General features: G+C 33.8%; 60 protein-coding genes, 1 tRNA gene and 1 riboswitch (1 of these 62 running past the window's edge). Of the genes, 23 read left to right on the top strand and 38 right to left on the bottom strand.

Annotated elements, in window-relative coordinates; genetic code table 11:
- From PUH65_RS12255 to PUH65_RS12210, 10 genes are all read right to left on the bottom strand, one after another.
- Positions 1–726 carry the 5' portion of a restriction endonuclease subunit S gene (locus PUH65_RS12255; RefSeq protein ID WP_305520286.1) on the bottom strand. It extends 423 nt beyond the left edge of the window, so the window shows 726 of its 1,149 coding nt (coding positions 1–726); its start codon is at positions 724–726; its stop codon lies beyond the left edge, outside the window.
- Positions 723–2,321, bottom strand: a complete 1,599-nt coding sequence (locus tag PUH65_RS12250; RefSeq protein WP_305520285.1) for a class I SAM-dependent DNA methyltransferase — start codon at positions 2,319–2,321, stop codon at positions 723–725. Before PUH65_RS12250 ends, PUH65_RS12255 begins: the two co-directional genes overlap by 4 nt.
- A gap of 27 nt (positions 2,322–2,348) precedes the next feature.
- Positions 2,349–2,546 (bottom strand): hypothetical protein, encoded by a 198-nt coding sequence (locus PUH65_RS12245; RefSeq protein WP_305520284.1) that lies wholly within the window; start codon positions 2,544–2,546, stop codon positions 2,349–2,351.
- 117 nt (positions 2,547–2,663) lie between these two features.
- Positions 2,664–3,713 carry a hypothetical protein gene (locus tag PUH65_RS12240; RefSeq protein WP_305520283.1) on the bottom strand — a complete coding sequence of 350 codons (1,050 nt, stop codon included), beginning with the start codon at positions 3,711–3,713 and terminating at the stop codon, positions 2,664–2,666.
- Between the two features lie 109 nt (positions 3,714–3,822).
- A complete protein-coding gene (locus PUH65_RS12235; RefSeq protein ID WP_305520282.1) occupies positions 3,823–4,512 on the bottom strand; it encodes a hypothetical protein in 690 nt (229 codons plus the stop codon).
- A gap of 66 nt (positions 4,513–4,578) precedes the next feature.
- Complete coding sequence (locus tag PUH65_RS12230; RefSeq protein ID WP_305520281.1) at positions 4,579–6,054, bottom strand: DUF2779 domain-containing protein; 1,476 nt, start codon at positions 6,052–6,054, stop codon at positions 4,579–4,581.
- Positions 6,055–6,237: 183 nt separating this feature from the next.
- Positions 6,238–7,158 (bottom strand): WYL domain-containing protein, encoded by a 921-nt coding sequence (locus tag PUH65_RS12225; protein ID WP_305520280.1) that lies wholly within the window; start codon positions 7,156–7,158, stop codon positions 6,238–6,240.
- A gap of 17 nt (positions 7,159–7,175) precedes the next feature.
- Positions 7,176–8,111: a WG repeat-containing protein gene (locus tag PUH65_RS12220; RefSeq protein ID WP_305520279.1), complete on the bottom strand. Its 936-nt coding sequence runs from the start codon at positions 8,109–8,111 to the stop codon at positions 7,176–7,178.
- On the bottom strand, positions 8,102–9,181 hold the full coding sequence (locus PUH65_RS12215; RefSeq protein ID WP_305520278.1) for a uracil-DNA glycosylase family protein: 1,080 nt from the start codon (positions 9,179–9,181) through the stop codon (positions 8,102–8,104). Before PUH65_RS12215 ends, PUH65_RS12220 begins: the two co-directional genes overlap by 10 nt.
- Positions 9,181–9,381: a hypothetical protein gene (locus PUH65_RS12210; protein ID WP_305520277.1), complete on the bottom strand. Its 201-nt coding sequence runs from the start codon at positions 9,379–9,381 to the stop codon at positions 9,181–9,183. Before PUH65_RS12210 ends, PUH65_RS12215 begins: the two co-directional genes overlap by 1 nt.
- A gap of 267 nt (positions 9,382–9,648) precedes the next feature.
- Here PUH65_RS12210 and PUH65_RS12205 point away from each other — a divergent pair, with 267 nt between their 5' ends.
- The 3 genes from PUH65_RS12205 to PUH65_RS12195 are packed head-to-tail and all read left to right on the top strand — an operon-like array spanning position 9,649 to position 12,373.
- Complete coding sequence (locus tag PUH65_RS12205) at positions 9,649–10,599, top strand: hypothetical protein (protein WP_305520276.1); 951 nt, start codon at positions 9,649–9,651, stop codon at positions 10,597–10,599.
- An 11-nt stretch (positions 10,600–10,610) separates the two neighbouring features.
- Positions 10,611–11,471 carry a helix-turn-helix domain-containing protein gene (locus tag PUH65_RS12200; RefSeq protein WP_305520275.1) on the top strand — a complete coding sequence of 287 codons (861 nt, stop codon included), beginning with the start codon at positions 10,611–10,613 and terminating at the stop codon, positions 11,469–11,471.
- A gap of 44 nt (positions 11,472–11,515) precedes the next feature.
- Entirely contained in the window at positions 11,516–12,373 is an 858-nt protein-coding gene (locus PUH65_RS12195; RefSeq protein ID WP_305520274.1) for a hypothetical protein, read from the top strand.
- 55 nt (positions 12,374–12,428) lie between these two features.
- Here the strand turns inward: PUH65_RS12195 and PUH65_RS12190 are convergent, their stop codons facing one another.
- Genes PUH65_RS12190 through PUH65_RS12175 form a run of 4 tightly spaced genes read right to left on the bottom strand, consistent with a single transcriptional unit; the run spans position 12,429 to position 14,831 of the window.
- Positions 12,429–13,328: a WYL domain-containing protein gene (locus PUH65_RS12190; RefSeq protein ID WP_305520273.1), complete on the bottom strand. Its 900-nt coding sequence runs from the start codon at positions 13,326–13,328 to the stop codon at positions 12,429–12,431.
- A gap of 39 nt (positions 13,329–13,367) precedes the next feature.
- The gene (locus PUH65_RS12185) at positions 13,368–14,006 is read right to left on the bottom strand and encodes a metallophosphatase domain-containing protein (RefSeq protein ID WP_305520272.1); all 639 of its coding nucleotides are present in this window, start codon (positions 14,004–14,006) and stop codon (positions 13,368–13,370) included.
- Positions 14,007–14,048: 42 nt separating this feature from the next.
- The gene (locus tag PUH65_RS12180; RefSeq protein WP_305520271.1) at positions 14,049–14,498 is read right to left on the bottom strand and encodes a hypothetical protein; all 450 of its coding nucleotides are present in this window, start codon (positions 14,496–14,498) and stop codon (positions 14,049–14,051) included.
- Positions 14,499–14,558: 60 nt separating this feature from the next.
- Positions 14,559–14,831: a hypothetical protein gene (locus PUH65_RS12175; RefSeq protein WP_290218253.1), complete on the bottom strand. Its 273-nt coding sequence runs from the start codon at positions 14,829–14,831 to the stop codon at positions 14,559–14,561.
- Between the two features lie 136 nt (positions 14,832–14,967).
- On the opposite strand from PUH65_RS12175, the gene PUH65_RS12170 reads away from it, so the two are divergent.
- Complete coding sequence (locus tag PUH65_RS12170; protein WP_305520270.1) at positions 14,968–15,519, top strand: WG repeat-containing protein; 552 nt, start codon at positions 14,968–14,970, stop codon at positions 15,517–15,519.
- A gap of 1 nt (position 15,520) precedes the next feature.
- Here the strand turns inward: PUH65_RS12170 and PUH65_RS12165 are convergent, their stop codons facing one another.
- From PUH65_RS12165 to PUH65_RS12105, 13 genes are all read right to left on the bottom strand, one after another.
- Complete coding sequence (locus PUH65_RS12165; RefSeq protein WP_305520269.1) at positions 15,521–16,207, bottom strand: hypothetical protein; 687 nt, start codon at positions 16,205–16,207, stop codon at positions 15,521–15,523.
- A gap of 119 nt (positions 16,208–16,326) precedes the next feature.
- Entirely contained in the window at positions 16,327–16,560 is a 234-nt protein-coding gene (locus tag PUH65_RS12160) for a hypothetical protein (RefSeq protein ID WP_305520268.1), read from the bottom strand.
- A 238-nt stretch (positions 16,561–16,798) separates the two neighbouring features.
- Positions 16,799–18,460: an ATP-binding protein gene (locus PUH65_RS12155; RefSeq protein ID WP_305520267.1), complete on the bottom strand. Its 1,662-nt coding sequence runs from the start codon at positions 18,458–18,460 to the stop codon at positions 16,799–16,801.
- Positions 18,461–18,559: 99 nt separating this feature from the next.
- Positions 18,560–18,718 carry a hypothetical protein gene (locus tag PUH65_RS12150; protein WP_305520266.1) on the bottom strand — a complete coding sequence of 53 codons (159 nt, stop codon included), beginning with the start codon at positions 18,716–18,718 and terminating at the stop codon, positions 18,560–18,562.
- Between the two features lie 652 nt (positions 18,719–19,370).
- Positions 19,371–20,009 (bottom strand): helix-turn-helix domain-containing protein, encoded by a 639-nt coding sequence (locus PUH65_RS12145; protein WP_305520265.1) that lies wholly within the window; start codon positions 20,007–20,009, stop codon positions 19,371–19,373.
- Complete coding sequence (locus PUH65_RS12140) at positions 20,006–20,887, bottom strand: toprim domain-containing protein (protein WP_305520264.1); 882 nt, start codon at positions 20,885–20,887, stop codon at positions 20,006–20,008. The genes PUH65_RS12145 and PUH65_RS12140 overlap by 4 nt, the downstream gene beginning before the upstream one ends.
- 216 nt (positions 20,888–21,103) lie before the next feature.
- Positions 21,104–22,342 carry a primase-helicase family protein gene (locus PUH65_RS12135; protein WP_305520263.1) on the bottom strand — a complete coding sequence of 413 codons (1,239 nt, stop codon included), beginning with the start codon at positions 22,340–22,342 and terminating at the stop codon, positions 21,104–21,106.
- Positions 22,339–22,716 carry a helix-turn-helix domain-containing protein gene (locus PUH65_RS12130; RefSeq protein WP_305520262.1) on the bottom strand — a complete coding sequence of 126 codons (378 nt, stop codon included), beginning with the start codon at positions 22,714–22,716 and terminating at the stop codon, positions 22,339–22,341. The genes PUH65_RS12135 and PUH65_RS12130 overlap by 4 nt, the downstream gene beginning before the upstream one ends.
- 112 nt (positions 22,717–22,828) lie before the next feature.
- On the bottom strand, positions 22,829–23,620 hold the full coding sequence (locus PUH65_RS12125; RefSeq protein WP_305520261.1) for a hypothetical protein: 792 nt from the start codon (positions 23,618–23,620) through the stop codon (positions 22,829–22,831).
- Position 23,621: 1 nt separating this feature from the next.
- Positions 23,622–24,863 carry a site-specific integrase gene (locus PUH65_RS12120; protein ID WP_305520260.1) on the bottom strand — a complete coding sequence of 414 codons (1,242 nt, stop codon included), beginning with the start codon at positions 24,861–24,863 and terminating at the stop codon, positions 23,622–23,624.
- The gene (locus tag PUH65_RS12115; protein WP_305520259.1) at positions 24,860–25,429 is read right to left on the bottom strand and encodes a helix-turn-helix domain-containing protein; all 570 of its coding nucleotides are present in this window, start codon (positions 25,427–25,429) and stop codon (positions 24,860–24,862) included. The genes PUH65_RS12120 and PUH65_RS12115 overlap by 4 nt, the downstream gene beginning before the upstream one ends.
- Positions 25,430–25,660: 231 nt before the next feature.
- On the bottom strand, positions 25,661–27,556 hold the full coding sequence (gene dnaK / locus PUH65_RS12110) for a molecular chaperone DnaK (RefSeq protein ID WP_305520258.1): 1,896 nt from the start codon (positions 27,554–27,556) through the stop codon (positions 25,661–25,663).
- A gap of 161 nt (positions 27,557–27,717) precedes the next feature.
- Entirely contained in the window at positions 27,718–28,104 is a 387-nt protein-coding gene (locus PUH65_RS12105) for a c-type cytochrome (protein ID WP_305520257.1), read from the bottom strand.
- A gap of 136 nt (positions 28,105–28,240) precedes the next feature.
- Between PUH65_RS12105 and PUH65_RS12100 the strand changes: the two genes are divergently transcribed.
- The 8 genes from PUH65_RS12100 (at position 28,241) to PUH65_RS12065 (ending at position 35,568) form a co-directional block, all read left to right on the top strand.
- Positions 28,241–28,744, top strand: a complete 504-nt coding sequence (locus PUH65_RS12100; RefSeq protein WP_305520256.1) for a c-type cytochrome — start codon at positions 28,241–28,243, stop codon at positions 28,742–28,744.
- 85 nt (positions 28,745–28,829) lie between these two features.
- Positions 28,830–30,824, top strand: coding sequence for a Sec-dependent nitrous-oxide reductase (gene nosZ / locus PUH65_RS12095; RefSeq protein ID WP_305520255.1), 1,995 nt, complete (start codon positions 28,830–28,832; stop codon positions 30,822–30,824).
- A 149-nt stretch (positions 30,825–30,973) separates the two neighbouring features.
- On the top strand, positions 30,974–31,561 hold the full coding sequence (locus tag PUH65_RS12090) for a hypothetical protein (protein WP_305520254.1): 588 nt from the start codon (positions 30,974–30,976) through the stop codon (positions 31,559–31,561).
- Positions 31,562–31,595: 34 nt separating this feature from the next.
- Positions 31,596–32,003: a nitrous oxide reductase accessory protein NosL gene (locus PUH65_RS12085; protein WP_305520253.1), complete on the top strand. Its 408-nt coding sequence runs from the start codon at positions 31,596–31,598 to the stop codon at positions 32,001–32,003.
- 46 nt (positions 32,004–32,049) lie between these two features.
- A complete protein-coding gene (locus tag PUH65_RS12080; protein WP_305520252.1) occupies positions 32,050–33,288 on the top strand; it encodes a nitrous oxide reductase family maturation protein NosD in 1,239 nt (412 codons plus the stop codon).
- Between the two features lie 84 nt (positions 33,289–33,372).
- Complete coding sequence (locus PUH65_RS12075) at positions 33,373–34,086, top strand: ABC transporter ATP-binding protein (protein WP_305520251.1); 714 nt, start codon at positions 33,373–33,375, stop codon at positions 34,084–34,086.
- Positions 34,083–34,850, top strand: a complete 768-nt coding sequence (locus PUH65_RS12070) for an ABC transporter permease subunit (RefSeq protein ID WP_305520250.1) — start codon at positions 34,083–34,085, stop codon at positions 34,848–34,850. The genes PUH65_RS12075 and PUH65_RS12070 overlap by 4 nt, the downstream gene beginning before the upstream one ends.
- A gap of 166 nt (positions 34,851–35,016) precedes the next feature.
- A complete protein-coding gene (locus tag PUH65_RS12065) occupies positions 35,017–35,568 on the top strand; it encodes a fasciclin domain-containing protein (RefSeq protein ID WP_305520249.1) in 552 nt (183 codons plus the stop codon).
- Between the two features lie 217 nt (positions 35,569–35,785).
- On the opposite strand, the gene PUH65_RS12060 is transcribed toward PUH65_RS12065, so the two are convergent.
- Together PUH65_RS12060 and PUH65_RS12055 are read right to left on the bottom strand one after the other, a co-directional pair.
- Positions 35,786–36,997, bottom strand: coding sequence for a hypothetical protein (locus PUH65_RS12060; RefSeq protein ID WP_305520248.1), 1,212 nt, complete (start codon positions 36,995–36,997; stop codon positions 35,786–35,788).
- A 51-nt stretch (positions 36,998–37,048) separates the two neighbouring features.
- Positions 37,049–37,651: a Crp/Fnr family transcriptional regulator gene (locus tag PUH65_RS12055; protein ID WP_305520247.1), complete on the bottom strand. Its 603-nt coding sequence runs from the start codon at positions 37,649–37,651 to the stop codon at positions 37,049–37,051.
- Positions 37,652–37,793: 142 nt separating this feature from the next.
- Between PUH65_RS12055 and ppk1 the strand changes: the two genes are divergently transcribed.
- The 3 genes from ppk1 (at position 37,794) to PUH65_RS12040 (ending at position 42,940) form a co-directional block, all read left to right on the top strand.
- Entirely contained in the window at positions 37,794–39,863 is a 2,070-nt protein-coding gene (gene ppk1, locus PUH65_RS12050) for a polyphosphate kinase 1 (protein WP_305520246.1), read from the top strand.
- Positions 39,840–40,033, top strand: a riboswitch (cobalamin riboswitch). It overlaps the preceding gene by 24 nt.
- 30 nt (positions 40,034–40,063) lie before the next feature.
- Positions 40,064–41,887 carry a TonB-dependent siderophore receptor gene (locus PUH65_RS12045; RefSeq protein WP_305520245.1) on the top strand — a complete coding sequence of 608 codons (1,824 nt, stop codon included), beginning with the start codon at positions 40,064–40,066 and terminating at the stop codon, positions 41,885–41,887.
- 12 nt (positions 41,888–41,899) lie between these two features.
- Positions 41,900–42,940, top strand: a complete 1,041-nt coding sequence (locus tag PUH65_RS12040) for a YncE family protein (RefSeq protein WP_305520244.1) — start codon at positions 41,900–41,902, stop codon at positions 42,938–42,940.
- A 75-nt stretch (positions 42,941–43,015) separates the two neighbouring features.
- Here the strand turns inward: PUH65_RS12040 and PUH65_RS12035 are convergent, their stop codons facing one another.
- Complete coding sequence (locus tag PUH65_RS12035; RefSeq protein ID WP_305520243.1) at positions 43,016–44,437, bottom strand: CCA tRNA nucleotidyltransferase; 1,422 nt, start codon at positions 44,435–44,437, stop codon at positions 43,016–43,018.
- Between the two features lie 129 nt (positions 44,438–44,566).
- On the bottom strand, positions 44,567–44,812 hold the full coding sequence (locus PUH65_RS12030; RefSeq protein WP_305520242.1) for a hypothetical protein: 246 nt from the start codon (positions 44,810–44,812) through the stop codon (positions 44,567–44,569).
- Positions 44,813–45,013: 201 nt separating this feature from the next.
- On the opposite strand from PUH65_RS12030, the gene PUH65_RS12025 reads away from it, so the two are divergent.
- From PUH65_RS12025 to PUH65_RS12010, 4 genes are all read left to right on the top strand, one after another.
- Positions 45,014–45,472: a GtrA family protein gene (locus PUH65_RS12025; RefSeq protein ID WP_305520241.1), complete on the top strand. Its 459-nt coding sequence runs from the start codon at positions 45,014–45,016 to the stop codon at positions 45,470–45,472.
- A gap of 61 nt (positions 45,473–45,533) precedes the next feature.
- A complete protein-coding gene (locus PUH65_RS12020) occupies positions 45,534–46,259 on the top strand; it encodes a 1-acyl-sn-glycerol-3-phosphate acyltransferase (RefSeq protein ID WP_305520240.1) in 726 nt (241 codons plus the stop codon).
- Positions 46,260–46,299: 40 nt separating this feature from the next.
- Positions 46,300–47,748, top strand: a complete 1,449-nt coding sequence (locus PUH65_RS12015; RefSeq protein ID WP_305520239.1) for an MFS transporter — start codon at positions 46,300–46,302, stop codon at positions 47,746–47,748.
- Positions 47,738–48,811, top strand: coding sequence for a DUF3810 domain-containing protein (locus PUH65_RS12010; RefSeq protein WP_305520238.1), 1,074 nt, complete (start codon positions 47,738–47,740; stop codon positions 48,809–48,811). Before PUH65_RS12015 ends, PUH65_RS12010 begins: the two co-directional genes overlap by 11 nt.
- Positions 48,812–49,216: 405 nt before the next feature.
- On the opposite strand, the gene PUH65_RS12005 is transcribed toward PUH65_RS12010, so the two are convergent.
- From PUH65_RS12005 to greA, 7 genes are all read right to left on the bottom strand, one after another.
- Positions 49,217–49,290 (bottom strand) — tRNA-Met (locus PUH65_RS12005).
- 47 nt (positions 49,291–49,337) lie between these two features.
- Positions 49,338–50,621, bottom strand: a complete 1,284-nt coding sequence (locus PUH65_RS12000) for a peroxiredoxin (protein ID WP_305520237.1) — start codon at positions 50,619–50,621, stop codon at positions 49,338–49,340.
- Between the two features lie 58 nt (positions 50,622–50,679).
- Complete coding sequence (locus tag PUH65_RS11995) at positions 50,680–50,898, bottom strand: signal peptidase (RefSeq protein WP_305520236.1); 219 nt, start codon at positions 50,896–50,898, stop codon at positions 50,680–50,682.
- A gap of 21 nt (positions 50,899–50,919) precedes the next feature.
- Complete coding sequence (locus PUH65_RS11990; RefSeq protein WP_305520235.1) at positions 50,920–52,911, bottom strand: T9SS type A sorting domain-containing protein; 1,992 nt, start codon at positions 52,909–52,911, stop codon at positions 50,920–50,922.
- 85 nt (positions 52,912–52,996) lie between these two features.
- Positions 52,997–54,178 carry an ATP-dependent Clp protease ATP-binding subunit ClpX gene (clpX, locus tag PUH65_RS11985; RefSeq protein WP_305520234.1) on the bottom strand — a complete coding sequence of 394 codons (1,182 nt, stop codon included), beginning with the start codon at positions 54,176–54,178 and terminating at the stop codon, positions 52,997–52,999.
- A gap of 68 nt (positions 54,179–54,246) precedes the next feature.
- On the bottom strand, positions 54,247–54,636 hold the full coding sequence (locus tag PUH65_RS11980) for an HIT family protein (protein ID WP_305520233.1): 390 nt from the start codon (positions 54,634–54,636) through the stop codon (positions 54,247–54,249).
- A 140-nt stretch (positions 54,637–54,776) separates the two neighbouring features.
- Positions 54,777–55,250 carry a transcription elongation factor GreA gene (gene greA, locus PUH65_RS11975; protein WP_305520232.1) on the bottom strand — a complete coding sequence of 158 codons (474 nt, stop codon included), beginning with the start codon at positions 55,248–55,250 and terminating at the stop codon, positions 54,777–54,779.
- Between the two features lie 100 nt (positions 55,251–55,350).
- On the opposite strand from greA, the gene PUH65_RS11970 reads away from it, so the two are divergent.
- From PUH65_RS11970 to PUH65_RS11955, 4 genes are all read left to right on the top strand, one after another.
- Positions 55,351–55,800 carry a hypothetical protein gene (locus PUH65_RS11970; protein ID WP_305520231.1) on the top strand — a complete coding sequence of 150 codons (450 nt, stop codon included), beginning with the start codon at positions 55,351–55,353 and terminating at the stop codon, positions 55,798–55,800.
- Between the two features lie 33 nt (positions 55,801–55,833).
- Complete coding sequence (gene dtd, locus PUH65_RS11965; protein ID WP_305520230.1) at positions 55,834–56,283, top strand: D-aminoacyl-tRNA deacylase; 450 nt, start codon at positions 55,834–55,836, stop codon at positions 56,281–56,283.
- 73 nt (positions 56,284–56,356) lie between these two features.
- On the top strand, positions 56,357–56,863 hold the full coding sequence (locus tag PUH65_RS11960) for a hypothetical protein (protein WP_305520229.1): 507 nt from the start codon (positions 56,357–56,359) through the stop codon (positions 56,861–56,863).
- 11 nt (positions 56,864–56,874) lie between these two features.
- The gene (locus PUH65_RS11955; protein WP_305520228.1) at positions 56,875–57,657 is read left to right on the top strand and encodes an alpha/beta fold hydrolase; all 783 of its coding nucleotides are present in this window, start codon (positions 56,875–56,877) and stop codon (positions 57,655–57,657) included.
- Positions 57,658–57,671: the final 14 nt, after the last annotated feature.

The following is a 57,671-nucleotide window of genomic DNA, read 5'->3' as shown; positions in this document are numbered from 1 at the left end:
TTCATTAATTAAGCAATAAGGCACAGTTTCCCAATTTATATTTGAACCTACTATGTCAGTTATTCTTAAAAATTTAGGACCAATTATTTCAGTACTTGCAGATTCTGTGTAACCGTATTGCATAGATTCTGTAATATCTCCAAAACATTTCTTCTCCCAACCTTCCGGCAAACCCGTTTCTTCATTCATCACCGCAGTTTCATAGCCCGGAAAACGCATCCGCACAAACCATTCTTCGTAGGTTTGTTGTGCCATTTCTTCCAGAATTTTGATGCGATTCAAGTTGTTCTCTATCAAATCATCATAACCCGATAATATAGAAGCAATCTTTCGCTGGGTTTCAATTGGCGGAATATTAACAATATATGCAGTTAATAAATTTCTATTTAGAGTGGGTACTGCTCCTCCAGAATTAAATAATGTAAAATCTAAAGTTTGCAATAAATAATATGCAAACTTTTCATCATTATCTTTAAAATCTTTAACCCATAAAGATGTGTTATGAGGCCAGAAATCTTCATTTGCAAATTGAAATTTACCTAATGTACCAGATCTACCAGTTAAAATTCCGGGTGCTTTTACTTTCGAAACATTGTGATAACCTAAAATTGATGTTGATCCATAAACTGGCACATTTCCTTCAACAAAATTATTTCGTGGCAAATCAAATCCTCTTTGAAACCAAACAAAATTAGTTAACCTCATACTTTTCCAACCTTCCCTCATAATTTAAAAGATTGAATTTGGTTCATCAAATCGTTGGCTTCGGTATTCAGTTCTGCCAGTTCGCTGTGCAAGATTTCCATGCGGCTTTTGTAATCAAAGTCCATATCAATATCGATGTTAACACCTACATATCTTCCCGGCGTTAAACTGTAATCCTGTTCGGCGACTTCGTCCAAAGTCACCACTTTGCACAAACCTTCGATATCGCGGTATTTTCCATCCGGGAAATGTTCGTTGAACCAAGCATTATCTTTGGCAACTTTGGGTGCTTCGCCACGATGCATCGCCATGATGGCGGTTAAACCTTCCATCTGCTCTTCCGAGAAATCGTTGATGGTGGTGCTTACTTTCCGATAGACATTTCGGGCATCGATCATTAAAATTTTGTCGCGGTTGCTGTTCGATTTTCCTTTATCGAAAAACCATAAATGACAGGGCAGAGAACGCGTATAGAAAAAGTTGTTGCTGATGGAAACAATACAGTCCACATTGCCCGTTTTGATGAGTTCTTCCCGAATGCGTTTCTCTGCATTTCCAGCATCTGTCGCCGAAGAAGCCATTACAAAACCGGCTTTTCCGGTCGGATTGAGGTAAGACATAAAATACTGAATCCACAGATAATTGCCATTCCCAATCGTTCCTTTCCCCGTTAAAGGCGCACCAAAAGGCAAACGCTGATCTTCTGCCAGAAATTTATTTTTCGCATCTACTTTATCCACATTAAAAGGCGGATTCGCCATCACGAAATCACATTTGCCAAACAGTTCAAACGGATCGGAATAAAAGGAATTGTTATTCGCAATTTTCCCTTCGATGCCGTGAATGGCTAAGTTCATCTTCGCCAAACGAGTGGTGTTCGATTTATATTCCGTACCATAAACGGTGATGGCTTCGTTGACACTTTTATTTTCGGTGTCTTTGATGAAATGCGCGGTTTGCACAAACATTCCACCCGATCCACACGCCGGATCATGAATAATCCCGTGATTCGGCTGAATAAAATTCACGATCAACTGTACCAAAGATGGTGGCGTAAAAAACTCGCCACCTTCCTGCGCACCAGCTCCCATCATGGAGAGTTTCATTAGGAAATATTCATAGACGCGACCGAAAACATCGCCTTTCGCGTTCCGCACCGAATCGGAATTAAAAATCCGAATCAGATTTGCCATCAAATTATTATCAGAATCATCTTCAGGCGTTAAATCCTGATAATTTTTAGGTAAAATTCCCGCCAGTTCTTCGTATTCCGCTTCGATGAGTTTCATGGCGGTATTTACGGCTTCTGCCAGATCTTCACTTTCGGGCAAAGAAGCCAGATAGGTATATTGCGCTTTCTCGGGCAAAAGCATAGAACCTGCCGCCGCAAAATCTTCTTTGGTGGCTTCGCGTCTTTCTTTAGTCCGTGGATTGATGGGTAAAGTCTGGCTTAAATTTTCTTTGGCTTCTTCGTATTTATTTTCTGCAAAACGCAGGAGAATTAATCCCAGTAAAGGATCTTTATATTCAGAGGCCGTGAGTTTAGAGTTCGCACGCAGTTCGTCTGCGGCTTCCCAAAGTTCTATTTCGAGTTTTTTGATGTTTGATTGAGTCATTTTTCTTTTTAAAGTTGAATTCTGATATTAGGAATTAAATAGGATTTCCTTTCTTGTCGACAATTTTAAAACCGAGTTTTTTAAGGGAATATTAACCTGTCCACCAGCAAAACCATCCTCCCTCAAACTGTATCCCATTATCTCCGCTGTACATCTCATCAATTCTTTGGGCGGAAGCGTGTTACCATTTGGTAAAAGCACATCATATTTGGTAGAATTTATCAAATTGTGTTTTCCTTTCGATAGATATGAAACTGCCTTATCGACATCTTCTTTGGTAATAATTTTATATAAATCTTTTGCAAAAATTTCGTTGGACAGTAATATTTTTATGTTTAAAGATTATTCAGTAATATTTTTTATTTTTTCATTGAGCTGAGTAGATTCCATTTTGATGCTATTGGTTTCTGAAAGTAGAGAGCGCTTTTCATCTTCAATCTTTGTCTGACTATTTTTAAGACTATTCATTTCTGCTTCACTATCCGAAATTTCTAAACCGATATTATTGATTTGTTTTTCCAGTTGAAGTATTTCTATTTTAAGATCACTGACTGATGATTTCATTTCCAATACTTCATTTTCAACTGAAGAAATTTTTGACTCCAAGTTTAAATATTCGTTTTCTAAATTTTCCGCCTTACTACCAAAAGCTTCTATTTTATTTTCATTTTCTTCAATTTCCTTGGCATAATTCGTTTCCAAAACAATTCGGGAGGCCGCAATGTATTTAAAGATCTGCGTTCCTTTTGCAAAATCACCTTTTACGAGTGTTCCCAATTCATTCCAACTTGCCAGCAATATTTCCTGAGCTTCACTCCAGCTTTTAACATGTTTGAAACTGCGGTACAGCATTACACCCATTACCAGAAAACCGACAGGACCTATGACGAAAGAAATAGCGGAAGACATTCCGGTGTATAAAGCGAAGGGAAGCGTAATCCCCAAAAGAGAAGTAATGGCACCGACCGTAGAACTTGCTAACATGTAAATACCAAAGCCAGAGAGTTGAGCTGCGCCCAACGCACCAATTCCGCTTAAGGAAGCAATTTGATTTTTATCTAATCCCGCTTTTCCCAGCTCTTCAACGATTTTGTCTTTTTCTTCCTGACTTAATTTTTCAAATTCGTTTTGAAATAATTCTAAATAAAGTTCTCTTTCAGCATGAAGAATTCCTTTGGAAAAATCAATGTTTTCATTATTCTTTTCAGCAATAGAAGTAATAAACTGTTTGTAATTTAAAGGATCCTGAAACAATCCCTTTGCCGGAAGTAAAAGCTTTGAGATTTTAGAAACAATTTCTTTATCATCATTTTGCTTTAAACCTAATATCTGAACGAAAGCTTTTTTTTGCTCCAGGTTCATTTCCTGAAGTAGGGTGGAAATATGATTCATTAGGAAGTAAATATTGAATTGATAAATTATTTATTAGAAGTTGAAATTTAAGAAAAATTAACGATTTTTTTAAGGTTTAGTTAAATAAAACTTCCATCCTTATTAAAAGCTACTTTCTCACCGAAACCCATTCCCATTTCTTAGCACTATATGTCAAAGGATCAACCGTGAATTTATATTTATCAGCAGCTAAGATATATCGGATATCACCATCACTGTCTTTGAGAATGACGGAGTTTCCGGCGATTTCAATATTGCCCACAAATTCGAAAGATTCCGCATTGAAGGTTTCCCATCTTTCGACTGTGCTGAGCAATTTAAATTTCTGCCCGATCTCTTGCGCGTAAGAATCTACAAACTCCTGATAATCATAGTCGGTTACTTTGTTCAGGCTTTCGACATCGATTGAAAAAATGCCCGTTTTTATCTCCACCTCTCTGGTTTTTAAATGAATGCCTAAAATTTCTTCAAACTCCTTTTTTTGCGCATTGCGAAAGAGTCTGTTGCTGTCGTTGATCTTCTCTACCAAAAGGTCTGCGACATACTCCGAAAAATCTTCATCAATATCTACGGGTTGAAAATCATGCCAAGGAAAACGCTCATTCAGCTCATCAAATGCACCGTAAAAACTGTCGTGTATCTGGTTTTGATCTGTCGGGATTTTTTCCAGTTCATTACTGATTGGAGTGAATTCCAGAAAATAATCAAAACCCACTTCATTTTCCTTTTCGCGGCATTTAATCGCTACGAGAATTTCATTATTATGCATTTCAAATGCACTTACTGCCTCTTTTTCCATTTTATGTAATTTTTTATTGAGGTAAAGGTAAGCTGGCAATCAGACAAATTGCGTCGCATAGGAATATTAAATATTCTCCACTAAAAATTGATAAATAAGCACCATTGCCAAAGTATCTCTTTCGCAATATTTCAGAAGATTTTCTCTCAAATTTCCATCTGTGAAATTTCCATTTTCGATCGATTGATGAAACAGAGAACTGGCAGCTCCACCATCCTGAACTTCTAAATTTTCATAAGTAAAATCGGGAGCAATTGCAGGTAAAACAGATTTGATGGAAGCCGAATTTTTCATCGCAGGGAAATAACAATGACCACCTTGAAAAACTGGCAGTAAATCTACAATTCGATCTACCAATTGATGTAGAAAATCTGCATCTTCAGGGAAAAATTTTGCCAAGTCATTCAATCGACCGACTTCAAAACTTTGGTTGTAAGTCACAATATTTCCTGTGTTGCCAAAATCTTTTTTCAGTTGTTCTATCATTTGTTTTAAAGGATTTTCGCCATTGCTAAAATCTTTTGGATTGGCGAGAAACTCTTTATGCGTCAACTTCCCATCTTCTTCTAAAATATGCAGCGAATATTGAAATTGAACTTGCTGGTAAGGTCTTGTTCCATCTAAAACTGGAATGGCTGGAAAAATAGTTTCAAAATCAAAGAAATACAAAGGAAATTCCCAAGAAGAAATGATATTTTTAATAGCAATTTTATCCAAATAAGTTTCATCATTTTTCAAGCCTTTTCGTTGAAGATTTTGAAAATGAGTTAAGGGAAAATCATCAGGAATTTCTTCAATTTTCAGAATATTTTGTTCGTAAAGATTCCATGGTTTATTTCTGCCTGCACGCAATTCAAACACAGAATTTTCAGGAACATGCTTCCAACAATGATGAGCATAATCGCAACCAAAAGGATTGGAACAATGTCCGCCAATTTCCACCACTGGCTCTTGCTCAATCTCCAACATTTTCAATAATCTATCCAAGTTTTCTGCAACCCAATCTTGATTGGCCAAAACCTGTTCCGTAATATCTGTAAGTGTGAAAATTTCGGTGGTTATTTCGCCTTGTTTTACATATTGATTATTGATGTACATCATGAAAAATCGATCTGGAGCAAAACCTGCGTTTTTCATCACAAAATATTGCAGAGAAGCATCGGTAAAATGATAGTCTTTCACAGAAGTGGTGCTTTTCACTTCAATTGCCCAAACTTCATCATCATTCCGATGGAGAATATCGAGCATACAGAAAGCATTTTTCGCGCTAAAAGTGGCTTCATAAATGGTTTCCACTTTTTCGGAAATCCATTTTTTTGTATTTTCTATAGAAGGTTTTAAGTTGGAATAATTTTCTGGCGTTGCATCTTTTCCATTGGGAAACATTTGTTGCGCCAAAGTTCCGATGCGATGTCCGAGATCAAAAACTGCTTGCGTTTGATCATCTATTTCTGGTTTCAAGTCTTTTCTGTAGAAATCAAACCACAATTTTTTGTCACATTGGATTCCGGAAACGAATTTAGATTTGGAGAGGTTTTTCATAGTTTGAGTTTTTAAATAGAACTATATAAAATTTTAACACATAAGTCACATAAGATTTAGATTTTCTGCTTTGAAAACATTTTAGAACACATAAGATAGAAAATCGAAGATTTTCAAAACTAAGGTGAACTAATGCTTACTAAAATAAGAAGCATCAAAAATAAACTTATGTGTTAAGAAAGATTAGTTAAAGTTAATGAGCATCTCTTCCACTTCTTTTCTCATTGATTTTCTGAAACTTTCGGGTGAAATTATTTTAACAGAACTTCCCAATGAAAGAATTTCTCTTTCAAAATCGAAAGTCGGAACCAATATTAGTTTGATGCGGAACTCCTTGTCATTATCAACCAAAATTTCTTGGGAATGATGCAATGGAAGCGTTTTGATGTATTTTCCTTGATCAGCATCAAAGGAAAGTACAATTTCTTCCGGCGTTTCATCTAAGGTTGAAATAATGCCAAACGAATTTTCAAAATCTTTTTCGATATCGTATTGCTTTGGTTTAAAGGAAGATGGCGAAATTTCCAACTCTGAAATCCGGTCTAAACCAAAAGTTTTGAGAAAATATTTTTCATCGTTTTTTTCGTGTGCCAACAAATACCATCTGTTTTTGAATTCTTTCACCGCATAAGGTTCCAAAACTTTATCGTGAGAAACGCCTTCCCAAAATTTGGTGTACTTCAAAGTGACGATTTTTTGGTGTGTAATTGCATGAACCAAACCGTTTATCCAATGCAAACCCCGAGATTTTCTTTGCTCAAAAAGCATGATATTTTTTTTACCTTTCACATTGCGAAACGCTTCTACAAGCAACAAATTATCAAAAACATCTTCTTGAAATTCATCGTAGTTATCGTCATCAATTGCGTAAGTATTGGTGGAACGACGGTAAATTATATTCGTTTTCAAAACTTTGGAAATCGCTACTTTGTCGCGTAAAAAAGTCCTTTTCGTGAATTTTAAATGATCCAAATCGATATCGTCTTGCTCATATTTCTTTTCCAAATAATCCTGGATTTCTTCGTAAGACGCACCTCTATTTTTTCTACTTCGAAGAAAATCTTCTATAAATTTTAGCCGAAGCATTTGTTCTATTTTTGCCATATTGCTATTGATTTATTTCAAAATATTGGGAATTTAACTGGTGCCATTCCCATCAAATGTCTTATAAAATTGACTTTCGCGGTTTCGGATTCATTTTCTTTCAAATCTTTTGGAGCGTATATAATTTCTTTACTAATGCTGTCAAAAATGAAAAATTCCTGTTTTTCATAATCGAAACACATTGCTTTTCCTTCAACAAAATTATTGATTGCTACACTGCTGATTGCGGGAACCACAATATTCCCTTTAAAATCAATTATTCCGTGCATCAGTAATTTTCCTTCTTTTACTTTATAGAAGTTTACAGAAGTGTCGATATTAGAGCCATCTTTATCGCTGATTTCTGCAAAATTTAAAAACGCTCCATTCGTATTTAAAAAATCATATTGGAAAGGAAGAATTGTATTGTTATTAAAATCCACGACACCATATCTTAGTTTGTCGTAAGAAACACATAAATATTTTTCATTATAAGAACTAATGTCTTGGTAAATGAACGGGAAAACAATTTCGTTTTGCTTGTTGATGACTCCAATTTTACCATCTTTACAAACAAAAACACTATCTTCAGAAAAATAATCTACTGTTCCAAGCACTGAATTATTTTTCATCCAGAGTTTTCCATCTTCAAATTTATAATCTGAAATATTGTCGTATTCGAACGGAATTACAATTTTGTGATGAGAATCAACATAGCCCCATTTGTTATTTTTCTTCACGGCAAGTAAACTTTCGGAAAATCTGATCATTGCAAAATCATAAATAATTGGGATTACCGTTTCACCATTTCTGTTGACCGCTCCATAAACTCCATCAACGGAAACCACCGCTAAATCTGTTTCTTCATCAAAAAAAGTAACCTCTTCCCAATCTGTTGGATACTCGCCTGTGTTATCGAAATGCATCAATAATTCATCGTCGATGTCTTTTGGTTGGAGTTTTCTTAATTCCATTTTTTTAGTGGTTCCTTTATCGTTCCTAACAAAATCTTTAAATCATTTGAAATTTGTTCCTCAATGGATTTTTCAGAATTGTAATTTTTAAAACTTTTATATACTAACCAACTATCTTTCTCAAGTTCAGCGTTTTCTTCAAATAGATTTCTATAGATTTCTTTACCTTCTAATTCGAACAAACTATTGTTTATTTTTTCATTTGACCGAAAGGAAAAGTATTTTTTTGAAGTATCTAATCTAAAATCTAAAATGTCATTATTTATTCCTTTATAAACTGCTTGAAATATATTTTTTTTATTTTTAAATTCACTAAAACTGAAACCAAATTCTTTAAGATTTGCGTTTATTTTTTTTATATCAAAATCTCTTCTTTTAATAGTTTTTGCTTTAGTTTTTGCTAATGACGATAAACTATATGGTATTACAGATTTCTCATTGAGCAGTAATTCTAGTACTTTATTTATCTCTTCATATTCTTCTTTATAATTATTATAAGATGGATGTGGAATACCAAAAGCTTTGATATTGCCAATTTCACCTTGAACTAGCAGTCGCTTTTTGTAGCCATTTAATATTGTTTTTGTATTTTTAGATATTATATCAATACCAGTAGCAGTACCCAAGACAATAACAACTTCAGGATTTAAAATAGAAATTAATTCTAAAGTTAAATTCTTGCAAATATCAATAATATCAAAATCTTTTATTTCTTTAATATCATGAAATTTTGGAGTTGGAAAGTAAACGTAATTCATATAATTAAAATTATCATTTAATTCATTTATGTAATTCAATTTCATCAAATTATTATAAATTTTCCATTTTTTCCTATTTTTATATTCAGAATTCCCACTAAAAATATCCGCACTTGTTAAAAAATTATTAAAAGAAGTATGTCTGATATTCTTATTAAAATAACCAGCCGGATTAAGACCCAGAATTAAAATTTTCGAATCAATATTTAAGGGAGCTTGAAACGGATAAAAATCTAAGTCATATTTTTCTAAGATCGGAGTGACTTTTTCAATTACTTTTTTTGACCAATTTTGAATTTCTTGATTCATCATTAATTAATTTTTACAATTTCAAAATAAATTTCCGTACATCTTGTTTCTCCGACTTCAATATTGAATTTGGACAAAATTGCTTGTGTAATTTCTTTTGCACGTGGAATTCCATTTCTCTCGGAAATGGGTAATTCTACATTCATTCCTTTTACTAATTCCCCGCTTTCTCTTTTAGCGGTTACTTTCCAAAGATTTCCCATAACTACAGTTTTTTGTTTAAGATTAAGTTAATACAAAGACGTTTTCACGTTTTTATGACATTTCCTTTCAATATATTCCAAAGATAGATAAGTTGAACGACAATGCGTGGCGGTTTATAAATTTTTAGCAAAAATTTTAAGTAGAGAGAAAGTGAAATAACGATCAATAAATATCTTCAACTTAAAAATTGTGCGAATTGTTTTTCCGACTACCCGTTTTTGGAAGTCACTCCGCTTTTCTTTGCGAAAGAATTTAAAACGAAAATTATGTCATCAATTACTTACACGGTCGAGATTCCACCCATCCATTATCTTCTTCTAGGTTTGGAAACAGCTATTTTTAAACATCAAGAACCACAAGCAGCAAAAAATGAAGCGCTTTCTTACTTATCCAAAGTTTTAAGGGATGCGGTGGAAAAAGAAATCATTGAAATTTGGGACTTTGATAATGAAGTCAGTGCAGATCTAAAAAAAATTACTAATCTGGAAAGTTCCATTTATGCAGAAGAAAATGGAATTCTCAATTTTGAAAGAATTCTTCAATGTAAAATTAAATACACATTTAACAATTACATTATAAAAAATGCGGTGTTCAATCGGCACCGTCATGGAAGTCCCTCCCAAAAAATAGCATCCTACGGTTTTTTCGCTTTGATCGAAAATCAATCTGACAAACCTTCCAGATCAACAGTCATTAAAATTAAAAATGAAGAAAGAGAAAGCAGTGGCAATCCTTTCGTGCGCAAAAGAAACGAAAATATGAACCTCAATTATTTCGAAAAACTGAAAATACAGGAAGTTAAACAATTATATTTTGATCAAAATAATAATTATCAAAAGGAAATATTAAATACAAACTCCTTTTTAGCGCTTGAAAGGATTTTCTTATCCTTTCAAAATACGTTTATCATTACTAAATATCTTTTTGTACCAGAACATTTTCATAAAAATGCAACGGCTGTCATTGATTTACTGGTACAAACTTTTTCGCCTGAAAATGAATATGAATTTCATACTGCTGTAGAAATTGAGGGAGTTAAATTTTATGTTTATAAGCACGATCCTGTTTCTTGCGCACTCACCTTTTCGAAAACAGGCAAACTGTATATCAGAGATCAAAATGGCGTAAAAGAAGTTGATGAAAATACCACTTTTTCCGACCTGACCGACATGCCGGCTATTGACCAGAAATTACAAAACATTATCGAAATCATTTAAAAATAAGAATTATGGAAACCAAAAAACCGCTCCTGAGTTACGTTGTAAAAACGCAGTATGTCACTAACAAAGCCGGCTTAAAAACTTTATATCAAAAAGTATTTACTGATGAAAACATTTTGACTGCCCGACAAAATGCATTTGAGTATTATGAGGCAGCCATCGGATATTTAAAAAGTGAAAACGAGATTGAAATCGATGAAAATTCTGGTAAAATCACTTATAAAAATCCCGAAAAGTATGATCGGGGAATTGCAATTTATATGCGAATCAATGAGGATGTCAATAAATTCGGCATTGTAGATCAAGCTGAGACTCTCTACATTATTGGAGGGCATTTCGACCTATCGACCCGGGATAAGAATCGACTAAAATTGGGAAAGAACACAGAAGAGAAATATTTCAAATTATTAAAAATAAAATCTGACGCCAACCAAAAAGCGAACCTCGCAGGTACAGCAAAACGACTGCAATCAATGGCGGAACTTAATCGAATTAAAGAAACGTCTTTAGAAAAAATAGATTTTATAGGTAATGTTAGCGCAAAAGAAAGTCTGGAGCAGCTCTTAGAAAGCAGCTGCGCCTTCTTAAATACCGAGGGAGGAACCATAATTTTCGGTCAAAACCAAGCGATGGACGATAAAAAAGATGAGCATCTCGTTCAGGGAATGGCTTTTATCATGGAGCTATTACTTCCTTTATCTTACCCATTTGAACAGGATCATTTTACGTTTAAAAAAAGAAGTTTGCTGGGGCGTCAATTTTTAGAAATTACTATAACAAAAAGTGGCAGAGATTGCTTTTATAATGAACATTTCTATTATCGGTGCGCAACGGGTAATGTTTTAGATTTAGATAAGACCTTTTCTTAGCTGGACATTTTGAGTTAAAATATATATTTAGAAAAAGAAAACTTATGGAAAAATTTTTCGAAGTAAAAAAACACACCTATCCTAAAGTGCAAAAAGGAAGTGCTAACTCGTATGAAGATCTAGTTGATCAATTAATTAAAAATCAATTTGAAAATAAAATAACAATTGGAGAAATTCATAATACTATAAAATCATATATTGAAGAGGAAAATTTATTTTTTTTGAGAAACTATAATACCGCATCAAAAGATAATTATCATAGTCTTAGAAGAGGTTTTAAAATATATTTTGAAAAGGAAAATTTGAATATAGCTTTCTGTGATGATACATTTGTTATGTTATTTAATGCAATGAAACTTTTTGATTTAAGCTATTCGATGGAAAACCTAAAAAATTTATTTAATCAAAATAAACTAATATGTGCTTTTATAACAACAAACGAAGAAAGAGAATTATCTTTCTACAAAAATAAAGGAGCAATTATTACCAACTCTAAATTTAACGCAAACGGATGGCAACTTTCACATTTACACACCGTGAATTTTTGCAATTTTAGTGGAATTATAGTTAATTCTGATAGAAATGATTGGAGCAACGACCATAATACAAGAATAGATTTAAATACAGAATTTGATGATGAAAGTATAAAAAAAATAAAAGCACACTTTGTCAGATTAATACATCCATTAAACTCTTTTTTGATACCAAAAAATAAATTGATAAAATATTTTGGGAAAAGACTTGGGGAAGAACAAGAATTACTACAACATGTGGAAAATTATATATCTAAAGAGTTTCCAAAAATTTACGATGAATTTAAAGATATGGCAATGATTAAAGATGTCAATACTCCAAATTTTAATTCTAATAATATTCGAATAAATTGGAAAAATAAGAATTAAATAAATTTAAATCTGTATCAGTATATTTGGAAAAGCCACAAGTTATTGGCTTTTCCTATTTATTTCTCTTCAACGCAGCTTTCCAATACTCCAGGAATTTGTCTTTTAAAAACTGTGGTTCTACGACTTTTAGAGACCAGCTTCGTTTCATGATTTCCATGATAAAATCTTCATTAGGTTTTACGAAAAACTCAAACTGAATGGTTTGCTTATCTTCTGAAAGCACTTCTTGGGAAGGATGAATTGGGTTAGCTTTCAGATAATGTCCATCGCGGTGGTCGAATTCCAGAATCACTTTTACGGCTTCTTCATTGGTGAACATTCCTATTGCGTATTGAAAAGGTACGACAAAGTCAATTTCTTTTGGTCTAAATTTTCCTGAAGTTTCAATATCACGAATTCTTTCCAAGGCATAACTTTTGAACGGAACTTCACTCGAATCCGTGGCTAAAACATACCATTTAAAATCTTTCTGTTTCAAACGATAGGGTTGAATCGTTTTATTTTTTTCTCGTTCGGAAATATAATCGAAATAGGAAATTTTGAGTTCGCTCTTTTCTTCAATTGCTCTCGAGATTTGATAGAAATGGCGTAAGCCTGTATTTTTTCTGGTTTCAGGAATAACAAAGCCCGGCAACAACAAATCTGTATTTAAAGAGGCTAGAAAGATGGTAGAATTTAATAAGTCATTTTGGAAGAGGCCTTCAAAGTCTGAATTGATATAATATCGATTCTGGTTATCACATTCAAGATCTATTTTCCAGGCTTCTTTAATTGCTGATTTATCTTTATTAAACGTTGAAAGGGAATAACTTTCATACCGTAGGTCAGCAATGTCAGCATAAGCCTCAAATTGTTTTTCCACTTTTTTAAGAATCTCATCAACACTTAGCTTTCCATTCTCATTTAAAATTGTCCGAACCACTAAGGTCATTCTCAGAAATTTTCTATTCATTCTATTACATTTTGAACAAATTTAGGCAAAAGAAAAGAGCTATTCTTTCGGATACTCAAATTCCCAAGGACTATTCACCAAATTGTAATATTCATTCAACAAACTGCCATTGACAAAAGTGGTTTCATTTACTTTTTCTTCGCCATAAGCTTCATGAATATGACCAAACAAATGAAATTTGGGTTTTACTTTATTTACCGTTTTCAGTAAATCATCACAACCTGCATTGATGTTGGATGTCGTTCCATCTAATATCCCACCTACCGGACCATGGGTTACCAAAATATCGGTATTGGAGGGAATCATGTTCCAATATTTCTGAATGGGTTTTCCACGATCTACGTTGAAAGCCCAATTAAAAAAAGTGGGCGTAACCGGTGATCCCCAAATTTTAACACCTTCAATTTCAACGCCGCTATCGCAAAGATAATGACAGTTTGAAGTTAGTTTTTTCTGGATAAAATCGCGAGAATAATCTTCAAAATAGAAATCGTGATTTCCCGCGATAAAAATTTTGTGAGCATAATCTAATCTAAGAAACCAGTAGATAAAATCCTCAACTTCATGAGCCTTTCCCAATTTTGAAACATCGCCACCATGAATAATCAAATCCGCTTTTGGGAGATTCTTAAGTTTTCGATGCTGCCCATGAGTGTCGGAAATAAAAACGATTTTCATTAAAGTTGTTTATCTTTAAAATTAATAAGATTCTTCTTACATTTATCCTGGAAGTTTAGGTCTAAAAAGTGGAATATTCACAAAAAGATCAGGATTAAAAACTAAAGTTACACCTTCTTGTTCAAGAATTTTAATCGCTACTAAAATATCGTTCCTACAATCTTGATCGCTGTAAACAACTTCAGAATCATTACAATAAAGTTTCACCATTTTGAAAACATCATTTTGTTGTAAAGAAACTTTATAAACATAATATGATTTCACGCTAAAATCTAAAAAATCCTGAAAATCTTCATCCTCACTATCCAAGAGATCTTGATATTTCTCGGGGAATCCTTCAGTTGAATATTTATTTTTTAGACAGTATTGAAAAACAGCATCCATAATTTCAAACTCATAGAACTCCGATTCTTTCAAGTCATCAAGAGATTCCGTACTATTTATATGAAGAATATTTTGTTTCAGTTCTTTAATTAAATCAATCGTTTCCACAGCGTTTCTATTGGTTTTTGTTTTGAATTAAAGATAGTTTTTTCTTTCCATTTTAGTCTTTTAAATTTCGTAATCAGTCTTTAAATCTTCAAGCTGTTGTCGATCTCTGATTTTTGTCCAGACAATTCCCGACTTGGAAATAAAAAAACCTTTATTGCAAAATAATAGAATGATCGTATTGTCAGCAGCAATTTGCATTATTGAGTTCATCGTTTCTGATCCATCATAGAGCAAACTCCACGATTTTCCACGATCTTTCAATTGAAGCAAATGCGATGGATTTGTAGGGCAGATTCTAATAAATGTTCCTTTAAATTCTATAAGTTGCGACATTTTCCTTTTTAAAATTAGGAAGCAAATTTAATTGACTGGTAAGACAAAACAGGACACTTAAAAAAGAAATTCATTAAAATTGATGAAGAGAATAATGACTCATTTTGTCTTAGAAGTGTATTATTTTTGAAGCAATATGAACTACCCAATTTTAAAAATAGAAAGACTGGATTATCAAACACCACTAACAGATATTTGTTTATTTGAAAGAGTGTTCGTGTATTCCTCAAAAGGATTGTTAGGTCTTATTGCAGACGATTTTGGATCTATCATTCCACCGATTTATGAAGAAATTATTCCCGCGTTTGATTTTCACTTTTGGGCTCGAAAAAATCACAAATGGAAACTTTACAATTTTAAAAACATTGAAATAAACGGAATAGAATTCAAGCATGTTACTACTTTTTGTAACGAATACGCCTGTGTAAGTAGAAATGGAAACAACTTTGGATTCGTGAACCGAAACGGTGAAATCAAAATTACAGATCACTATCTGAAAGGAAAACATCTGGGGAAATCGTTTTTTGCTGTAGGGAAAAACATTCGAGGACAGGTAAAATATGCAGTTATTGATCTTACAGAACATGTTATCATTCCATTTATTTTTGAGGAGATCCCAACTTTTACGGAAGTGGTTCTTTTGCTATTGAAAAGAAGAAAGCCACTTCGAGAGTGGCTTAGGTTATGATTTATTTCTCAAATTTAAGTTGCCAATTTTTAACCGCATCTAAAATCAAATTGCAGTAAGTTGAATGCTTAATAACACGATTATTAGGATGATATGCATTTAAAAGTAAATAATCCTTGTTCTGATAAAAATGCAAAAAATTATTTTCTACATCTGACTCAAGTTCTCCGAATAACTCGAAAAAGTCATCATCAAAAAAATTGTAAGTGCCGCCAAAAATAATGATATCCGGATTAATTAATTGTATTTGTTGATGCAGCGCAGTTTTATTTTCAGAATAGTACTCTTTAATCAAGTTCCAATCTGCCTGACTTCCGCCAGGAACTTTTTTTACGTTGATGTATGCAACTTTTTGCAACACTTTAATAATAGATTCATCTTCATAAAAATTCCCCATAGAATCCCAATCCTCGCCAGTAAAAATACCGTTTGAAGTATATATTATTGATGTGAAAGTATTTGCCCATCCGGTTTTAAGTCCTCTTCCTGATGTATTTTTTAAATCTTTAAGTGCGTCACGCATTGTCCAATCAGAGTCTGAACTATTTACCTCTTTTAAAATCCAAAGAATTTTAGGTGATGCTATATTGTATTTTGCAAAATCCACAATCCCGTCATGAATTACGTTCTCACCTGAAAATAGTTGATCACTTTCTAGTTCAGCCAAATTAAATTTTTCTAATGTCATATTATTTTTTTTTAAAATTACATTTATTTATCCAAAAATTAGATATTCCATTTCTCCTTTATTTCTTTAAAATGAGAATGAAATCCAAATTTAAAATAGTCTCGAGTAATATTCCTAGCCTATCTTATTTTTGTCCAAGTTCTACCTTCCGTGACGGATCGAAATTTCCCGTTTGAAGTTTTCGCAAAAACAATTTTACCTTTCGTTCCCAATTCAAAAAACTCTCCTGTTTCATTTGATCCGTCAAAAATGATTTGCCAAGAAATCCCGGCATTATCCGAACTTATTAACTGAAATCGATTTTCAGCTGGGATTTTGATGAGTTTAATTCCAATGTAAATAACTTGTGACATGCTTGCAATTTTTAAATTTGATTTATCGTATTCTAAATATTATCGCTACAATAATTGATAATGGGACCAGCATCAAAAATGTAAAAAATACGAGAAGGATTACTTTGATAAATTTTAAACCTGCATTTTCTCGTGACTTTGGAAGCAACATTTTCCAGGTCAATGTTCTTTCTTGAATTAACTGCTCAGTGGGAATTTTTTCAAAAAAGATTTTAACTATTTTTTTTTATTTGTGTTTTTAGAATCCAATTTTGCGTTTCTCTTCACCAGTCCATTTTTCATTTTTGCACAAACCTTCGATGTCTGTAAAATTCAAAATATCACCTTGCATAATTTCCTGCATCGCACATTTTCGGGCGATATTTTCCATTTCGCCACCTGAGAATTTGAATTTTTCGGCGAGAATTTGACTTTCCTTTTTAGAGAGAATAGGGAGTTTTTCCTGCCAAATTTTAGCAGAGTTTTCTGTAGATGATTGCTCGAATTTCACTTTAAATAAAAATCTTCGCTCAAAAGCAGCATCCATATTTTCGACAAGATTTGTGGTGGCGAATAGAATTCCGTCGAAAGTTTCCATTTCTTCCAGGATTATATTTTGAATCGCATTTTCGGTGTCGGCAACATTGGAACTTCCTGCAGATTTTCGTTTACCGATGATTGCATCTGCTTCATTAAAAAGTAAAATAGGACAAAGTTCCTCGTTGCGTTTCATCTCATCATATTCAGTAAAAATTTTCTTCACTAATTTCTGACTTTCACCAAACCACATGCTTTTGGTTTCGGAAATATCTACCTTAAAAATATTCCGGCCCGAATTTTTTGCTAGTTGATAAACGCTTTCTGTTTTTCCAGTGCCGGGAACGCCATGAAGAATTACTGTAATTCCGATCGGCATGGTCTTTTCTTTCAAACGTCGCTGCATTTCTGTAAATTTATCATCCTGCAAAACATTTGAGATCTGTTGCAGCTGAGTATTTTCATCCGCATTATAAAAAAGCTTTTTTGTTGAAATATCTTTTGCTCTGATCAATTTTGAATCGTCTTTAGAAATATCGTCAATTAGCAGATCTTCATTATCCTTTAGAAAATCGACGACTTTTTTAGTCAATTTGGCCTTATTCCGATCCTGAAAATTTTCTTTTGAAATTTCTATTAAATTGAATTTTGAAAGTTTAGTTTCTTTGTTGATAATTAATTTTTGAAATTTCATTGCCTGACTTTTTCGGTTAAAATACTCATTTATAGTAATCTGTATGTGGGTATAAAAATCATTGTCGCCATATTGAATAGCATCCCAGATCGTATCTAAAAAGAAATAAGTTTCGAAAGCATTGAGCTGGTAATTTTTGATTTCACGAAATATAGGCAGGTCTAAATTTTCATCACACAGAGTCGAAATATATTCTCTGAAATCGTAAGGACTAATTAATCCTTCGTTCAACTGATCACTTTTTTTATCGAAGTCTTCGAGCAGATCTACGAAGTTTTTTTCATCTGAAGATTCTTCTATTTTAGCATATTTAATAACTTCATTTTTAGAAATACTATTGATGATATTTTGGGAAAGTTCAAAACTGGAAATTTGCCGTTTACGAGCATTTTTATTCATCAAAAGATTTCTACAGTACAACATCTCAATGGCTTCTCTATATTTCAGAACCTGGAATTTAGTTAAGCCAAAATGCTCAAAAACATCTGTAAAATCGCTATTTTCAAACCAAAGAACAAATGCATTTGCAAACAAAACCGTTTCAATTTCATTAAGTTGCAAATATTTTGAAAGCAAATTGATTTCATTTTCTACAACCTCAAAAAGCGGTTGCCGAAGTTTGCTATCTTTAGAAAATTGGTAAATACTCTCGATGCATTCCATTGCGTTGAAATTCTCTTTTGTCTCCATATTCTTTTGTTTTAGAATACAAAGATGAAAATTGACTACGCCAATTTAAGTCGTAAATGAGAATTCAAAACTTTTTTTTGAGAACTATTATTGAATTCTTTACAGTTTCGGAACGGAAGGAACTGCCATGAGTTCTTTTCCTCCTTTTGAAATTTCAAACTGGTAATTGATATTTACGAATTGCTTTCTATATACATTAGTGTAATCGCTAATTGTAAGTATTAAAATCATTTTCTTTACTCCAATTGATAATCGCATAATTAATAATGATTTAACTATAAAAATAAAAGCAAGTGAAAATTTTTTCTTTTAAAGATTATCTGCATTATATGCTTTGATATCGGTCATCGACATCAAAATTTCAGGTGATTAGTATACTGAAAATGTCCAGTTTATTAACTAATAAACTGGACATTTGTATATGATATTAAATTTAGCGGTAATCTAAATGCATAACGATTATCTCTCAGACTTTTTCGCGTCAATACCATCCTTGAATCTCAAAAAAATCTCCAGTTTTTTTAGTTCGACTTTTGATCCACAGTTACATTAGTTTTGTGTTTTTTGTAGAGGTTTTATAACAGTTTTATCGAAGATTTTTTCCTTCAGAAGCAACTCCCTTTCATATTTCTGATTTAATTTGACAAAGAAAATCATATAAATTTTGGGATTTAAAATTTCGCAAATGCACACCTTTTATTTCGATAAACAATATAAACCTGAGTAAAATAAATACAATAAAAACGAGTTCCAAAGTTTTTTCACCCTTTTCGAAGAAGAGGCAAGAGAGTCTTTGGTAGTATAAAATGTAAATTTTGTATGCACAAAGACACATCTTGCTAGTACTTTTTTCAGAATTAAGAAATTTTATTTAGTCTACTTTATTTTAGTCTGGTTGCAATTACTTATTTTAGTCTACTTTCGGTCTTTTGATATTTGGAATTTTCAGTGCAGATTTGTTTTGCAAAGAACTATGGGATTCAAACATTATCATATTTTTTTCAACAACAGCTCTCCAATCTAAGATTGGTTTTCCGATGGCATTTTTCCAATCCGCTTTTGCCCATTTATTAAATTTCTCAATCAATACATCATCTAATTTTTCGGAATAATTTGGTAACGTTTTGGAAAATTTCATAAACTGTTGTAGTGTCGGATATCGGGAAAATGAACTATTTGCAATAATTTTTGGTTCTGGAACTAGATATAATTCTTCAATCGAAATTTCTTTTGTCTCAACTATTTTCGGAATTTCTTTGGGTAATTCATTTTCATTCAAAACGAAACGATTCGGGAAACCAGGATTTCTGTTATAATCTAAAATCCCCAATTGTTTTAGTTTATTTTTCGCTGTAATTACCGTTTGTCTGGAAAGTCCAAGTTCTCTTGCCATCTCGTAATCCGACAGTACAATTTCCTTTTGAAGTTCTTCGCATTTGTAAAGTATAAATGTAAAAACAGCAATTGTATTTGAGCCAATTTTGTTCTTAGAATTTAATTCAAAAATTTTTTGAAATAAAGTTGCCGAAAAAAAATTAATATTTTTCATCTTTTAAATGTTGATTGATATTGAATTTTAACATTATTTGGGTTTCCATGAATCAACCAATCATTTAAATCCTTAAAATCGGAATACAAAACCCGGCAATCTTCTGCTTCATTATTTTCATTTTTAATGATTTCAACGGCTCGATTTCCGGCTTCGTCATTGTCAAAATAGAGATGTATTTTTTCATAAGTTTCAAGGGAATTTTTAATCTTATTTATCATTGAAACTGAATTCAAAATCATGTAATCTGAAGGTTCATTTTCTAACGATTCTTCAATATTTTTATAGGAGAGAAAATCAAAAAACCCTTCAAAAACCAGAAGCGATTTTGAGTTATTTTTTATGGTGGTAATGTCTTTTTTACCAAGACAAATTTTAGAATAAGCGTTCCGAATTTCATAACCATCGGAATCATTTTTGAACCCGATTCCAAAATATTTCTTGTCGTTCATTTGATAATGAATTTCCTGAATCAAGTGTTTTTGACGTTCCACTTTTCTGCTTTTTAAATATTGAACTAATGCAGGATGCTGAATATCTTTCACCTCTACTATTTCATAAGTTTTGGGAAGGTTGAATAATTTATAATTACCCGATTGCTGGTGAAAAGAAGAAAAATTCTGGTTTTCTGCCCAATTCAAAACTTCAGATATTGAAGCGTTTAAATATTTTTTCATCAGATCGATATTGTTTCCACCGATCCCTTCTGAAAATAAATACCAACAATTGAGGTTTTTATTTATTTTAAAAGAGGCATCGTTTTCGATGGAAAAAGGATTCAGAAACCATGCTTCTTTTTCATTTTGTTTTGTGGGAAAATGTCCAAATGATTGCAGGACTACTTCCACCGATATTTTATTAAATTGTGTACAGTTCATTGCGGTAAAGTTTAGGGGTTGAGTTTTGGTAAAAGTTTGATGAATTGATGAGGAAGCGCTGTATTTAATTGTATATCATCTAGGTATATACAAATGCTCATCGTCTCATCAAACTTCAATTTATTTGCTCATCAATCTCTCATCAAAAAACAGTGTTTTTAAATTTGATGAGTACTTTGATGAGATGTAATTCATTGATTTTCTTTTCATTATCAATTATCTCATCATTTCATCAAATTTTTGAGAAATAAAATTTCTTTTTATCGTAAAATAGCGTCCAAGTTTATTTTGCTGAAAAAAACTTCCGCCATAATCCATGTCGTATTTGATGTAAGCCAAAGAATTTTGTTGCGGTTCGAGTTTCCAGATTTCTTTTAATAATTTTCGCACATCATTGATTGTCCAGTAACTGCTTTTAAACATTTTGTTCAGCATATTCAATATATCTTGGGGAACTGCATTTATTTCCGGGTCTTCTACACTTTCAAAAAATTCAAACAGTAATTCAATTATCCGGGATTCAAGTTTGTTATTATTTTTCCAGACTAATTTTTGCAAGGCAGTGGTTCTAAGTTCTGTGTGGGTAAACCACATTCTTGTTTTCTTCTGGCTGTGAAATGGTCTTTGTACCAAGAAGTTTAAGAAGTAAGGAATTTCAGCATTAAGATCGCGCAGGAATTCTGTTCGTTCAGATTTGATCGGTTTAATTTTTAGAATCCAGAAGCGCACTTCGTTTTCATCGATCTGAATAAAATTATCTTCGTTATTGGAACAAAGAATAAACTTCGCAAAAAAATCAACTTCTTCCCGGTCTTTACCTTTCGCTTCTTTTTTATCTTTGTCTGTGGTGGAAAGATATTTTAATCGTTCGGTGATCTCTTTTTTATCGAAGAAGACTTCATCAATTGCCACAATTAACATTGAGGTCCAATCTGCGTTAAACTGACTTCCAAATGAATCTCCTTTGATGTAAGTCATATTCAATCCAAAAATACATTTGAGCCATTTTATAAATGTTGTTTTTCCGGTAACCCTTTCTTTACTGACAAGACATAGAATGGGTAGAATTTGCGTGGGATATAGAAGTAATATTTTTAAATAGTCCAATCCTAATTCTATTTGTTCACCAAAAATATGATGCATAAAATCCAGGGAAAAAGGAATTTTTTCTTTAATTGATTGGAGGTCTACCTTTTCACCATCTGGTTGACAAGGTATTTCATTGTACATATTATAAAACCCCTCTACTACTTTTTGATAATTTAAATGGCTTGGAATACAGCAGAAGCCATCATATTTTGGAACTCCTGAAACATAAGTTTTGCCATGGTCGGTAATAATAGTTTCCCGATTCCAGCGGACTAATATTGAAATTTTATCTCCTGAAATCAATGGCTTTTCAATAGTTTTGTAGTAGGAAGTTCCTACTCTTAAATAAGGGACTTCTGTGTTCATGATTTAGATTTTAGATTAAATTCTGCTGAAGTTTTTCTAAAATTCTTTTTGAAATCTGCAGTTGCTTCAGATTCAATTTCCTGTAACGTTTTTTTCCTTCCTTTAGAAATCCAGTCTAAGAGTTCGTCCTCAAAAAAATAAAGTTTCTTCCCATTTTTGTAGCAAGGAATCAATCTTTTCCGCACAAGAGTATAAACTGTAGGTTTGGCTTTTCCGATAATTTGGCAGGCTTCCGTTATATCTATTGGAATTCTTTTTTGAGGAACTTGCTGTGGCTGCTTTACTTCGACCAAAAGTTTTATTATAGAAATTTCGTTGACCAGATGCGCCACTGCTTTTGGTAGATTTTCAAATGAGATTTCATTACTCTCCATAACTGTTGTTTTTGATTGTTATGGTGCAAAGAAAAAAAGTGATTCCTCTGTGATGGCCGTAAACACGCAATCACAGAGGAATCACTTAAAATACACTTCGTTTTGTGATTTTTTATATCTTTTGGTAGTCTGTCAGGTTTTCTTGAATTTTTATAATGCCTCTTTTAGGTTCATCTTTCAAATGGGATTTGATACTTTCCAAATCAATATCATCAAGCGAAACGAAAACATTTTTTAATAATTTTGAAACCTCTTCCTGTTTTATAGGTCTGAAATGATTCCAGATATTCCAGCCGAAATGATAAAGGTCTAGATTTGTTAAGTCCTTTGTGTAAATGGAAATATTATTATGAATATCTTCTTTTACTGAATATAAATTTACGGCGTCGCAAAGTGAATCAAGATCTTCATCCTTTAAATATAATGCAAATTGATTTCGAGTGTAATCTACAGCGACTTGCAATTTCTCACTTTCAATCTGTTGCTTTTGCTGAAGTTGGGTTTTTCTTATAGACTCAAGATTTATCCTTTCCATTGTTTGCTCCTCAATATTTTCCTTTGAATCTTCAATTAACTGATTTGCTGTATTGTCATCAATTATTTTTCTTTGCGCAATTGTAATATTCTCATGATTTTTAGTCGGAATAAAATCTACAGTAGAATTTGTGGAATTATTCTTTTTGCGAAATATTTTTCTAAATCCAACAATTATGACATCAAGAAACAAAATGATAATCGCATAAAATAAAATACTTAATGCTGTAATTGACCAAAATACAATATTTGCGGTATACTCATCACCACCTTTACCAATAAAAGAGATTCTTGCTAACGCTCCCACGACTACACATACCACCAGGACCGAAAGGTAAATAACAATATATTCAAAATATTTCAAATTCATTTTATAAATTTTTTAAATGAATAGCCGTCGAAGCTTTGTTTTTCTTTTCATCAACAACCTTTGCATAAACCTGCGTAGTTTTTACGTTCGTATGACCAAGCATTTTACTTACCGTATAAATATCAGTTCCGCTTGAAAGCTGAAGTGTAGCAAAAGTGTGTCTAAAATTATGAAATGTTATTTTTTTGGTAATTCCAGCACTTTCAATCCACTTCTTAAGTGGTCGGGAAATCCAAGCCGGATTAGTCAGATTTTTAAAAATCAAATCATTTGGAAGACCTACTTCACCACAAAGCTGTAATGCTTGTTTAGACATCGGCATATATTCTACACCTTTTGTCTTTTTTTGAGTAAAATTTATTTTTGCCTGATCGTTTTCAATACTTATTTCGTTCCACGTTAGTTTCTTAATATCGGAATGTCGCAGACCTGTTAAGGCTGAAAAAAGTGCTGCACGTTTAAGAACTTCAAGTTCACACGGCGTTTCAACTAAAGTATTAAGTTCATCAAGTGTTAAATATTCTCGTCTTGATTCCTCGTGCGGAATCGCTTTTATTTTAGCAGAAATATCAGTCGTAAAATATCCATCAATAAAAGCTTGTTTCAATGCAGCTTTGAAAACAGAAAAATAAGTTGAAGCCGTATTTTGAGAAATAATATCTTGCTTATTGCTACCACTTTTTGCAGTCAACAAATATGATTTAAAGTTTTCACAAAATTTAGTATCAATTTGCGAAAACATAATTTTTTCGCCTCCAAAATCTTTTAGAAATTCTATCGAACGATACCAATTTACTTGAATGGATTCGGAATTGTTTTTATGTCGTTTACTTACGAGCAACTCAAAATATCTCACAAAATTATCCTGCGATTTTTCTTTCTGTTCCGCCTGAATCAAGTCAATCTCGTTGTAAAGTTCAAAATTATCATATTCCCGTTGTCTCAATTTCCGCATTGAATCTGCGTAAAGCATAGCTTCCCGATCATTTTCGCTTTTACAAACGATAATACCATTGTCATCTCTTTTAGGTTTGAATGAAACGGATTCTTGGGTTGTTCTTGCAGGTCTTTTCTTATCAAAATCTACGGTTGTGACACTTCGGTTCAAATATTCCCGGATTCTCTGAACTTTATCTTTACCAGGAATCATCACAGGATAACTTTCCAAATAAATAAACCATTCTTTTCGGAATTCGGCTTTTCGCAATCGTACGGTAACTTTGGTTTTTAATAACTCTTTCATTTTCCGTCAAAAATTTTATCTATTAAATTTTTAGGTACATAAACGAAACTTCCAACTTTCTTGGTCGGAATTTTGTTTCTTTTAATTAAATTATTTACAGTTCCCGGATCAGCACGGTATTTTGCACTAATTTCTGAAATTGTATAACAATTACCAACTTCGAAATTGGGTTTTTCAGGAATTTCCTTCGGCTTATCTGGTATTTCAATTGTTGTAAACATTTGTTCTATATCAATTTTACTTACACGAGTAAGCCGCTCTCCCAAATTGATGGCAGGTATTTTTTTACTTTTAATTAATCTGTGAATGGTATTTTTTGAAATTCCAAAAAGCATTTCCGCTTCACTGACAGATATATAAGGTCGTGTTTGCAATTCAGCAATTTTAGAAACTGAGTTTTCTAACAGTGTTTTTTTTGCTTCGATTTCTTTTGCCAATTGTTTTTGCCTTTTTCCCAATTTTTCCGAGCAATACTTACTGCAAAATCTGGTGGCAACTGTTTTTGCTTCAAATGGCTTCTCACAAAATTCACAAAGTCTCGGTATTTTAAGATTACTGAAGCCCATAATTCAATTATTTTAAATTTAAAAAGCAAATTAGATTATTTAAGGTACTATTAGAGTCACATTATCCGTTATTAAGATGCGGTACAAGTAAGATACAAAAATACGATAAAAATTGATTAAAATCGACTATTATTGAAAAATGTTAAAAACAAAAAAAAATCGCTGTAAACATTACGTTTACAGCGATCTACTACTTTATTTCAATCGATGTTAATCGATGATAATTGCTAATTACTTGACTTCTTCGAAATCAGCATCCTGAACATCTTCTGTTCCTGCTGCTCCTGGATTTCCTTGCGCTTGATCAGCACCTGGCTGTCCTTGGTTTCCTGCCGCATACATTTCTTCGGAAGCCGCCATCCATGCTGCGTCTAATGCTTCTGTTTTTGTTTTTACGCTGTCCAAATCTTTTGCTTCAAAAGCAGTTTTCAATTCTGCGTGCGCAGTTTCGATAGCGGCTTTTTTGTCAGCTGATAATTTGTCACCAAATTCTTTCAATTGTTTTTCAGTTTGGAAAATCAATCCGTCGGCTTTGTTGAAAACTTCTACTTCTTCTTTTTTCTTCGCATCTGAGGCTGCATTTTCTTCAGCTTCACGTTTCATTTTTGCGATTTCTTCTTCAGAAAGTCCTGAACTCGCCTGAATTTTAATAGACTGCTCTTTTCCTGTTCCTTTATCTTTTGCAGAAACACTCAAGATTCCGTTTGCATCAATATCAAAGGTCACTTCGATCTGAGGAACTCCTCTTTGTGCTGGTGGAATGTCTGTCAAGTCAAATCTTCCGATTTCTTTGTTATCATTAAACATTGGTCTTTCTCCCTGTCCTACTCTAATAGAAACTGCAGGCTGGTTATCACTTGCGGTAGAGAACACCTCTGATTTTTTAGTTGGAATGGTTGTGTTAGCCTCAATCAATTTAGTAAACACAGAACCCATTGTTTCAATTCCTAATGAAAGTGGCGTTACATCTAATAAAAGAACGTCTTTTACATCACCAGTTAAAACTCCACCTTGAATCGCAGCTCCTAATGCTACAACCTCATCTGGATTCACTCCTTTTGAAGGGGTTTTACCGAAGAATTTTTCTACTTCTTCCTGAATAATTGGGATTCTGGTAGAACCACCAACCAAGATTACTTCATCAATATCTGAAACAGAAAGACCTGCATCTGAAAGCGCTTTTTTACAAGGCTCCATTGAACGTCTTACCAAGTCCACTGCTAATTGTTCGAATTTCGCTTTAGTTAAAGTTTTAACCAAGTGTTTCGGTCCTGTTGCAGTTGCTGTAATATAAGGAAGGTTGATTTCTGTTTGAGAAGAAGAAGACAATTCGATTTTTGCTTTCTCTGCGGCTTCTTTCAATCTTTGTAATGCGATTGGGTCTCCTTTTAAGTCAACACCTTCTTCAGATTTGAATTCGTCTGCCAACCAGTTAATGATAACATCATCAAAATCATCACCACCTAAGTGCGTATCACCATTTGTTGATAATACTTCGAATACTCCGTCTCCTAAATCAAGAATTGAAACGTCAAAAGTACCACCACCTAAATCGTATACTGCGATTTTTTGATCTTTATGACTTTTATCTAAACCATAAGCCAAAGCTGCTGCAGTAGGCTCATTGATAATTCTTTCTACTTTCAAACCAGCGATTTCACCCGCTTCTTTAGTTGCCTGTCTTTGGGCATCATTAAAGTACGCTGGAACTGTAATTACCGCTCTAGTTACTTCCTGACCTAAATAATCTTCAGCAGTTTTCTTCATTTTCTGAAGAATCATTGCAGAAATTTCTTGAGGCGTATATTCTCTGTCGTCGATTTTTACTTTTGCAGTATCGTTTGGTCCAGCTACCACTTTATAAGGTACTCTAGAAACTTCGGATGCATCATCTTTAAAGTGAGTTCCGATAAATCTTTTAATAGAGAATACCGTTTTAGTTGGATTGGTTACTGCCTGTCTTTTTGCAGGATCACCCACTTTTCTTTCTCCATCTTCTGTAAACGCTACGATAGAAGGAGTTGTTCTTTTACCTTCTGCGTTAGGGATAACTACAGGATCTTTACCTTCCATTACCGCAACGCATGAATTGGTTGTACCTAAGTCAATTCCAATTATTTTGCTCATTTTATTTATATTTTATTATTATTAAAGTTAATTTTTACAGTCAGATCTTCTCCAATTTTATACCACCAATTAATTTATGACAAATTGACAGATTTGATTTTATAAAAAACAAAAAAGACACCTTATAATAAGATGTCTTTGTCTTGTTTAAAAATAGATTTTTATTTTTTAAGAGTCAAAATATATTCTACCATTTTCTTTGCATTTTCTTTGCTCATTCCGGCGTGCGGAGTCATTGGAATCTCTCCCCATGCACCTTTACCACCCTCAATGATTTTATTTGCAAGCATTTCCACATCAGCCTCAGTATATTTATCTGCAACCTCTTGGTAAGATGGGCCCACAACTCTAGCATCCACTTTATGACAAGTTAAACAATCTGCTCCTTCGATGAGTGCCAAACCTTCATGTTTACCTGCTGCTGCCGAATCAACAGTCTTCACAACGGGTTCTTCCAGCATCACATTGGTATCCATATCCGGATTGGTTTCTTTTTTACTACACGAAACTACTGCGATTGCTGCGCAGATAACAAGATACTTTTTCATTTGATTTCTAATTTAAAACGTTTATTATTTAACACTACAAATTTCACGATAATTATCATACGACAGTTATGACTGTAGTCATATTTATAATTAGACAAAGAGTAGTACTTTTGAGCATACAAAAATAATAAAAATAATGAAAACATTAAAAACTATTGCGCTAGCAACATTGGCACTTGCATTAATCTCATGCGGAGGAGACAAACAAACTGATTCAATCCCGGCAGGTTCTACAGACGCTGCGGCAACCACTGCAGGCGAAAGTTCAGCAGATATGGAAGCAAATGCGGCAAAGTATGACCCTAACAGAGGACTTGGTAAACACGAAAATGTAGACGTAAGTAAATTTGATCCTGCAATGGCAGCCGCTGGTAAAAAAATTGCAGACGTAAAATGTACTTCTTGTCACAAACCGACAGATGAAAAATTAGTTGGCCCAGGTTGGTTAGGTGTTACTAAAAGACAAACTCCAGAGTGGATTATGAACTTTATTTCTAATCCTGATCCAATGATTGATGTGGATCCTGAATTACAAAAACAACTTGAACTTTGTTTGGTTAGAATGCCAAATCAAGGACTAAGTGATACAGACGCAAGAGAGGTTCTTGAATACATGAGAGAAATCGACGGCGCGAAATAATGATCTACCCGATGAATGGTAGGCTAGCATAAATTTACCATTCATCATTTTTCTACCTTTCCCGAGAAAGAATAATTTAATATATATGAAGACTTACAAAAAAATTGGACTCGCAGCTTTTGCTGCGGTGAGTATCGTTGCATGTAAACCTAAAGGAACACAAACTGCTGTTTCTGGTGATGCAGCCGAGAAAGTGTATGTTGCTCCAGGAAAACATGACGAGGTTTACAACTTCGTTAGTGGTGGTTTCAATGGACAAATTAGTGTGGTTGGACTACCAAGTGGTAGAACCTTGAAAATCGTTCCTGTATTCTCTGTACACCCAGAAAATGGCTACGGCTTCAGTGAAGAAACAAAACCAATGCTTGAAACTTCTCACGGATTCGTACCATGGGATGACCAACACCACCTTGCATTATCGCAAACAAAAGGAGAAATTGACGGCAGATATTTATTTGCTAATGCCAATAACACTCCACGTGTTGCGAAGATTGACTTGAAAACGTTCACAACTACAGAGATTATTGAGATTCCAAACTCTGCAGGAAATCACTCTTCACCTTTCTTAACAGAAAATACGGAGTATGTTGTTGCAGGAACTCGTTTCGCTGTTCCAGCCGATGGAGGTGGAGACGTTCCAATTGAATCTTTTAAAGAAAACTTCAAAGGTTACCTTTCTTTCATCGGAATTAATAAAGAAGATGGAAAAATGGACATTACGTTCCAAATTGAAGCGCCAGGTTTTAACTTTGACTTGTCACACGCAGGGAAAGGAAAATCTCACGGGTGGTTCTTCTTCTCTTGCTACAACTCTGAACAAGCAAACACCCTTCTAGAAGTAAATGCTTCTCAAAATGAGAAAGACTTTATTATGGCAGTGAACTGGAAAAAAGCAGAGGAATATTTGAAAGCTGGTAAAGCTAGAAAAATGGCAGTAGAATATGCTCATAATACTTATGATGAAGCTACGCATATGGCGAAATCTGAAATTTTAAAAGAAGTATCTGTACTTTCTGCTAAAGAATTAAAGGACATCTGTTATTTAATTCCTTGTCCAAAATCTCCACACGGTTGTGATATTGATCCAACAGGAGAATATATTATTGGTTCTGGAAAATTAGCCGCTTTAATTCCTGTTTTCAGTTTTGATAAATTAATGAAAGCTATTGAAAAGAAAGATTTCTCTGGTGAATTTGATGGAATTCCAATTCTTAAATATGAATCAGTATTACACGGTGAAGTTCAAAAACCAGGTTTAGGACCACTGCACACTGAGTTCGACGGAAAAGGAAATGCGTACACCTCCATGTTCGTTTCTTCAGAAATCGTTAAATGGGACATTAAAACTTGTAAAGTTCTAGACAGACAGCCGACTTTCTATTCTACAGGTCACCTTATGGTTGTAGGAGGAGATACTGCTAAACCTTACGGAAAATATTTAGTAGCTTATAATAAAATTACTAAAGATAGATATTTACCAACGGGTCCAGAACTTGCGCAATCTGCACAATTATTTGACATTAGTGGTGATAAAATGAAACTTCTTTTAGATTTCCCAACTATTGGTGAGCCGCATTACGCACAGGCAGGTCCGGCAGAATTGTTTACTAAAAACCAGGTGAAATTCTATAAACTGGAAGATAACAAACACCCATACGTAACCAAAGGTGAAGCCGAAAGCAAAGTGGTTAGAGAAGGAAATAAAGTTCATGTTTATATGACTTCTATCCGTTCTCACTTTGCTCCAGATAACATCGAAGGTGTAAAAGTAGGTGACGAAGTTTATTTCCACGTAACTAACCTAGAACAAGACTGGGATGTTCCTCATGGATTCGCAATCAAAGGTGCACAAAATGCCGAACTCCTGATCATGCCGGGTGAAACCAGTACGCTGAAATGGGTTCCATTGAAAGCAGGAATGTATCCGATGTATTGTACAGATTTCTGTTCTGCTTTACACCAAGAGATGCAGGGATATGTAAGGGTATCACCAGCAGGCAGCAACACTCCACTTATTTATTCATTGAATAATAAAAAGGACAACGCTCAAAGCCCAGTAAAACAAGGTGAAACGAAGTAAATTATTTTAATTAAAGGGCAGTTTTCACTGCCCTTTTTCTTTTTATGATTGATATCATTTTGTAACAAACATTACAAAAGAAAACCAGCAAAGTCATTAACTTTACTAGACCAATCATTAAAGAAATAAGCACCTTAAAAAAAATCAAAATGAAAACAAACGCAATACAAAAATGGAGCAAAGTACTTCTAATCCTTTTGGGCATCGGATTAATCGTCTCGATTTTTGTTCCCATCTGGTCCATCTTTCTGAATGCTCCGCAATATCCGGAAGGTCTTGCCATGTACATTCACTCCAATAAAGTATCTGGAGAATACTCGATTATTAATGGCTTGAACCATTATATCGGAATGAAAGAAATACACGCCGATGAATTTTGGGAATTTACAATATTGCCTTACGCACTGGGAATTTTCGCGATTTTGTGTTTCCTCGCCGCGTTCCTTAACAGCAGAAAAATTCTTTATACCTTAACAGGTGTTTATCTACTCTTCGGTGTAGGATTCGTATTCGATTTCTGGAGATGGTTATACGACTACGGTCACAACCTTAACCCTCAAGCAGCGATTATCGTACCCGGAATGTCTTATCAACCGCCGTTACTTGGTTACAAGCAGTTGCTTAATTTTGAAGTATGGTCTTATCCAAATATTGGTGGTGGCATTATGATTGCGACTGGCGTTATTTTGATTATCTTAGCATTTGTGGAATTTAAAATTGCTAAAAAGACAGCGTAAGAGTCCACTCTTAAATATTTAAAAAATTATTATTATGAAATTATTTGGTAGATTGCTTTTGGCAATTGGTATGTTTACTTTAGTATCATGTTCAGAAACCACACCGCAAGAAATTGCAGTTGGTAAAGATCAGTGCGAGAATTGTAAAATGACCATTACGGAGCCAAAATACGCCACTCAATTAATTACTCAAAAAGGTAGGCTTTATAAGTTTGATGACATCAGTTGTATGAATGATTACGAAACTTCTAATTCAGAAGCAATCGGAGCAGGAAAAACTTATGTAGCAGATTTCCCAAGCGGAAAATTCATTGAAGCAAAAACAGCGACTTTAATTAAAGGTGGACAAATTAAAAGTCCGATGGGTGGCAATACACAGGCATACCAAGATAAGGCAACAGCTGAAAAAGCAGCAACTGAATTACAAGCAACGATACAATAATTAAATGCAAACTCGCAGTCGTCTTCGATTGAAGTGAGTATGGAATATGAAAAATAAAATTTTTTACTTTCTGTTTTTAGTTTTACCGATTTTCGCGTTTTCCGCAGTATTGAATGTTGGTAAAAACGAACAGTATAAAACCATAAAATCAGCTATCGCCGCAGCAAAAAGCGGCGATACTATTTTTGTTCAAAAAGGAATTTATCAAGAGGGAACTATCGACCTCACAAAATCATTAACGTTGATCGGAATCGACAGACCGGTTATCGATGGAAATCTTAAAGGCGAAATCATGACCTTCAAAGCAGATGATATTGTTTTAAAAGGTTTTAAATTAATCAATAGCGGTCGGGATGAAATCCGCAGTATTGCTGCCGTACATATTTACACTAGCGCAGATTCGGTCATCGACAATAATATTTTCGAAAACAATCATTTCGGAATTTATGTTCAAAGAGGTTTACGGATTTTAATCAGCAATAATAAAATCACCACCAATCGCGGTACTTCCGAAGAAAATATTGGTGATGGAATTCATCTTTTGGGAAGCCGTGAAATTTGGGTGAAAAACAATTACATCAGCGGACACAAAGATGGCATTTACCTTGAAAAAAATTCAAAATGTTTCATTTTCCGCAATCTGTCTCGACATAATCTGCGCTACGGTTTGCACTTTATGTTTTCTAATGACAGCGTCTATACCGGAAATGTTTTTGATAATAATGAAGCCGGAGTTGCCGTAATGTATGCGATGAATGTGAGTATGTACCACAACAAATTCATCAACAATTGGGGAGATAGTGTGTACGGACTTTTATTGAAGGAAATATCCTACAGTCAGATTAAAGGAAATACTTTCCAGAATAACACCACCGCAATCTTTGCAGACGGCGCTACCAAAATAGATTTCTTAAATAACGATTTCGAAAACAACGGCTGGGCGATTAAGATTAACGCAAACTGTATGGAGAATAAAGTCATCAGAAATAACTTTGTTAATAATACTTTTGACGTAAGCACAAATGGCTCTGTGGTGATGAACGATTTTCGGTTTAACTATTGGGACAAATATGAAGGTTACGATTTGAACAAAGATAAAATCGGCGACGTTCCTTTTCATCCTTTAAGTTTATATTCCGTACTGGTTGAGCAAAATCCATCGGTAATGCTGCTGTTCAGAAGTTTCTTGGTCGATATGCTGGATCGTACAGAAAAAATAATCCCCAGTTTAACTCCAGAAAGTTTTGTTGACGATCAGCCACTGATGAAACCCGTGAAAATTTAAAAGTTACCCGCAGTATTTTTAATTAAAGTTCTGCTTCAATAAAATTTTATGAAAGTTGATGTTGACAATTAACATCTTAATGATATGATTGAAATTCAAAATTTAACAAAAAAATTCAATAAGTTCACTGCACTCGACGGAGTTGATCTTTCCTTTCAGAATGGTCATTCTATCGCTTTAATCGGACCAAACGGTTGCGGAAAAACCACCATGATTAAATGCATTCTCGGTTTAAACGTGGTTGAAGATGGTGATATATTAGTGGATGGTAAAAGTGTAAAAGAGGATTACAAATACCGAGAAATCATCGGTTACATGCCACAAATCGGTAGGTATCCGGAAAATATGACCATCGAAGAAACCATCAAGATGATCAAAGATACCCGCAAAAACAGTGGTGACAATTTAGATACTGAATTGTTGAAAGCCTTTGAACTGGAAAACATTTACGATAAAAAAATGCGTACGCTTTCCGGCGGAACTACGCAGAAAGTAAGTGCAGTACTCGCTTTTCTTTTTAACCCTAAAGTTATTATTCTTGATGAACCTACGGCTGGACTTGATCCACTCGCCACAGAAATTTTGAAAAATAAAATCATCAAAGAAAAAAACAAAGGAAAACTCATCATCATCACCTCTCACCTTTTGAGTGAACTCGATGATATCATCACTGAAATTGTTTTCATGAACGAAGGCAAAGTGGTCGTACATCAATCGGTTGAAGATCTACAAAAAGAAACCAATACTACAAAAATTTCCGATGGGATTATTTCTATTTTAAAAGCAATGAAAAAATGAACAAAATAGCACGCTTTATCTTATTTGATATTTTAAAAAACAAAATCGTGATTTTTTATACGATTTTGCTTTTCATTATTTCCTGGTCGGTTTTGGGACTCGATAATAATTACACCAAAGCCACCCTTAGTTTACTGAATGTTGTATTGCTCGTTGTTCCACTAGTAAGCATTATTTTTTCTACTATTTACGTGTACAACAGCAGCCAATTTATCGAGTTGCTTTTGAGTCAGCCTGTGCCAAGATCCAAGGTTTGGTTCAATCTTTTTTTAGGACTTTCTACGGCTTTAATATTAGCGTTTTTAATAGGTTGCGGAATTCCGATCTTATTATATTCTTCGATAGAAACTGGCGCATCTTTACTCATAACAGGCGTTTTTCTCTCGATTATATTTTCCTCATTAGCAATGCTTGCCGCGATCTTTAGTAGAGACAGAGCAAAAGGAATCGGTATTTCTATTTTTATCTGGATGTTTTTTGCAATCATCTATGATGGAATTTTACTGGTCTTAATGTTCCAGTTCGCCGATTATCCGATTGAAGGAATTATGGCAACCGTTGCGGCAATAAATCCGATTGGGTTATCGCGTATTTTTGTATTGCTTCAATTAGATGTTGCTGCGATGTTAGGACAAGCAGGCGCCATTTTCAGACAGGTATTCGGTTCTGGCGGAGGAATGGTAATTTCAATTATTATTTTAACGATTTGGACTTTAGTTCCTTTTTTATGGTCACTCATTATGTTTAATAAAAAAGACCTTTAATTTATTTAAAGCACCTAATTGCAGAACTGACATAACTCACCTAATTAGTTGTTAAATATGTGATTACAGTCATACCACTACTTCGATTTTTCACCTTAATTTTATAGTAGAATTAAAAGACCGATTACTGAATTATATTTAGAAATTAACAAATAAAAAAGATACTATGAAAAAATCAATCATGATCCTTGCAGTGGTCGCGCTTAGTTTCTCCTCTTGCACCAAGAATGAATCTCCGGCAATAACTGAAACCGCTAGTACAGAAAATTTAGGAGCCGGCCAAGAAGCAGTAAAAGATGATGATAGCGCTCCAGATATTGTAAAACTGGCAGTAAGCAATCCAGATTTATCTACTTTGGTTAAAGGAGTACAAGCAGCAGGATTAGCAACTTCACTAAGCAACGCAGGACCGTTTACTGTTTTCGCACCTACCAATGAGGCTTTTGCTAAATTACCGGCAGGAACTTTAGAAGATTTACTAAAACCAGAAAATGTAGACAAGTTAAATGACATCCTAAGTCACCACACATACGTTGGAGTTATTAAAACCGACCAACTTACAGACGGACAATCATTAGGAATGGTAGACGGAACGCCAATTAGTATTAAAATGGTTAACGGTAAACCAGTAGTAAATGGTACGGTAAATATCATTGCTTCAGTTCCAGCATCAAACGGAATTGTACACGTTGTTGATAGTGTAATTCTACCAAACTAAAAGAAAGAGTAATAATTTAGATTTAATGTTTTGAACACTTCTGGGAATTGATTCCCGGAAGTGTTTTTTTTTGCCTACTTCTACTTTAAACAAAAGGAGATAATCGATAATCAGCAGCACGGTAAACAGTGCCCAACTTAATTCTACCGAATAAAAGCGGAATAATTTAGATGTATGTTGTGAACACTTCAGGGACTTGATTGCCGGAAGTGTTTTTTTATGCTTTCTTCTTTAAACTCAAGAAAATAACCAATAAAGAAATCATCATTAATAATGAAACTGCTAAGAGAATTTCTGGTGTAAAAGGAATAGAAATATATTTGATGGAGAAAACCCCCATCAATCCAAGAACGGCTTCATTTAAGAAGATTCCTAAGAGTAATAGTCTAAGTCCATTAACAACTGGCTTGGTCATTTTGAAAACATTGACAGCCAAAATTTGATTAATAAGGAAAGCCGAAACACACATTAATAAAATTAAATGCAAATAAGCAATCACCACATTTCTAAATCCAAAAGCGAACTGACTTAATACCGGCACATTGGATCCCAGTTGTAATAGGATTTTAACGAAAAAAGCAAATCCGACATACATTAAAACAAATCGTTGAAGTGCTGAGAAATTGAGCACCAATTTCGCCCAGTTTCTCTTTACCATCAAATAAATTTTTACTGCGCCAATCGTTTGTGCGATGGAGCCGAATATAATTACTACGAAGATCCACATCGGTAATTTCATCCAAAGAATAGAAAGTCCGAAGCCAATCACACAGCCAACAAACATGAGCCAGAAAATCATTTTGTTTTCCTTTTCAGAAATTTCTGAGCCAATTTCCTTTAAGGAATGAATTAGAAATCCGATACAACTAAAAATAAAAAATCCGTTGTACTGAAAATGAAGATAATAATAAGTGGATGCCAAATATAAGTTCTGCGTCATATTTCCTGAGGACATCATATAACTGAGTCCAAATACGCCAACCGAAGAAATTACCGAGAAAAATAAACCTCCTATAAACCAAGGTTTTGACAGATCCTTTTTGCCTTTTAAATCATTTAATAAGAAAAAGAAGAAGACAAAACTCGTAAGCAGCGCCGCCGTAGACGCCGCAATGGAAGCCCAATAATAGCCATTATAAATAAAACTCGGAATCATAGCAAAAGCCGATACAGCGTTCACAATGAGCAAAGTATGATATTTCTTTAACTGTTGTTCGGTAAGAAAACCATGTAAATACCGAATCATTAAAACATAAATAATCTGCGTAATCCAGCCATAGAAAGCGAAATGAGAATGCGCTTCCTGTACATGTTTCTGATCTACAATTGGTAATGAATAAGCAATTTTATAACGCATTAAAACGCCTAAAACAGCCACCAGGAAAAAATTAAACACTGAAAATCTTAACCAAAATACAATATTCTTCATGTTACAAAATTAGGTGCTGCGACAGGTTTTTATTTATGACTTGAATCATCTTTAAAGGAAAATTTTACCGTTTACGATCTCTAACTTTTCATCCTTTTCCATCTTTTTAATGGTTCGAATTACAGTCTCGATTCGTAAACCGGTCATATGAGAAATCTCTTTTCTTGTTACTGGAATCATTACTTTCTCGTGCACTACTCCACTTTCTCGCTTGATGTCTCTTAACTGATGCAGGATTCGCTCCTCTGGATTCAGCAAAACGATCTGTTTGAGTAAGAGACTTTTCTTGAGTGACTTCTGCGCAACTGAGGTTGCAAATTTGAACAGAAATTCGGGGTGTTCTTTTAAATACTGAATAAGGAGTTCCCTATTTAATTTTATGATATGCGCCTTATCAGAACATACCTCTACATTCCCAGGAATTGGTTGCCCTAAAAGAATTGCAGGCTCTGCAAAAAAATGACCACCTCTAACTTTGTGTTGTAGCAGTTCTTTACCTTTTTCTGTGAAATTAAAAACAGATAACTCGCCTTCTTTAAGGAAATAAAAAAACAAACAAATGTCGGCCTCATTCAAAACAATATCTCCTTTGTAAAATATTTTTTTTTCTGCTTTCGTTGTTTTCAATAAATCTTCATCGAGTATAAATTCCATTTTATTGTTTTGTTATTTCTCAAATATAGCAATTTTTTATAAAAAATTTAACAGTTTTATGATAAAATAAACTTTTTAGTCTCAGAGAATTCAGCAAAAAGGAACATTAAAATCACTATTTTTGAAAACATAATTATTCGAAATGTCAAATCAGTTTAACCCTCGAGATATCACTTGGCTTTCTTTCAACGAAAGAGTTTTACAAGAAGCTATGGATCAAAATGTTCCATTGCATCTGCGTATTCGTTTTCTGGGAATTTTCTCTAACAACTTAGATGAATTTTTCAGAGTTCGTGTGGCGGGTTTAAAACGAGCCATGGATTTTAAGGATAAATTTATTACCGAATCTTTTTATCAACCTCCTTCAAAGATTTTACAAAAGATCAATGAAGTTGTCATTAAACAACAACAGAATTTTGCAAAAACCTGGAAGAAAATTCAGGTTGAAATGGCAGATCAGCAAGTTTTCATTAAAACTGCAAAAAACTTAACTGCGGCCCAAAAGAAATTTGTTACCGCTTATTTTGATGAAGTGGTTGAAAGTAATGTGATTCCTATTTTGTTACATGACAATTCACCGATGCCCTATTTACGGGATAAATCTCTTTATTTAGGAGTGGCAATGCGTAAAAAAGAATTTCAATATGAAAGTAAATTTGCGATCATTGAAATTCCGTCCCGGATTCTGGGAAGGTTTGTCTTGCTGCCTTCTACTGATAAGAATGAAAAAAACGTGATGTTGTTAGAAGATGTGATCATCTTTAATTTACCGCATATTTTCTCTTATTTTGGTTATGAAGATTATGAAGCCCATTGTTTTAAAGTAACCAAAGATGCCGAATTCGACTTGGATAATGACATTAAAACCACTTTGGCAGAAAAAATTGAAAAAGGAATAAAATCACGACGTAAAGGAAAACCAACCCGTTTTGTTTTTGATAAAATGATGGACAAAGCGCTCCTGGAATTCTTGATCAAAAAACTTCATTTAACAAAAAAAGACAGCATCATTCCGGGTGGAAAAATTCATAATTTTCGACATTTTATGGAGTTTCCCGACGTCTTTGAAACGTATAAAAAACCGATTGAAAGAACTTCTTTTGATCATCATGAATTTAAAGGTAGAAGAGTGACAGACGTGATTCAAAAAACCGATGTTCTCTTAACTTTCCCTTACCATAATTATACGCCGGTCATCGATTTACTAAGAGAATCTGCGATGGATCCTGATGTGAAGTCGATTCAAATTACAGGTTATCGATTGGCGAGCAATTCCAAAATCATCAATGCTTTGATTAATGCGGTAAGAAATGGTAAAGAAGTGACGGTAATGCTGGAACTTCGTGCGAGATTTGATGAGGAAAATAATCTCAGATGGAAAGAAATCCTGGAACAGGAAGGCGTAAAAGTTTTAACCGGAATTCCGAATAAAAAAGTTCATGCAAAACTGTGCGTCATTAAAAAAAGAGTTCATAATAAAACGCTTCAGTACGGATTTGTAAGCACCGGAAACTTTAATGAGAAAACGGCGAAAATCTACGGCGACCATTTATTGATGACTTCTGACCGTGGAATTATGGCAGACATTAATAAAATTTTCAAAGTCTTACAAAAACCGAAAGATGACATTATGGACACTTTGAAATCTTGTAAAAACTTAGTGGTTTGTCCAAAATTTATGCGCGAAAAAATCATTGATCATATTGATGAAGAGATTAAAGAAGCCAAAGCCGGCAGAAAATCATTAATCATTATAAAAGTGAATTCACTGAGCGACCGGGAATTAATCACCAAACTGTATGACGCTGCAAAAGAAGGCGTTGTCATCAAACTCATCGTTCGTGGAATTTACTGCGCAATTAATCAAAAAGATTTTAAACAAAAAATAACTGCCATCAGTATTGTTGATGAATATTTAGAACATTCACGAGTGATGTATTTCTACGGTAAAGGGCAAGAGGATATTTATATTTCTTCGGCTGACTGGATGACGCGAAATCTGGATTACAGAATTGAAGCCGCGGCGAAAATCACTCAGAAAAATCTTAAAAAAGAAATCAAAGACCAACTTGAAATCCAGTTAAACGATAATGTAAAAGCCCGGATTTTAGATAAGAAATTAAGGAATGAATATGTTCAGGGTGATAAGAATCCGATCCGGTCACAAATTGAGACGTATCATTATTTAAAAAACAAATCGGTTTTAGATTAAACGAAATTACTATCTTTGCACTGCTTTTAGAAAAGGGAATTGTGTGCAAATCACAAACTGTCCCCGCAACTGTAAATCACCATTAGTGAAACTGCAATACAACCACTGAGCAATCGGGAAGGTGCAGTTTTGTGAAAGTCAGGAGACCTTACTACAAAGCATTAACATACAAAAATGCTTTCGGAGGAAAGGCCTGAATAATGACGATAAAATACCACTTTTCTGCAGCGTTCCTATTTTGTTTTTTGTTGAGTTTTGCTCAGGAGAAAGCGATTGACACCATTTACATCTTCGATAATCAGTTAAAAAACTCGAAGAAATTTCACAAAATTGAAACTTTAAATCAGGAAGATCTGTTGAAAAACACAACGAATCTATCGGAAGTTTTGCGTTTTCAATCTCCAGTTTATATTAAAGAAAATGGACGCGGAATGGTTTCCTCACCATCCTTTCGTGGAACTACAGCCCAGCAAACTGCTTTTGTCTGGAATGGAATTAATATCAATTCGATTTTTTTAGGACAGGGTGATGTCAATAATTTAAACCTTCTCGGTTACGATCAACTGGAAGTGAAATCTGGCGGCGGAAGTGTAATTTACGGAAGTGGCGCTATTGGTGGAACGATTCATTTAAACAATGACTTATCTTTTAATAAAGGATTTAATTCGACTTTATTTCTGGAAGGTGGTTCTTATAATACGTTCAATTCTTTTCTAAAAACTTCTTACAGCGACGATAAATTATCCGTAAAAGTTTCGGGCAATTTTGTAAAAAGCGATAATAATTATGAGGTTTCGGAAAAAAATTACGTCAACTTAAATGGCGAATATGACAACCGAACTTTCAATTTAGGAGCCGCTTATAAAATTGATTCTCAAAACAGATTGTCCTGGCAAACGCAGATTTACGATGGTGAACAGCACTATCCTACTTCAGAGTTTGGGACGAAAACCAAATACTTAAGCAATACTTTTAGAAGTTTACTCGCCTGGGATTTTAATTCAACAAAAATAAATAACAGTTTTAAAGTTGCTTTTCTTCAAGATGATTTTCAATACTTTGATAACATTGATCAACCAAAAAGCAGTGGTGGTTCTGGCGAAACTTATTTGGCTAAAAATGATTTCACTTATTTGTTCAATAATCGCTGGGCTTTCAATTTAATTTCTGAATACCACTTCGATAAAGGAGAAGGTTACCAATCAGGAATTACGCATATCAGCCGAAATGCAGGCTCCGTTGCGGGTTTAATAAGATGGAATCCAACTCAGAAATTCAATTTTGAAGCAGGCCTAAAAAAAGATTTTGTTGAAGAAATAGTGACACCCATTCTTTATTCATTTTCCGGAAAGATGAATGTTAACAGTTGGTATTCTTTTGCTTTAAATGTTTCTAAAAACTTCAGATATCCTTCCTTCAATGATTTGTATTGGCAACCTGGCGGAAATTTAGATTTAAAACCGGAAGTTTCTCATCAGGCAGAATTAGGAAATAATTTCAAATACGGAAGTTTCAAATTAAACCTGACTCCGTATTACATAAAAATTAAAAATATGATTAGATGGCTGCCAACTTCCAGCGGATACTGGTCGCCTGTAAACACCAATAATGTAGAATCTTACGGTCTGGAATCACAACTCGATTTTGAAAAAGAATTTGGAAACCATCAAACGAAACTATCTTTAGGCTACGTTTACACTCATTCAAAAGACACCGATACAGACCGATTTCTAATGTATGTTCCTCAACATAAAGTTTTTGGAAATGCAACTTACAAATATCGTTTTGCAGAACTATTTGTTCAGGGAATGTATAATGGACTGACTTATACCACAAGTAACGAAACACTTCGTGATGCGATTAATCCATATTTTGTAATGAATGCCGGATTGAATTTAACATTTTTCAAAAACTACCAAATCGGATTTAAAGTCAATAATATTTTTGACGAGATTTACGAAACCACCGCTTATTTCCCTTTGCCGAAAAGAAATTACAGCGCCAATCTTTTAATTAACTTTTAAATAAATAAAAAAATGAAAATTTCTAAATTACTGTCTGCAGCATTTGCGGCCACTTTGCTTTTTACAACGTCTTGTAGAAACGACGATCCTATCGTTGACGTACAGCCAAAAGGTGCTTATGAAAATGGAATCATTATGTCGAACGAAGGGAATTTCGGATCGCCAACTGCAACGGTTTCTTTTATTCCTAACGATCTGTCAACCGTAGAAAACAATGTTTTTAGTGCTAATAATGGAGGTGCTGCTTTGGGAGATGTTCTTCAAAACGTTGGATTAAATGGCGATTATGCTTACTTGATTCTTAATAATTCAAATAAAATTGAAGTTGTAAACCGCTACACCTTTAAAAAAGTGGCAACCGTTTCTGATCAGGTTTCTCAGCCAAGATACATTGCCTTTGCAAACAATAACTATTACGTTACCAACAGTTCAGGATCATCGAAATTTGTAAATGTTTACAGTGTTGCTACAAATGCTTTTGTGAAAAAAATCCCATTAACGAGTGGTGGAGAAAGAATTGTAGAAGCCAGCGGAAGAATCGTTGTTCAAAATGCTTCATTCGGTTCTGGTAAAAAATTAACTTTCATTAACCCAAGTTCTAACATCGTAGAATCGGAAGTTTTGGTTCCAAACGGAAATATTCAAAAAACGATTTCTAATGGTGGAAATGTTTATACCATCGCCTCAACATCAACCGATTCTTATATCTACAAACTTTCTTCTACCGGAACGATTACCTCCACGATTACTTTAACTGGAATTTCAAATGCAACCAATTTAGAAATTGATGGATCAAAACTTTTCTTCAGTTCTGGATCTAAAGTTTACTCAATGGACGTGACCAGTACAACAGTTCCTACCACTCCGATTCTTACCTTAACTGATAATTCTTGGTCAGCGTTGTATGGCTTCGGTGTAATTGATGGTAAAATCTATATTTCTAATGCCAACGGATTTACAGCAGACAGTACCGTAGAAATTTATTCTACTGCAGGTAATTTGCTTAAAACAATTACGACAGGAAAAGGAACCAATGGTTTCTACAAAAATTAAAACACTATTCTATATTTTAATAGAAAGCCCTTTCAAATATTTTTGAAAGGGCTTTTGTTTTATCTGAAACTATTTTTAAGCTAGAATTAATCCGATATTTTGTCCTTCTTTAATCACAAAATTTCTGGCCTCTTCTTTATCATTCGCAATCTCCCCTTCCAAAATGGCTTCTTTTACTTTCTCCTTTAAAATCCCAATTTCCCGTCCGGGTTTTAAATTAAAGAGTTCCATGATTTCTTCTCCAGAAATCGGCGGCTGAAAATTGCGAACCTGATCCTTTTCTTCTACTTCCTTAATTTTCAATGCCACATATTCAAAATTCTTTTTGAACTTCGCCTGTTTTGAAGAATTCTTGGTGGTAATATCGGCTTTGTTTAAAATAAATAAGTCTTCCAAATCTTCGCCTGCATCAAACAAAAGTCTTCGCAGTGCGGAATCAGAAGTTCCATCATCAATCAGCGCAATTGGTCTTGAAGACAGTTTTACCAATTTCTGAACATATTTCATATCGGTTCCGAGCGGAAGTTTCAAACGGTAAAAAAGATTTTTCACCATTTTCGAACCTAGGAATTCATGTCCGTGAAACGTCCAGCCCAATCCTTCTACAAATTTTTTGGTGGGTGCTTTTCCTATATCGTGAAGTAAGGCCGCCCAACGAAGCCAGAGATTATCGGTGTTTTCAGAAATATTATCTACGACTTCTAAAGTATGCCAAAAATTGTCTTTATGGGTTTGTCCTTCTACTTCTTCAATGCCTTTTAAAGCCGTCAATTCCGGAATCACTAAATGTAAAATTCCAGTCTGTTCCATTAATTTTAAACCAACAGAAGGTTTTTCGGAAAGCATAATTTTATTGAATTCCACCATAATTCTTTCCATAGAAACGATTTTAATTCGCTCTACTTCTTTCTTTATAGCCTTTAGGGAATTTTCTTCAATCTTAAAATTTAAAGTTGATGCAAAGCGAATCGCCCGCATCATTCGCAAAGGATCATCAGAATAAGTCTGGCTTGGTTCTAACGGAGTGCGGAGAATTCTTTTTTTGATATCGAGGATTCCATCAAATGGATCAATTAAATCGCCGAAATTTTCTTTATTTAAAGAAATCGCTAAAGCATTTATGGTAAAATCGCGACGTTTTTGGTCGTCTTCCAATGTTCCTGTTTCTACGGATGGTTTTCGGGAATCTTCAGCGTAACTTTCTTTTCTTGCTCCCACGAATTCTAAATCCAGACCATCAAATTTGAACATCGCTGTTCCGTAATTTTTGAAAACAGAAACTTTTAGGGTAGGATTAATTTCTTTCGAAACGGCTTTTGCTAAATCGATTCCATTGCCTTCCGTTACAAAATCGATATCGGTTGGCGCTTTTCTCTTCATCAATAAATCCCGAACGTAACCACCAACAATAAAAACCGTTTGATTATTTTTCTCGGCAACTTCTGAAATAAGTTTAAAGAGTTTTAGATTTTTATTTTGGGCAAGATTGATGTTCATAACTATTCTTCGACAATTTCTGCAAAGATAAAGTTTCTGATTCAATCAGTCCTTATTTAAGGAATCGGGGTAGATTAAAAAGTGTGAATGATTACAAACCACACTCTGGTAATTTAATTTACGGTGAAATTATGGTTCTGGGTTATCTAAAAGCCAGTCATCAATCTCTTCTTCTAAATATTCGGTTTGTAATTTTATGGCTTCCATAAAATCATCTGGGATATTGGTGGTATCCGTATTTTCCAAATCCCATAATTGGTCAGCCATCAGTTCGTATTCAGTATACACTCTTTTGAAACGTGGACTATTTTTTTCTAATTCCTCAATTTTTTTTTGTTGAGGCATAAATTTCCTGTAAGGTCTTTGTGTGGTCATGGTTTTTTTATGATTAAATTTTGACTAGTTTTTGAAAACTTACAATCGGTCTAGCAACATATAACTAATTAAAAACGAATTGATTACTACATCACTTATCCCTTTCACAAAATAAAAGTAAACAATATATTCACACGAAAAAATATTTTAACAAGTTTTTCTGATTGTTTAACATATAGTTTTAAATTTGCAACAATTAATATGAAGGAACTTTTACTGAAACAAAAACAAGTATTACTTTTCGTGGTTGCGGGAGGACTTAGTGCCGTAATAGAAATCGGTTCATTTAAAATATTCAGCGTTTATCTACCATTAATTTTTTCCCAAGAAAATAATTTTCACGGTATTCACTTTCCTTTAAGCAACATCTTCTCTACAACTTGTGGCATTGTTACTAATTATTTTTTGAGTATTTGGTTTGTGTTCGAACGTGGCAAACATTCCAAAAGGAAAGAATTTGCATACTTCATGTTTGTTTCTTTCTTCTCGACTTTGCTTAGTTTAACTTTCTTCCAAGTTTTCTTCAGATTTGTTTTTAAAGACAATATTGATGTGGAATTCTTCGTCATCAGCAAGGAAATATTAAGTAAAATTTCAGCAATTCTGCTGGTTTCTATATTGAATTACTCGGTGAAGAAAAAAATAATTTTCAATGGTTAACCATTAAAAATGATAAATTGCCGATTCATATATCACCCAAAAAAGTTATTTTAAAAAATACATGACAAAAGTTTTAAACTACATCTGGCGCGGTTGGATGATTATATTAGGAGCCGTTTTAACGATTATTTTTGGAATTCCTGTCTTGCTGTTATCCATTAAAAAAGAACATTATAAATATGCTTATATTTTTATTCGGCTCTGGTGTTTCGGAATGTTTTACGGTATGGGATTTCGATATGAATTAATTAAACTCACCGATAAAAAGTTTGATAAAAACCAGCAATATGTTTTTATTTCGAACCACACTTCTATTATGGATGTGATGTTACCGTGTATTTTAATGCCCAATCACCCACTTTGTTATGTAGGAAAAAAGGAACTGGTAAAGATTCCAATTTTTGGAATCATTTATAAAAGGATTTGTGTTATGGTAGATCGCACTTCCCCTCGCAGCCGTGCAGATGTTTACCGCCGTTGCGCAGAAAGAATGGAAGAAGGCGACAGCATCGTCATATTCCCTGAAGGCGGCGTGCCAGATGATACAAACGTTATTTTAGATTCATTTAAAGATGGAGCCTTCACTCTTGCAACCAAACATAAATCACCACTTGCTGTATTTACTTTTGTTGGTTTAAAGGAAATGTTTCCTTTCAATTATTCCAAAGGATACCCAGGGAAAGTAAAAGTGTATATGAATGATATCATGAACCCCCATGAATCGGTAGAAGTGCTAAAAGCAAATGCTCATTTTAAAATGCAAAATATCTTGAAAAACTCAATTTGAGAAAATAAAATAGTTATATTTGTTTCCATAAATAAAAAATATGTCGACAAATTCTACTAAACAAACCAATTGGGGACAGTTTGTACCTTTGGTTACTGTGTTTTTCTTTTGGGGCTTCGTTGCCGCGAGTAATGATATTTTGATCCCCGTTTTCAAAAAAGCATTTAATCTTAGCCAAGGTCAAAGCCAGCTCGTTTCAGTGGCATTTTATGTTGCCTATACAGTTGGATCACTGATCTATATGTTTATTTCTAAAGCCATAAAACAGGATGTTGTTAATAAAATCGGTTACAAAAACGGTTTGATTGTAGGACTTCTTATTTCAGCATCAGGAACTTTACTTTTTTATCCCGCAGCAAATTTGGGTTCTTTCCCTTTAATGATTACCGGATTATTTATTTTAGGTTTAGGATTTTCACTACAGCAAATTGTGGCAAATCCCCTTGCGATTGAAGTTGGTCCAACGGAAACAGGATCACAACGTCTAACCATGGCGGGAGGAATTAATAATCTGGGAACAACGATTGGTCCACTAATCGTGGCATTTGCAATTTTTGGCTCAGCGACTGCTTCTAATACGGAAGCAAGTATTGAGTCTGTAAAAATCCCTTATATGGTTTTGGGAGGCGCTTTTGTGTTGGTTGCAATTTTATTAAAATTCTCCTCACTTCCACAAATCACACCCACGATTGCTGAAGATACAGATGATGTCGTACCAGGTGAGCACAGAGATTCTGCTTTGAAATATCCACAATTAGTACTAGGAATGATTGCAATTTTCCTTTATGTTGGTGTAGAAGTTTCTACCGCTAGTAATCTTCCCGCGTACATGGAAAACTCTCTTGGTTTTTCTACGAAGGATATTGCTCCGTACGTCTCATTATATTGGGCTTCATTAATGATCGGTCGATGGACAGGTGCGGTTGAAGCATTTGACATCACAGCAGGTGCAAAAAAAATATTAAGATTTATAGCACCATACTTGGCATTTGGCGTTTTCCTTTTGGTGAATGCAATTGCCCAGCACGATTTATCTCATTTCTATATTTACGCAGTGATTATTTTAGTAATGATTGCCTGTGATATTTTAAGCAAAGGAAATCCAGCAAGGATGTTATTAATCTTCTCATCAATGGGAATCCTTTCTCTAATCGTAGGAATGATGACCACGGGAATGACCTCAGTTTACGCCTTCACAAGTGTTGGTTTGTTTTGTTCTACGCTTTGGCCATGTATCTTCGCTTTAGCAATTAATGGATTAGGAAAACACACCAATCAAGGTTCTGGTTTTTTAATTATGATGATCATGGGTGGTGGTATCGTATCTTGGCTTCAAGGGATGCTTGCTGATTTCACCAATATTCATTTTAGTTATATCGTAGGTGTAATTTGTTTCGCATATCTTGTATTCTATGCGGTCACGGTAACTAAAATTCTAAAAAAACAAGGTATTAGTTTAGACCAAGTTCAGAAAGAAGGTGGACATTAAAATAAATAAATATTATTATAAAAAAAGATTTTGGACAGGTTTATTACTTGTCCAATTTCTTTTGTTTTATATCCTGTCAAAAGTAGATTATGCAATTCATTTTTTCGAACATCTCTTTGAAGTTCAAAAATATTTACATCAAAAAATATTTTCTGTAATTTCATTTTCGGTGGGAGATTTATTCTACTGTTTACTTATTGTCACTTTTCTGTATTTTGTTTTTAAAATTATTAATAAAAAGAGTAGAAATAAATTCTTCTTAGGATTAATAATTCTTCTTAACATCCTTTATTTCATTTATCAGATTTTCTGGGGAATGCTCTATTTCCAAAAGCCATTACTCGATAAATTACCAGAAAAAGAAATTGAAGTAGAACAGATAAAAATGCTCACTTTAGAATATTTAGAAAAATGTAAACAGACCAGAAAATTAGTTAAAGAGGACAATAACGGAGTATTCATTATTTCAGATCTCAACAGCATTAAAGTTGAAGTATTAAAGAATCAAACAGAATTACCACCGTTTTTAAATAATAAAAAAGGCACTAATCTAATTGCATTTAAATCCAGTTTATTTGAACCTGTGATGAGTTACACCGGTATTTTGGGCTATTATAATCCTTTCACCGCGGAAGCACAATATAATTCTTCATTACCTTCAACCTACATCCCATTTACCCTATCTCACGAGAGCGCTCACCAACTAGGCTACGCAAGAGAACAGGAAGCGAATTTTATTGGATTTTTAATAGGTAGAAATGCCTCAAATACAAATTTAAAATACAGTACTGAGTATTTTGTGCTAAAATCTCTTCTCAATTCTCTGAGCACGACTGATTTGGAATTTGCTAAAGAGGTTTTGGAGCAATATTCCCCTGAAATGAAACGCGATCGCCAAGCTGAGAAAAATTTCATTAAAAAACATGAAGGATTTCTCGACACATTCTTTGCATTCACCAATGATCTTTTTCTGAAAAGTAATCAACAAGATGGGAGTATAACTTATTCTTATTTTGTGGATCTATTACTGCGATATCAAGTTTTTGAGCAACATTCAAAATAAAAAGAATCGCACCTGACGGTGCGATTCTAAAAACACAAATGATGAAAAAAAATTTATTGCTTTACTAGCAGCAAATGCCACTATTAAAGCGATGTAAATGTAGAAATAATTATTAAGATTACAAAACATTTTCACGTTAAAATTGTTAAAATTTACTCCTGAAAACATTTGATTATTCAAATAATAATGAATTTCAGGTATGATTATATTACCTGAAAAATTAAGAGGATTTTATTAAAGATGAGTTATTAAAATAATAACAACACTAAAAATAAAGTATTGATTCTTAATTTTAAAATTTGAAAGGCGACCTGAATAAACAATCGGGAAAATAATACTAAAAAACACATGAAATTACTTTCATGATACAAAACAAAAAAAGTTCAACTAAATGTTGAACTTTTGTAGCGAAGACGGGAATTGAACCCGTGACCTCAGGGTTATGAATCCTGCGCTCTAACCAACTGAGCTACCTCGCCGTTTTGAGTGGTGCAAATATAAAAATATTTTATGAGGTAGCAAAAGATTAATTTAATTTTAAATAAGAAATTACATCTGCTGCGTGATTTGGCTTGGCAATGATTTTATTTGTACTGTCTAAAATAAAATAAGTTGGGGTCGCTTGTATATTATAAGTCTCTGTGAATGAACTATTCCAACCTTTTAATTCGGAGTCATTGATCCAAGGCAACATCTTAACTTTGTTTTCATAGGCTGTTTTGTCGCTATCCAAAGAAAATGCAATTACTTCACTTTTTTGCCCTTTTATGGCATTATACTTCTCTATAATCTTTGGTAAATCAGTTTCACAGTGTGAACAAGTAGATGCCCAGAAAACAATAACCTTCTTATCTGCCTTTACATCATAAATAGATTTTGCTTTAGTATTGGTCGCTTTACCAAAAACATAATTGGGAAAAACTGCTCCAATTTCGGTATTCATATTTGTAGCAATCGTCTTAGACAAACGTTCATTAATGGTACATTTTAAATTCTTCGCTTCAGTAAGGTACTTATCCTTTAAATCTTGCATACTGTAAGTATCGAAAATTTCGATAAGTTCAGAAAGAACAGTTTGCCCACGTGGAGTTTCAACATTTACTGCCTCTAACAGTTTATCAACGTCTTCTCCAACATTAGCAGTTGAACCAGCATTTAGGTAAGCAATAAGAACTGGTCTCATTAAAGAAGAACTTTCGAGCATATCATTTGAATTCGTTAGGAAATCAATAATTTCTTTATGAGTAGTAGTCTTTTTAGAAGCACTCTTTTCTAAAAATTTAGAATAATTAGTGTTGTAAAAATTGACAAAAGGGAATTTACTAATATCTATCTTTTGATCTGACAGACGGAAAATTTCATTTTCTAAAGCGGTACCAAAAACACTTTTATTCTTATAATATTCTTTTATTTGGTAGAGCGCTGGAAGAATGTATTCTTTTTTTTGTTGAACATCCTGAATTTGATTCATGATTTTATTCGATTCATCTAAATAATCAACATTGACAATCTTATCTTTATCAGTGTCAAATTTCAGTTTTACATCTTTATTTTCAGAGATAAAATTAATAGATGCATTGTTCTCTGGAAAGTACAATTTCATCATTCCAGTGTAGGGCTTGTTAACAGAGATCTGCCAAGAGTTTCCTTTCTTCATCTCTTTGCTGTTTAATACATCTTTAGATCCGTTTAGGGTATAAAGATAAACTTCTTTTGCAGCAAAGGATTCCGGTGCATCGATACTAATTTTAAATTGCGCCTCGTAGGTGTTGATCAACAACAAACTCAAAATTAAAGTTATTTTTTTCATAATGTAAATATAAAAAAACTCATTGAAAATTCAATGAGTTCTGTATTTAAAGGTAATATTAAATCGTTTGTTTTCTATATATCTTTTTAGCGTATAGAACGATAAATAAAATCGCTGCTATGACTAAAATGTAAACGTACATGTCGATTGGTGCTGCAGCCGTTTCTGGTGTACCCCCACCGACGCCACCGCCTGGTGGAGGTGGAGCCTGAGCATTTAATAAAAAATTGCCAAGGAAAACAAAAGCGGTAACGAATATCTTAAATATATTTTTCATGTGTTGTGTAATTTGTGTTTATTATCTTAGGATTTTGGTTACTACTTTCTCACCTTTCTCAGAAGTGATATGTACTATATAACCTGCAGCATTTTTTTGAAGAGGTAGTTCATAACGACCAATCGCTGAAACCTTCTTAGTTGTATGCACGAGTTTACCACTCATATCATAAACTTGAATATCTGCATTTTTCCATGTTTTATCAAACATTACATAATAGTTGTCGTTCTCTGGGTTGAAAACTACAATCGTACTGCTCTTTTTCAAATTGGAGTCCGTACCCAATGTGGTGTTTTGAGGCTCTCCATAATAAATATTATATTCCACGCCATTTTGATAATTTCCTGGAACGCTATTTACAATTGCATTCTGTAATATTGGGTGCACTATTGATTCAGTTTCTTTTCTATAATAGAAACCTTCTCCTTGTGATAATAAATGAGTTGCATCATCAACCAAAACAGCATTCTCTCTAATTTCAAATTTGAAACCTACAATATTTGAATTGTAATTCACCAATTTAATATTTTTTCCTTTGAAATCATTTTCGTTGGCTTCGTTAAGATATAACCAGTAGGAAACATTATTGTTATCATACCCACCATTGACCGCGTCTTCTTCATAGGTGCCAAAAAGTTGATCACCTTGCGCTCCAATTTGAGCTTTCACCTCAGTTGAATTACCAGAAACAGTATTCTCTCCTACCACATAGTAAGTTCTTTCAACTTCATTTCCATTTGCATCTAAACCAATAATACCAAGTTGTTTAACAGTTGAACTCGTATTACCTACTCCTTTTGCTGCTGTAACAGAATATGGTGTACCTCCTGATCTTGGATGATACTTAAATCTTCTTAAAGTGGAAAAATCAAGAATTGGTTTATCAATATTATCATTTAACTTTATAACAAAAGTACCCATTGGTCGGACGACCATGTAATCTACATCACCAGTTGCAACTCCTGTATTAAATGTTATTGCTTTATAAGAAGTAGATCCACCTCCTGTACCAGGATTGAACTGAACTCCGGAAACCTCTAATCGTACACCATAAATATTGCTGAGATAATTACCATCACCACTTGCTTCAGCGATAGCGATTTGAGATAGATCTAAATTAGTCAGATATGGGTTACCGAATTGATAAATATTTTTACCGAAATCGCCTTGCCATGCAGTACCTCCTTTTGCAATATGGAAACCATCTTGTAAATAAGTATTATATCTTCCACCGTACTCGTTGATACCATTTCCAACTGTTCCAAACGACATTCCATCTCCCGCGTCTTGTAATTTTATTTTTTTATCCACATCAAGAAGATCTGAAACAGGTCTTCCTTTTAAAGTTCTTGTAAGTGAAGAAACATTCAATGTTTTTCCTCCTAAACTATAATAGGTAAACGCTTTGGTATCTTGACCAAATTTAAAATTCAAATTTGGTAGGTTATCAAAGACAACTCTATTGTTGTTCCACTGCAAAATCTCATTTTCTGATCTTCTAACCGTGCTAAAGACTTTACCTAATTCGGAATTTAAAGTTGACGCTGACTTACCATAAAATGGCATACTTATCTGCTGATAAGCACCATGACTTACCTGCCGATATTCTTGATCTACGATACCTTTAATATTGGTCTGACTTATTCCAGAAATAAATAATTGCCCATAGGTGTATACGGGCGCCGTAAGAGGATTAATAGAATTAGTTGATGCATAAGCAGTTGGCTCGTTTAACTTATTGACGAAGTTAATTACTGTACTACCTTCAACCTTATCTGCATTAGAATTATCGATTGTTCTGAAAACGTCTGTTGTCCCATTTCCTTGTAGCATCACATTTCCGTGATTCTCTAAAATTCCATCATTTTTTAGTTGAAGTCCTCCTCCATTATATACCAAGGCATTTTTACCTACGTATATAAGGCCTCCTGTATCGACGTGACAAAGCACAGTTTGTCCGCCGAGCGATAAAGCGAATGCTAAAAACCCTGCCGTTAATAGATTTTTTTTCATTATGTGTAAAATTTGTGTTTTTAAGTCTCTGAGCAACAAAGATAAGTATTTTTTGTACTTATCAAAGGTGCTTGCTTACAAAAAGTTAAAAATGGGTGTTTTTACGGTTAATTACCACTTTCTTCTGATCTGCAATATTGAACATATAATCTTCCAAAACTTTTTCAGTTGAACCACGAAGACCTCTTGCTCCCAATCCCTTTTCTATCGTTTCTTCAACTATACTCTCTAAACCATCATCGGTAAACTTCAACTCTACTCCATCCATTTTAAACAATTCAACAAACTGATTTACGATGGAGTTCTTTGGCTCTTTCATAATACGAATCATGGTTTCTTTATCTAATTTATCCAAATAGGTAATTATAGGAAATCTGCCTAAAAGTTCTGGAATCAAACCAAACCTTCTTAAATCAATCGCGTTTAATTGAGTAAGAATATATTTTTCCTCATCAACTTTATTGATTTTTTCAGCGCTGAAACCTATCGCTTGTTTGTTTAATCTTCTTTCGATAATTTCTTTAATCCCGTCAAAGGCACCTCCTGCGATGAATAATATGTTCTGGGTATTGACTTGAATATACTTTTGATCAGGATGTTTTCTACCTCCTTGCGGCGGAACATTCACGATGCTTCCTTCAAGTAATTTCAATAAACCTTGCTGAACTCCTTCACCAGAAACATCTCTCGTAATACTTGGATTGTCAGATTTGCGCGCAATCTTATCAATCTCATCAATGAATACAATTCCTTTCTCTGCCTTTTCTACATCGTAGTCAGCAACCATCAAGAGTCGAGATAAGATACTTTCCACATCTTCACCTACGTAACCTGCTTCTGTAAGAATGGTAGCATCAACAATACAGAAAGGAACATTCAACTCTCTCGCAATTGACTTTGCCAAAAGCGTTTTCCCTGTACCCGTCTCACCAATCATGATTACATTTGATTTTTCAATCTCTACCTCACGATTTTCATCTTTGGCATGTAACAATCTTTTATAGTGATTGTAGACCGCAACCGATAGTTGTTTTTTTGCCTGATCTTGGCCAATTACATATTGGTCAAGAAATTCTTTTATTTCTTTCGGCTTTTTTAATTCTTCAATTGTTTCTGCTGGAGAAGAACTGCTTGCCGATGTAGTTTCCTTTACGATCCCATGTGCTTGTTCGATGCACTCTTCACAAATAAAACCATTATTTCCGGAAATCAGCATTTGTACCTCACTTCGTTTTTTTCCACAAAAAGAACATTGGTTTGAATTCATATAATATATATATAAGGAATAAGTTTAAAAAATTAATCAAAGTTAATTACTCTGATAAAAATTAAAATTTAAGAATTAATAATGTGTTGTTGAATTTCCAGATATTCTTCATCTGAAAATTTTAAGCGTTCGTTTTTAAAATTCATATCTTCCATTTTATGAATTGGAATGAGATGAATGTGTGCATGTGGAACTTCTAAACCAACTACTGCAAGAGCAACCCGACGTTCCGGATATGCTTTTTCCATTTTCTTTGCGACCTTCTGAGCAAAACTCCAAAGGTCTTTGAAATCTTCATTTTCTAAATCAAAAATAAGATCTACTTCCCGTTTAGGAATTACCAAACAATGACCTTTAACCAAGGGCATCATATCTAAAAAAGCCAGATGCTTTTCATCTTCTGCAATGGTATAAGACGGTATTTCGCCCTGTACAATTTTTGTAAAAATAGAACCCATGATGATTGTATTAAATTAAAAACCCACGCGAATGCGAGGGTACAAATTTACAAAATCTAAAGAGACCTGTTGTGAAAAATCAATTTTAGTTTAAATCCCACTCATTAACATCGCTTTAGAATCTTATTTTTAATAATTTATTATGCCAGATATATTTCTAATATTTCAAATGAAAGTTGATTTCCGTTTGGTAAAAGGATTTCAGCGTTATCGCCAACTACTTTCCCTAATAGACCTTTCGCAATAGGTGTATTTACAGAAATTTTTCCCGCTTTCAAATCGCTTTCATTGTCAGGAACTAAAGTGAATTTTTGCTCTCCTTTTGTTGCATTATTTTTAAGACGAACGGTTGTTAAAATAGAAACTTTTGAAGTATCTAATTGCGTTTCATCGATTACTTTTCCGTTGATGATAAGGTCTTTTAATTTAGAAATTTTCATTTCCAACATTCCTTGTGCTTCTTTCGCAGCATCATACTCTGCGTTTTCCGATAAATCCCCCTTATCTCTTGCCTCTGCAATCTGTTGAGTGATTTTTGGTCTTTCAATGGTTTCTAGTTGCTCCAGTTCAGCTTTCATTTTATCCAACCCTACTTTGGTTACGTAACTTGCCATAATTTCTAATATTTAACGTTAGTATAAAAAAATAATCCGACATTTGTCGGACAATGTTTTTGGTGATGATTTGTTTCACAAAGATATAAATTTATTTTAAATGAAAAGAAATATTTCCAAACTCTTTTTCGCAATTATTCTAATTTTCAGCGTTTTAAATATTACTTCTTGCAGCAATCGTGAGGAAACCATAAGTTGCTTTCCGAATACCCCAATTAATGTGGTTTTGAACTTAAACCTTCCTACTTACTTTACTTTACAGAATGTTGGAGGCTGGATTTATGTTAACGAACAGCAAGCTGGAACACGCGGTTTAATCGTGGTGAGAACTACGAATGGATTTAAAGTTTACGATCGAAATGCACCTCATCTTTGTCCCGACAACAACACGACTTTGAGTGTTGAAAATGACATTAAAATCGTTTGTCCGAAAGATGGAGCCGAATGGATTACCATTACTGGTGAACCGACTAAAATCGCGCAGGTTCCCCCAAAAACGTATCCTTATAGTTACGATACCAACGTGAAAATCCTATCAATCTATTATTAAAAGAAAAAACTAAAATAATTCTATCCTTTTAAAATGAAAACAGTAATCCAACGAGTTTCTGAAGCGCATGTAAAAGTTGATGGTAAAATCGTAGGCGAAATTTCTAACGGTTTACTTTTATTAATAGGAATAGATGAAGAGGATGAAAAGGCAGATGCAGATTGGCTTGTTCAAAAAATACTTAATCTAAGAGTTTTTGGAGACGAGGAAGGGAAACTTAATTTGTCGGTGTTGGATATTTCTGGAGAGATCCTGTGCATATCTCAGTTTACTTTAATTGCAGATTATAAAAAAGGGAATCGACCATCTTTCATTAAAGCAGCCAAACCTGATAAAGCAATTCCTCTTTTTGAGTATTTCAAAACTGAAATCGCAAAATCAAATTTAAAAATTGCAAGCGGAATTTTCGGCGCAGACATGAAAGTTTCTTTATTGAACGATGGTCCTGTAACCATTGTTATGGATTCTAAAACCAAAATTTAAATTTAAAACTTTCTCTGTTATTCATTCCACTCTTATTTTTAATTAAATTTGAGCAAAAGATAATTTACCAAAAATGAAACAAATCGTGCTCCTTATTTCTGCAATAGCACTCTTATCCTGTTCAAAAAAAGAACTTAAGAATTCCGACACCATTTCTGCTGAAGCCAAGAGAATCGACTCAATCAACTTAGAAAGACAGAGATTGAATGACAGCATCGCTGTTAGAAATCAACAGAACATTTGGAAAGATCTCTCTGGAAAACATGATTTACACTATTCTTCAAATGAAAGTTCAGCATTTTCTGGCACCGCAAATTTTGAAAAAACAGGACGGGATTTATATAAAGTGACAGGAAGTGCAAAATCTGGTAAAAACACTTTAAACATTAAAGGAACTATAAAAAGGGTTTCAGAAAAACACCTTAATTTTGAAGGAGAAATCACTCAAAAAATTAATGGAACTGCTTTTAAAAGAACTCAAAAAACAACCTTCTTTAATGAAGGAAAAGGAAAATTTTGGAGATTACAAAACAAAATTAATGGTTCGGGATTTGTTGACTACATCGATATTTACTTTTAAAAATTACCGCTATGTTAAATTACGAAATATCCGGTCGCGGAAAAAACCACCTTGTTCTCCTCCATGGTTTTATGGAAAACCTAACAATTTGGGGAGATATGGAAACGCATTTTTCAGATGACTTCACTTTAATAAAAATCGATTTACCCGGACATGGTTTGTCCAAAAATTATGGGGAAATCCACAGCATGGAATTAATGGCGAGTGAAGTGAAAAAAGTGACAGATTCTTTAAATTTAAAACAATTTCATTTGCTCGGTCATTCTATGGGAGGTTATACTACTTTAGCATTTGCAGAAAAATTCCCAGAGGTTTTGAAGAGCATCACTTTATTTTTCTCCTCTTATTTACCTGATGATACTGAGAAGAAAGAGCAAAGACAGAAAAGTTTAAGGATCATCAAAGAAGCGTTTTCAAACTATGTTAATGCTGGAGTTCCGAATTTATTTAATCCAAATGAAAAAGATTTTTTGGAAGGAAAAATAGAACTCGCTAAAAAAATTGCACTTTCTACTAATAATGATGGTGTTTTGGCTGCCGTAAAAGGAATGATTGAACGGACAGATAAATCCAAAGTTCTTGAAAATTTTGAAGGAAAAATTTTAGTTATTTCAGGAAAACATGATAGCGCAGTTAAAACAGATTTGATTCTTAATGGTCTCCCTGATCAGACAAATATCAAATCTTATTTATTAGATTGCGGACATAATGGTCATTGGGAAAAACCGAGTATTTGTGCAGAAATCATTAACACAGAATTGTTACATCATTTACCAAAAAAGTTTGTTCTCTAAAATTAATCTAGGAT

This window comes from Kaistella sp. SH40-3, assembly GCF_030686865.1.
Taxonomy (GTDB): domain Bacteria; phylum Bacteroidota; class Bacteroidia; order Flavobacteriales; family Weeksellaceae; genus Kaistella.
This window is presented reverse-complemented; position numbering and strand designations above follow the sequence as displayed.

What these genes read in the sequence shown, in the direction of transcription:
- PUH65_RS12250 (WP_305520285.1), bottom strand. Translation starts at nt 2,321, where the DNA reads ATGACTCAATCAAACATCAAAAAACTCGAAATAGAACTTTGGGAAGCC.
- PUH65_RS12240 (WP_305520283.1), bottom strand. Translation starts at nt 3,713, where the DNA reads ATGAATCATATTTCCACCCTACTTCAGGAAATGAACCTGGAGCAAAAA.
- PUH65_RS12235 (WP_305520282.1), bottom strand. Translation starts at nt 4,512, where the DNA reads ATGGAAAAAGAGGCAGTAAGTGCATTTGAAATGCATAATAATGAAATT.
- PUH65_RS12230 (WP_305520281.1), bottom strand. Translation starts at nt 6,054, where the DNA reads ATGAAAAACCTCTCCAAATCTAAATTCGTTTCCGGAATCCAATGTGAC.
- PUH65_RS12225 (WP_305520280.1), bottom strand. Translation starts at nt 7,158, where the DNA reads ATGGCAAAAATAGAACAAATGCTTCGGCTAAAATTTATAGAAGATTTT.
- PUH65_RS12220 (WP_305520279.1), bottom strand. Translation starts at nt 8,111, where the DNA reads ATGGAATTAAGAAAACTCCAACCAAAAGACATCGACGATGAATTATTG.
- PUH65_RS12215 (WP_305520278.1), bottom strand. Translation starts at nt 9,181, where the DNA reads ATGATGAATCAAGAAATTCAAAATTGGTCAAAAAAAGTAATTGAAAAA.
- PUH65_RS12210 (WP_305520277.1), bottom strand. Translation starts at nt 9,381, where the DNA reads ATGGGAAATCTTTGGAAAGTAACCGCTAAAAGAGAAAGCGGGGAATTA.
- PUH65_RS12205 (WP_305520276.1), top strand. Translation starts at nt 9,649, where the DNA reads ATGTCATCAATTACTTACACGGTCGAGATTCCACCCATCCATTATCTT.
- PUH65_RS12200 (WP_305520275.1), top strand. Translation starts at nt 10,611, where the DNA reads ATGGAAACCAAAAAACCGCTCCTGAGTTACGTTGTAAAAACGCAGTAT.
- PUH65_RS12195 (WP_305520274.1), top strand. Translation starts at nt 11,516, where the DNA reads ATGGAAAAATTTTTCGAAGTAAAAAAACACACCTATCCTAAAGTGCAA.
- PUH65_RS12190 (WP_305520273.1), bottom strand. Translation starts at nt 13,328, where the DNA reads ATGAATAGAAAATTTCTGAGAATGACCTTAGTGGTTCGGACAATTTTA.
- PUH65_RS12185 (WP_305520272.1), bottom strand. Translation starts at nt 14,006, where the DNA reads ATGAAAATCGTTTTTATTTCCGACACTCATGGGCAGCATCGAAAACTT.
- PUH65_RS12175 (WP_290218253.1), bottom strand. Translation starts at nt 14,831, where the DNA reads ATGTCGCAACTTATAGAATTTAAAGGAACATTTATTAGAATCTGCCCT.
- PUH65_RS12170 (WP_305520270.1), top strand. Translation starts at nt 14,968, where the DNA reads ATGAACTACCCAATTTTAAAAATAGAAAGACTGGATTATCAAACACCA.
- PUH65_RS12165 (WP_305520269.1), bottom strand. Translation starts at nt 16,207, where the DNA reads ATGACATTAGAAAAATTTAATTTGGCTGAACTAGAAAGTGATCAACTA.
- PUH65_RS12160 (WP_305520268.1), bottom strand. Translation starts at nt 16,560, where the DNA reads ATGTCACAAGTTATTTACATTGGAATTAAACTCATCAAAATCCCAGCT.
- PUH65_RS12155 (WP_305520267.1), bottom strand. Translation starts at nt 18,460, where the DNA reads ATGGAGACAAAAGAGAATTTCAACGCAATGGAATGCATCGAGAGTATT.
- PUH65_RS12150 (WP_305520266.1), bottom strand. Translation starts at nt 18,718, where the DNA reads ATGCGATTATCAATTGGAGTAAAGAAAATGATTTTAATACTTACAATT.
- PUH65_RS12145 (WP_305520265.1), bottom strand. Translation starts at nt 20,009, where the DNA reads ATGAAAAATATTAATTTTTTTTCGGCAACTTTATTTCAAAAAATTTTT.
- PUH65_RS12140 (WP_305520264.1), bottom strand. Translation starts at nt 20,887, where the DNA reads ATGAACTGTACACAATTTAATAAAATATCGGTGGAAGTAGTCCTGCAA.
- PUH65_RS12135 (WP_305520263.1), bottom strand. Translation starts at nt 22,342, where the DNA reads ATGAACACAGAAGTCCCTTATTTAAGAGTAGGAACTTCCTACTACAAA.
- PUH65_RS12130 (WP_305520262.1), bottom strand. Translation starts at nt 22,716, where the DNA reads ATGGAGAGTAATGAAATCTCATTTGAAAATCTACCAAAAGCAGTGGCG.
- PUH65_RS12125 (WP_305520261.1), bottom strand. Translation starts at nt 23,620, where the DNA reads ATGAATTTGAAATATTTTGAATATATTGTTATTTACCTTTCGGTCCTG.
- PUH65_RS12120 (WP_305520260.1), bottom strand. Translation starts at nt 24,863, where the DNA reads ATGAAAGAGTTATTAAAAACCAAAGTTACCGTACGATTGCGAAAAGCC.
- PUH65_RS12115 (WP_305520259.1), bottom strand. Translation starts at nt 25,429, where the DNA reads ATGGGCTTCAGTAATCTTAAAATACCGAGACTTTGTGAATTTTGTGAG.
- dnaK (WP_305520258.1), bottom strand. Translation starts at nt 27,556, where the DNA reads ATGAGCAAAATAATTGGAATTGACTTAGGTACAACCAATTCATGCGTT.
- PUH65_RS12105 (WP_305520257.1), bottom strand. Translation starts at nt 28,104, where the DNA reads ATGAAAAAGTATCTTGTTATCTGCGCAGCAATCGCAGTAGTTTCGTGT.
- PUH65_RS12100 (WP_305520256.1), top strand. Translation starts at nt 28,241, where the DNA reads ATGAAAACATTAAAAACTATTGCGCTAGCAACATTGGCACTTGCATTA.
- nosZ (WP_305520255.1), top strand. Translation starts at nt 28,830, where the DNA reads ATGAAGACTTACAAAAAAATTGGACTCGCAGCTTTTGCTGCGGTGAGT.
- PUH65_RS12090 (WP_305520254.1), top strand. Translation starts at nt 30,974, where the DNA reads ATGAAAACAAACGCAATACAAAAATGGAGCAAAGTACTTCTAATCCTT.
- PUH65_RS12085 (WP_305520253.1), top strand. Translation starts at nt 31,596, where the DNA reads ATGAAATTATTTGGTAGATTGCTTTTGGCAATTGGTATGTTTACTTTA.
- PUH65_RS12080 (WP_305520252.1), top strand. Translation starts at nt 32,050, where the DNA reads ATGAAAAATAAAATTTTTTACTTTCTGTTTTTAGTTTTACCGATTTTC.
- PUH65_RS12075 (WP_305520251.1), top strand. Translation starts at nt 33,373, where the DNA reads ATGATTGAAATTCAAAATTTAACAAAAAAATTCAATAAGTTCACTGCA.
- PUH65_RS12070 (WP_305520250.1), top strand. Translation starts at nt 34,083, where the DNA reads ATGAACAAAATAGCACGCTTTATCTTATTTGATATTTTAAAAAACAAA.
- PUH65_RS12065 (WP_305520249.1), top strand. Translation starts at nt 35,017, where the DNA reads ATGAAAAAATCAATCATGATCCTTGCAGTGGTCGCGCTTAGTTTCTCC.
- PUH65_RS12060 (WP_305520248.1), bottom strand. Translation starts at nt 36,997, where the DNA reads ATGAAGAATATTGTATTTTGGTTAAGATTTTCAGTGTTTAATTTTTTC.
- PUH65_RS12055 (WP_305520247.1), bottom strand. Translation starts at nt 37,651, where the DNA reads ATGGAATTTATACTCGATGAAGATTTATTGAAAACAACGAAAGCAGAA.
- ppk1 (WP_305520246.1), top strand. Translation starts at nt 37,794, where the DNA reads ATGTCAAATCAGTTTAACCCTCGAGATATCACTTGGCTTTCTTTCAAC.
- PUH65_RS12045 (WP_305520245.1), top strand. Translation starts at nt 40,064, where the DNA reads ATGACGATAAAATACCACTTTTCTGCAGCGTTCCTATTTTGTTTTTTG.
- PUH65_RS12040 (WP_305520244.1), top strand. Translation starts at nt 41,900, where the DNA reads ATGAAAATTTCTAAATTACTGTCTGCAGCATTTGCGGCCACTTTGCTT.
- PUH65_RS12035 (WP_305520243.1), bottom strand. Translation starts at nt 44,437, where the DNA reads ATGAACATCAATCTTGCCCAAAATAAAAATCTAAAACTCTTTAAACTT.
- PUH65_RS12030 (WP_305520242.1), bottom strand. Translation starts at nt 44,812, where the DNA reads ATGACCACACAAAGACCTTACAGGAAATTTATGCCTCAACAAAAAAAA.
- PUH65_RS12025 (WP_305520241.1), top strand. Translation starts at nt 45,014, where the DNA reads ATGAAGGAACTTTTACTGAAACAAAAACAAGTATTACTTTTCGTGGTT.
- PUH65_RS12020 (WP_305520240.1), top strand. Translation starts at nt 45,534, where the DNA reads ATGACAAAAGTTTTAAACTACATCTGGCGCGGTTGGATGATTATATTA.
- PUH65_RS12015 (WP_305520239.1), top strand. Translation starts at nt 46,300, where the DNA reads ATGTCGACAAATTCTACTAAACAAACCAATTGGGGACAGTTTGTACCT.
- PUH65_RS12000 (WP_305520237.1), bottom strand. Translation starts at nt 50,621, where the DNA reads ATGAAAAAAATAACTTTAATTTTGAGTTTGTTGTTGATCAACACCTAC.
- PUH65_RS11995 (WP_305520236.1), bottom strand. Translation starts at nt 50,898, where the DNA reads ATGAAAAATATATTTAAGATATTCGTTACCGCTTTTGTTTTCCTTGGC.
- PUH65_RS11990 (WP_305520235.1), bottom strand. Translation starts at nt 52,911, where the DNA reads ATGAAAAAAAATCTATTAACGGCAGGGTTTTTAGCATTCGCTTTATCG.
- clpX (WP_305520234.1), bottom strand. Translation starts at nt 54,178, where the DNA reads ATGAATTCAAACCAATGTTCTTTTTGTGGAAAAAAACGAAGTGAGGTA.
- PUH65_RS11980 (WP_305520233.1), bottom strand. Translation starts at nt 54,636, where the DNA reads ATGGGTTCTATTTTTACAAAAATTGTACAGGGCGAAATACCGTCTTAT.
- greA (WP_305520232.1), bottom strand. Translation starts at nt 55,250, where the DNA reads ATGGCAAGTTACGTAACCAAAGTAGGGTTGGATAAAATGAAAGCTGAA.
- PUH65_RS11970 (WP_305520231.1), top strand. Translation starts at nt 55,351, where the DNA reads ATGAAAAGAAATATTTCCAAACTCTTTTTCGCAATTATTCTAATTTTC.
- dtd (WP_305520230.1), top strand. Translation starts at nt 55,834, where the DNA reads ATGAAAACAGTAATCCAACGAGTTTCTGAAGCGCATGTAAAAGTTGAT.
- PUH65_RS11960 (WP_305520229.1), top strand. Translation starts at nt 56,357, where the DNA reads ATGAAACAAATCGTGCTCCTTATTTCTGCAATAGCACTCTTATCCTGT.
- PUH65_RS11955 (WP_305520228.1), top strand. Translation starts at nt 56,875, where the DNA reads ATGTTAAATTACGAAATATCCGGTCGCGGAAAAAACCACCTTGTTCTC.